We start from the raw sequence: 57,671 nt of genomic DNA, 5'->3' as shown, positions 1-57,671 counted from the left end.
CAATCTTTTACAAAAACGAATAAATCATATAATATTTTTTAAATATTCTGCAAATAAAAGATTTATTTTTAGTATAATCGGATAAATAAGAGAAAAGCATTGGACTAAAAGTAAAAAATATTTCATCAAGTATTTTACATAATGACAAACGATTTACACCAAAAAAAGCTGAGGTTGACTCAAAAGAATTTATCAATCACTTTTAAGTCAGCCACAGCTTCATTTTTAATAGATGTCTATTGATATTGAGGTAATTCTTCCATTATGTCTCCTTCACGATCAATCAATATCCATTTACATTTATGTGTAACCGCATAATTATAAATATCAAAAAATTCTACAGGGATCGAATGAGTCACTTTAATTTCTTCAGTGAAAACTCTTTCATTAACGGGTATAAACCATCCGTCTCCTACCTTTTCAAAAACACTTACATCCATCTTCCCTTCTGCGGAAAGCAAGGCTTGTTTTATTAACCAAGTTTCAGTTTCTTTCGTAATATGGGCTGTTGATAAAGATAATATGTTTTCAATCATGTTGAGTTCCTCCCTTTCTGTTTCTAATTCTAATCCATAGAACTACCAAAATATCGTAAAATACAAGATGTGATGACTTCTACAGATTAAATAGTTGCTTTTTCTATATACCCATAAAAAATTTCATTTAACAACTTGGATTTAATTACCACATTTAGCAAGAATATATGTATGGAAGTAAGTTAATTAAGTAGAAGATTCTAATAATCTATATACTTATGAATAAAGTGAATGGGCTATGTTTAATTCCGCTACTGGATGCTCGCTTTCCGCAGGGTGGGTGGTGAGCCTCCTCGGAACATAGTGCCTGTGGGATCTCACCTGTCCCGCTGCTCCCGCAGGAGTCTCGCACCTTACGCTTCATTCGACCTTTTTATGCTCATTTTATTCATCGTACTTAATAAAAAAAATATAAACTTTAAAAAACAGCCTATAAAAAAGAACTGCTTATAAGCCAATTTTAGTCGACTTATAAAACAGTTCCTTTTTTACTTTTAAGCTTTAGTACGTCTTCTATTAAACATAATCACAAATCCAATTAGGATTAACACTATACCTGCAACTATAGTACTTGTATTAGATGCTTCACCTGTTTTAGGTAATGATTTTCCCGATTCATGTTTCGAATCATTATCTCGGTCGATGGTTTGTTGATTTGAGTGATTGCCAGTTTGGCTTGAGCCATCTGTACCATTTGGCTTACCTGAGTTGTTCGGATCCGAGTCATTCGGATTGTTTGGATTGTTCGGGTCATTCGTTTTTACTTCATTTTCAAAAACAACTATAGTATGTTCACCTATTGCTTGGTTACTCTTAATTTCAAATTCTATTGGCTTACTGTTCAAGATATAACCAGTTGGTGCTTTTGTTTCAACAAATTGATACTTTCCAGGCTTCAGATTCTCAATGATTAGCTGACCACTTTCATCCGTTGTTAATCCTGCTAATTCTTGATTGGATTGATTTTTAACGATTTTTTTGTTTTCGTTTAAAAGGCTGAACTCAGCTCCTTTTAGTTTTACATTATGGTTACCAGCTTTTACTTTTGTCAATTGTACTGATCCTAAAATTAATTGGTTTTCAGCTTGTAACTCCACATAATCATGCTCTGTGTAGCTAGCCTTAATCTCAAATACCATTGGTGCGCTATCTAACTGATAACCAAATGGCGCTTTTGTCTCAACAAATTTATATTTACCCGGACTCAGGTCTTTTACAACCAATTCTCCGTTTTCATTTGTTGATAGATCTTTTAACTCTTTTCCTGCTTGATCTTTTACAATTTGATCATTTTCATTTAGTAACGAAAACTCTGCCCCTTTTAGTTTTAAAGAAAGATTACCTTTTTCAACTTTTACAAGCTTTACAGAGCCTGTTAATAGAATAGCCGGTGGTATCAAGGTGTTCTCTTTTGTTACTTCAACATGTTCTTCCGGTTCTTGATTTTTCTTAATCTCAAACGCTATTGGTTTACTATCTAATAGATAACCAGCTGGTGCTTTTGTTTCAACAAAATAATATTTACCTGGATTAAGGTCTTTAACGACTAATTCTCCATCTTTATCTGTTACTAAACCTATTAATTCCTTACCTGAAGAATCTTTAACAATTTTATTGTTTTCGTCTATTAATTTAAACTCTGCATCCTTTAATTTGATATCTTTATTTTCAGAACTCACTTTTGTTAATTTCACAGATCCAGGTATTAATTTGTTCGTAACCGTTAATTTCAACGGAACATCATTTATAATCTCGAATTTAATAGGTGTTGAGTCAAGAACATAATCTGCAGGAGCAGCTATTTCTACTAGATAATAAATACCTGCTGCTAAACCTGTAGATTTGAGCTTTCCATCTTGACCAGTAACTAATCCAGTTTTCACAGTATTACCATCTGCATCTTGAATATCAAATTTTGCACCAGGAAGCGGTGTTTGATCAAATAAATCTTTTTTCTCTAATTCAATCGAACCTACATAGATTTCATTTTTCGCAGTTAACTGCAAGATTTCTGTTTGTTCTTCACCGATTGTAAATGTAATTGGTGTTTTGTCCAGCTGATATCCCTTTGGTGCCTTTTGTTCTACTAACTGATATTTACCTGGCTTTAAATTACCTTTAGCTAGTTTTCCATCTGCTCCAGTAGTTAATACTTCATCACCTTTATAGCCGTCACCAGCATCATATTGAAGGGTGAAAGATGCACCTTCTAGCTTCTTATTATTATCTTTATCGTCTACTTTTGTTAGCTCGAAGCCTTGTCGTAGTTCTTTATTCTCTATAGTAAGAGTAGCAGTGTCTTTGCTAAATATTATTTCTTTACCTGACTTATAGTCTTGTGAAATTACATAGCCACTTGGTGCAAACACTTCTTTCAGCTTATAAGTCTTATATTTATAATCTTTAAATACAGCTTTCCCATTCTCATCTGTTGTTACTGTTTCAAGTAGCATAGTTCCTGATTTATCATACAATTCAAAAGTAGCACCAGCCAATGCCTTCTTATTATTATCTGCATCTACTTTTACAATCGTAAAATCACCTTTACCTGCAATACTTGCTCCGCCACCAGCTCCTTGAAAATCCGCTTGGAAGCTTTCATTATCACTTTTATCAATTACGCCGTCAAATTGTCCAGCGAAGCTAGCGTTGTTGCTTATCGTTTCATTATGATTAGCGTTAATGAACGATTTATATTGTAAGAAAAACGCAGAAGTCACTTCTTTTTTGAATGTTAAAGTAAATGTATTTTGTCCATTTACTGTCGCAAACTCAAGAATATAATCACTTGGATCTACTAAAGCCCCTTTTGTTAACGTACCATTTTCAGCTACAGTCGCTGCGTATAGTTCAAACGATTTATTAATTAAAATTTGATTAGCTGACAATGTATCAGTTAATTTTGCTCCAGCTTCAATGGTTGACTGACTACGATTTATATTTATTGTCCAAAGTGCTAGATCTGATTCAACCCCTGTGCCTTGCTTACCTTCTTTATTAATATACTCTCCACCATGCTTAGGATTAACAGTCGCTGATTGATCAAACAAATTCACTCCTTGATCTCCATCTTGCATCGTCGCATGATTTTTATACTCCGCTTTAACCGTTTGATTTTTAAGACTTGTTTTATACGTGATTCTATAAGCCTTATTAATTTTACCTAGTTTTAGTTCAAAGCCATCATTTTTCTCCGCATTTTGTAAAGGTTGAGTTAATGTATAATTTTCTTTTGAAACCAGATTTCCGACTTTTACACCGTCATTTGAGCCGGTAAGCTCTAATTCATAAACCTGTAAAGAATCTGGTACAAATGTTTGAATACCAGTATAGAAATCTCGGATAATCGCATTATTCACTTCATAAAGATTATAGTTCACATCAATTGTCCAAGTGATTTCTTTTGTTTGGGCATTATATTTACCCGTTTTGTTTCCATTATTTTTCGTATAATTATCTGGATCTAATGTAGCAGATTTAGATATAGATGTTTGCTTTATTCCATTTTCTGTCCAATTTAAAGTGGCATTATTTTTATAACCACCATTAGGAATTTTTTTAGTTGGATCAAATTCTGTTTTATACGTAAGAACATGACTTGATGTTAACGGCTTAAGAAAAGTAATTTTGAATCCTTCATTATACTCTGGATTTTCAACCAATTTGTAATCCTTACCTGCTTCTAATATAGTAGTTCCAGTTTGAATAACTAAGCTATTAGGATCTAACTTTAGATTTTTATCCTTATAACTATCTGTAATCACTACATCATTCATTTCTTTGTTGTCATCGTTTAGATTGATTTTCCATTCAATCGTTTTCTTTGCATAATCAACTTGTCCACGATTTTTCTTAAAGATAACCTGATTAATATCTCTTTTTGCCTCAGTTTTTGTACCATCATATATTTCAACATTGTTCTTAACTGTGTATTGATCTTCATGCACACGATTTATCGCTTTTGTTTGGTAGACGATTTTGTATGCTGAATTAATATCCTTATTAAAATTTAATACAAAACCATGGCTAGCATCTTTATCCACTGTATATTCTGATTGTGGAACCTCAGACCCTGTTACAGTCGTTCCATCATCATTAATTTTCACATTGTAAACAACCAATGAAGACGGTAAAAATTCTTGATGATTTTTATCGAAGTAATCTTTGATCCAGGCGTTATTCTTTTCAATGGATTGTTCATTATAATTGTATTGAATTTCCCATGTAATTGTTTGAGTCGATGAATTGTAGCCTGTGGAGCTTTTCGACAAGGGTTTACTGAAATTCACGTTCACACTTGTTGAATCATCCATTGTAATAGGCTTATCATTTTCTTTACCAGTTATCGTAGCTTTATTCGTATAAGTTTTAGTATAAGGCTCTACTATTATAGGCTTAACATTTGTTGTATATATTACACGGTATGCTTTATCGATATCTCCAAAAGCAATTTCAAAACCGTTTTCGTTAGTTAGGAGATTAGGTGTTACATTAACAGCATCTGTAGAAGGAACAACAGATCCGTCCAATTTAACCGTTAACTCATATACTTTGATAGAATCTTTTATAATTTGTAAATCTTCTGTTTTTATATCTTGGAAGTAATCCTTGAATGTTGCATCCTTAATGCTCTTTTCACCTTTGTTAAAATCAACGACCCATTCAATTTCATTTGGATTCATTTTCTTGTTTGCAGTACCTGTTTTCTTCATTTCATCGCCTTTGCCTTTGAAATGAACAGGAATAGTAGTAACAGAGCCCCCAAATGTAAAATCGATAGGCTGTTGTAAACCTCCAGAGAATTTACCTGAATCAAAGTCTCTCCAAATAGTGAAATATCCTTTTTCTAGACCTTGGCCACCATTAATTTTTTCGTTAAAGGTAAAAGTTACTTTACCCTCTGGAGTCACTTCATAGGTTCCGACTTCTCCACTCAAATCTCCATTTAGTTTACTAGTTAATTTAAACTTTTCTGGAAGATTAAAAGTAAAAGTATCACCTGCTTTATAACTATGACCAGATATCAACTCCCATGTAAAATCAATCTGAACTCTAGAACCTTGGTCCGGACGAATGGTCGTGATATTATTGCCATCCTTGTCCTTCATAACCACACTTGTAATTAAATTTTCTTTAATTTGTTCACTTGCCATTTTGACTACATTTTGTTTTTGGTCCTTTTCATCTGTTACTGACTTGCTCTCTGTAGCCACTTTTACATTCTTTTTATCTAATTCTAAAACTTTTGAGTCTGTGTTTGAAGGTTCTTTTTGATTCGTTTGATCTTCTACTTTTTCTTTATTAATATCTATAGATTCTTTATCATCTAAATTAGAATCTATTTGTTCATTAATGTCTTTTTCATCGGTTATATCAATTTGATCTATATTAGTTGGCTGCTCTTGTTGTACTTGATCATCTGTTAAACTAATTTGATCACCATCTTGGGCATATGATATTGGAGTCATTCCGAAAAAGCTTTGACTAATTAAAAAGAAAGCCATCACAACAATTGCGAATTTCTTTTTCATTTTGCCCCCCCCCCATTTCTCTCTTTTTTTAACCTTTATGCTTTAATCTAGCTTGAACAATTAACCGATCTGTTGGATTTACTGCTCCTATTGGCGTACAAGTTACTAGGGTTATAAAAGGTTCTTTTTGATCATTTAGCACTTCCACATCTGAACGATCTACAACAAATTTATCAACAATTAAAAATTGAAAAGTTCCTGATTTTGTTTTCACTTCAATCTCATCTTTAGGCTCTAGTTCGTCTAATCTATTAAATTGTTTTCCTCGTGTAGCCCCGCGATGCCCAGCTAAACCGACGTTATTTTTCCCAATTTCCTTATCCGATTGAATAATTCCAACTCCTTTACTTAAAGAAGACTTAGTTGCTCCTTCAAGGATAGGCATTTCCAAATCAATTTTAGGAATTCTAATAACACCTTTTATTCCTTCTAACTTTTCTTTTGGTACAGTACTAACTGATGTTTCATCTAAATCCGTCATTTCTCCAAGATTTTCAAAGGTTTCTACTAACTCTTTTTCCTTAGCATCTGATACTTGTTTTTCTAATTGAGGATAAAAGATTAGGAATAGTCCAGCAATAATAAACACGATACTCCATAAAAAACGCAATTTTTATCCCCTCCTATAAACCCTTTTCTCTAAAAATCACTTCCTTTAACCTCTTTTTCATCCATTCTTCCCCTTAATTTTTACCCTTGATATAAGAGCTGAAATCTCACAGCTTCTAATAACCAGAAATTACTATTCTTGTATTATTAGGATGATTCTACTGTTGTTTATAAAAATACAGATTATTAGACGGATAAAAACTAACATTTACACTACCCTTATATGTCTTAATAGGTAAAATTGTACAAGCATGATCTTCTTTTGACCTAAAAACAATATTTAATGGATAACCACAACTTTTCTCATTATGTCATAATCAATATGTTGATTCCAATATTTCACATCAATATTATTGTATGTAGAATTTTCTGAATTTAAAATGAGTAATTTGTCTTATTAGGTCTAAATTTAAGGGGCGTTTTCTATAAAAATTGTTGCATTTCATTGTGTTCGATGACTATAGCCAGTGATTAAAAAGGTCGGTTGATTGGAGCGTAAGGTGCGAGAATCCTATGGGAGCAGCGGGACAAGTGAGACCCCATAGGCACTTTGTGCCGAGGAGACTCACCGCCCGCCCCGTGGAAAGCGAGCATCTTGGAGCTGAATTCAACTATTTGCACACCTTGTTAATAGGTAACAAAGTGTGCGAAAACAGCCTATAAAAAAGAACTGTTCATAAGCCAATTTTAGACGACTTATAAAACAGTTCCTTTTTTACTTAGTAATATTCAAATACTTTCTTACAGTCATTAGATAATACAAAACATATAGAATAGAGAATCCGCCAACAGAAATTAGACTCACATAGCTTCCTTCTAAATTTAATAAATCTGTAATGGCACAGCCTGCAACGAAGCTATGAAGTACACCGACGATAATAGGCAGCATAAAGAAAATCGCTACTTGTTTATAAACAGTCTTTTTAATAAAAGCTTCTTCTGTTCCTATTTTTCTTAAAACATCAAATTTTTCTTTATCTTTCATTGCATCTGCTATGCATTTGAAATACATGATGCTACCAATGGATAATAAGAAAACGAGGGCCACAAATACTCCTAAAAAATACACTGTATTAATAAAATCATATTCACGCTTGTCAAACATATCAGCACTAAACATATTCACGTTCGAATGTTTTTTTACATACGTGGATATTTCTTTCGTTTTATCAAAATCTTCTAGTGTAATTCCTTTATACTTCATCATTGTTTTTTTACTTAACGCTTTTTGAATCGCTTCAAAATCTTTATCGTTTACAACAATAAGCGTTTCTTGCGTTAACTGACCTAATAAAGGTGCTGAAAAGTCATCAGTAATCTGTAAAGTTGTTCCTCCAATTTTCAAATCCTCTTTTACTGAATATCCTCCTACTAAATTTCCTGGATAAATTACCATTGCTTTACCTTCAGTAGGCTTATTCTTTAGTATACGGTCCTTAAATTTAATATCTTTATGGCTAATCATTTTCTCAATTTCAGTATATTTCACAAAGGAGGCCTCGTTAATATAGGCATGTAATTTTACTTCGTATGGAATTAAATGAGCTTCCACTTTATAATCTATCTTTTGTCCACTCGCTTGAATAGCCTTTTGAATTATTTCGTCATCGCTGTCGTTCTCACTAATATATGAAACACTATATGGAACTTGATCCGAATAAGCATTTGTAAATAGCTCTCTCATTGAGGTGGATACAATGATACTTGTTAAGCAGCATGTAATGAGAACTGCTACGGCCCCTAATGTTTTATTATTGTCTCTTACTCTGAAAACAATATTATTGTATGTGACAATATTACTGTTTTTATAAAGGAACTTTTTATTTTTTACTTTTCTAGATAAGTAAAATGAGAAAAATCCTTTAAATAATAATCCGGTTCCTATAATAATCAACGTGACCGTTGCAAAAATGGCAATCATAAAATCTATATGAAATTCTTTATACTTTAGAATGAGAACATAAGAGAAAAGTATAATAATTAAGCCGCTTAAGCCAGCTATTGTTTTATTCTTCGTAAGATCTACTTGGTAGCTTTTCGTTGCATTTAATAATTTCGTAATATCAGTTCGTACTAAGCTAATGTACTCTTTTATCGACACAATCAAAAGTATAACACTAAAAACAACGGCTGTAATAACCATGCTTGGCACATTAATTTCAAATTTCATGACTTTATCAATATGCGCAAGCTTTACAAGAGCCATCAAAAATAGCTTATTAATGACAATGCCTCCAAGAATCCCACCAATTAAAGCAATTAAACCTACTAATAATCCCTCAAACGCAAATAATGCAGCAATCTTGCTATTTTCGATCCCCATAAACGTATAAATACCGAATTCTTTTTTCCGCTGTTCGACAAAAAATTTACTAGAATAGGAAATAAAGAATATAAAAAATAGCGTTAATACGTAAATGCACAAATAGGCTATCGTACTGATCATTTGAACAGTAGATATACTGCGAAATTGTTCACTAAAACACAGGGTTATGAAATTATAAAAAACAATAATGGAAAAAACCATTGAAAAAATATACATACCATAGTTTTTCAAGTTTTGTTTCACATTCATGAGGGACAGTTTAAGATAGCTCATTTACTTCACCTCCCATGGATGTTAAAAAATCCATGATCTTTGTGAAAAATTCTTTACGATTGTTTCCACTATCAATTCGTGCGTGAAGCTTGCCATCTTTCATAAATACAACTTTTTTGGAATAGCTTGCACTAAACGCATCATGTGTAACCATTATAACGGTAACGCCAAATTGCTCATTCATATCTTTTAAACAATTTAACAATTCCGATGATGATTTCGAATCAAGTGCGCCAGTCGGCTCATCTGCAAAAATAATTTTGGGTGATGTAATCAATGCTCTTGCTGCTGCCACTCTTTGCTTTTGTCCACCTGATAATTCATACGGATATTTCTTCAAATGTGCATCAATTCCAAAAAATTCCGCTAATCTCTTCACTTCAGTTTCAATTCGTTTGGATGTTGCTTTTGATACGACTAATGGTAAAGCAATATTATCTTCTACACTCATACTATCTAACAGATTATAATCTTGAAAAATAAAACCGATGTTATCTCTTCTAAACTTCGAAAGCTCTTTATTTTTCAATGAATGAATATTATTCCCATCGTACAATACAGTTCCACTTGTAGGACGATCAACAGTTGATAATATATTCAATAGCGTCGTTTTCCCAGCACCAGAAGGGCCCATAATAGAGATAAATTCCCCTACTTCAACTTCAAAATTAATTTGATCTAATATTGTAAAAGTGTTTCGATGAGTTTTATATTCCTTATTTACGTTCTCAACTCGTAACATCTTAATCCCTCCAAATATGTTTTCTATACTTACATTGTAGAATCGTATGGATGCTCGTTCTATCGACTTCACTTACAATTTGAAGGGCGTATATTACATTTATGTCACATTGAAGTAATCTGAAAGCTTATAAAATGTAAGAATGACATCAGTTCCGTTATTTCTCTCCGATACAATCGTAATGTCATGGCTTAATTTATTCATAATTTTCTTTGATATATAAAGCCCCATTCCAGTTGATTTCGTCCTATTTCGTCCATTTTCACCTGTAAAGCCTTTCTCAAATACCCGATCTATTTCACTGGCACTAATGCCAATTCCACTATCTTTTATATGTAATTGGATAGCCTTTTCGTTTTCTTCTATATAAATAGTGATTTCTTTATTTCCAGCTATATATTTACAACAATTATGAATAATTTGTTCGATAATATGCTTGATCCACTTTTTATCACTAAGCACTGTATAATCCAAATGATTCATTTCCACATTAATTTGATTATAAATAAACAAATATTTATTTTTCCGAATGACTTCCTTCACAATTTTTCCTAAATTTATTTCTTCTATTAAGAAATCTGAACTATAATTACCTGCACGAGAAATGTATAGAGCCTGCTCAACTAATGCTGTAATACGATCTAGCTCAACCTTAATATCCCTCGATATTGTCATGTCATCATCTATTTCATCGACACGTTGAGAAATTATTTCTAAGACTGCTATTGGAATCTTCACCTGATGAATCCAATGTGTCATGTAATCATTGATTTCTCTTAGCTCATTTCGCAAACTCTCTATTTCTTCTGTACTTTCTTGTTGTTTTTTTTCTATTACCTCATCCAAAGTTCCTCTTGAAGCTTCTTCTTTACTCATTCTTGAATCAATATGTTGAAGCATTTCCGTTCTTTCCTTTATATATGTACGATAGTCTACCAACCAAATAAACAAAACCCCGACAAGCAAAGCCACTACATTTATATACAGAAGACTATTGATGGCTGATTTTAATGCAACATCTAACAGAATATTGACGTTGAAAAGAATCATAATCACTACGAGGAGGAGAATCATGAATTTACGATTTTTCAAATATTCCCAAATTATCATCTTATCATATATCCTTGCGATTTTTTGGTTATAATCCAATCTATTATGCCTATTTGCTCCAATTTCCTTCTTAGCCGATTCATATTGACAGTTAATGTATTTTCACTAATAAATTCATCTGTATCCCATAATTCTTCTATTATCTTTTCCCTCTTTACAATAGTTCCTTGTTTCTTCAATAAAATATGTAAAATCTTAAATTCGTTCTTCGTTAATTCTAATTGTTCTTGTTTATAATAGAGCTTTCCTTCAGCTATATGTAATGTAACATTACCACATCGAATCACATCATGAGGCAACTCAGGATTATATGAATAAGTCCTTCTTAAAATCGCTTGAACTTTTGCTACTAATACTTGGGGAGAAAAAGGTTTTGTTAAATAATCATCCCCTCCAACGTTCACGGACATAATAATATCCATATCACTATCTCTTGAAGAAATAAAAAGAATAGGAATCTTTAAAAACTTGCGTATTTCCTGACACCAATAAAATCCATCATAGGAAGGTAAATTAACATCCATCAGAACTAACTTTGGATTAGCTTCTATTATTTCTTGTGTAATATGTTCAAAATTCTTCACTTCTGCAACTTGATATCCCCATTTCATTAATGTGTTAGAGATTTCTCTACTTAATGCTTGATCATCCTCAACAATGAATACATCCAAAATGCTCACTTCCAACTCTTTTATAATTTATATGTACTTTTGCCCTAATTGTACCTTATCTAAAAAGACATCTCTATACTCAGAAAATCGCCTACTAATCTTACCCAACGAGAACAAAAGTAAACGTCCTGCTAGTCAGGAACATCGGCTAAAATCGCTACACCGTTTTGACCTACATCCTATAAACAAGCCAACTAGAAGCTTACTCTTCGCCCTTCTGGCGGATTGACTTCCGACCTCGAGAGCTGGAAACTTGAGCTAGAGTTCAACACTTTTGATAACAACCAATCCACAAGCAAAAATTTTATCATTTCCTATACAAAAAAAAGGATAAGTAAACGAATCTCGTTCACTTATCCTCGACTGGTATATGACTTTTATTTTCCGTCTCGATCATCTTTAGAAGGGCCATAAATTCCTGGTACTCGAACACCAGCTTGGTGCATCAGTACAGTCATTTGTCCACGGTGATGAATTTGATGACTTACTATCATTGATAAAGTAGCACCATTTACATTCTCATTTCCAAAAATCATGCTAGATGCAACAATATCTTCATCTTTCCATTGCTTTTGAATAGCCTCAGCCAAACCTTTACTTACTTTTTGATAGTTTGAAACAATTTCTTTTGCTGAAGACGGAACAGGTGCATTTGGTTCAGGGCATTCAAACTCCAAACCGGTTTGTTTAGCAATCACACCTACTACCGTTACAAGATGCCAAGCAATTTTTCCTAAGCTCCAGTATCCAGGTGCAATCTCTTGTTTTAAAGAATCATCTGTTAGTTGATTCATAGTCTTTTCTGTTAAGCCAGCTTCAATGGTCCATGTTTTTATAAATTGATCTACAGTTTGGTACATATTTTTCCCTCCTCGTATTTTCACCCCTATTATGTCACATTTATTCCCAAAATTCTCACAATGTGCTTTCAAACGTTTATTCAATAAATGATACAAACTTTTTCATCATCAAATTGCACTTCCCAATAGAATGTAAAGAAATTCCAATAATGTTATAGTAAAATAAAATTACATATTTTTACATTTATTCCAAGGAGTGTTTTGATGATATCTTTTCCAAAGCCTGATGTAGAGCAGTTTCTACAAACTTTTTCCATTGAGAGATTTGCAATAAGCCCTGATGAAACGCAACTTGTTTTTAGTACGAATTTAAATGGGAAGTTTAACTTATGGGGAATGGATTTACCCAATCACTTTCCTTACCCGCTAACATTTATAAATCAAAGCTGTCAGAGCCTAGTATATGATAAACAAGGCAGATTCATATTTGCAGGATTTGATCATGACGGTGATGAAAATACTCAACTCTACTGTATACCATTACATGGAGGTGCTATGACACCGCTTGTAAATATTGAAAATACACAACAATTTATACCTATCCCTTCTGCCGATGGTAAACGTCTTTATTACACTTCATCAAAAGAAAATCCAATACATTTAGATGCTTATTGCTTACATTTAGAAAGTGGAAATGAAGAAAAGATTATTGAGGGCAAGGATTCAGCAACTTTCTTAATAGATATTAGTCCTGACAACTCTACCTATCTTTACTATAAGCACTTTTCAAATACACATATGCTACTTTATGCAACAGATGGTGAAGATTCCATTCAACTAACTCCGTCAACTGACCATCAGTATACTTGTCATGCTGGCATCTTCACGTCTAATTCAATGATTTATTTTATCACAAATTATCAATCTGATTTTTCATATTTAGCTTCATTTAACTTAACTACTAAATCATTTAAAAAAGTTAAACAAATAGAAAATGAGAATTTCAGTAGCATGAAATATGATAGAATGAATCAATTATTATATCTCTCAGGTGAAAAAGGTGTAGAAGATTATTTGTATGTTTACGATTTACAAAATCAAATATTGAAATCATTATCTCTACCTTGTCAAATCATTGATCAGTTCGAATTGAGCGAATCTGGTAGGTTGTATTTATTAGGCAGGAGTGCGACATATCCTCAAAACATTTACTATCGTTATGAAAACAAATGGATTTCATTAACTCAAAACAAAGTTCCTGGTATTTCTTCAGACGAATTAGTTGAGCCAGATGTAATTACTTACCGTTCTTTTGATGGATTAGAAATTGAAGCACTTTTCTATAAAGCCAAACCTGAAAATCATAATGGGGAATTGATTTTATGTCCACATGGTGGACCGCAGTATGCTGAGCGAAAAATTTACGACTCTTATTTTCAACTATTATTGAATCAAGGTTATAGTATATTTGCACCAAACTTTCGTGGATCTACTGGATATGGTTTAACATTTACCAAAATGGTAGAGGGAGATTGGGGAAATGGTCCACGACTTGATTTAATCGCTGGGTTAGATTGGTTAATCGATAACGGTTATACGTCAAAAGGTAACAGCATATTAATGGGAGGAAGCTACGGTGGTTATATGGCTCTTCTTTTACATGGGCGTCATGCCGATTATTTCAAAGCAGTCATCGATATTTGTGGACCATCTAATTTATTTTCCTTTATTGATACGGTTCCAGAGTTTTGGAAGCCCGTAATGGATCAATGGGTCGGTCATCCTGAACGAGATAAAAAAAAGCTAATTGAATTTTCACCAATTACATACATAGACTACATGACAAAACCAATGCTTGTTATTCAAGGAGCTAATGATCCTCGTGTTATTAAAGAAGAATCTGATCAAATTGTGCAGGCATTAAAGAACAAAGATAGAATCATAGAATATATGGTGTTGGAGGACGAAGGACATGGCTTTGCTAAAAAAGAAAACCAAATAGCCGTTTACAAAAAATTCAATCTTTTTTAGAGCAATATATTACTCCAAAAATAAAATCATAATAGTCTAACATTGAAATGGGTGTATCTGAAAAGAAATTTATTATTACTTTTCAGATACACCCCTAAGCTTTATGTCTCTCCGTTTTGAATGAATGTTACGCGTTACGCTCTTGTGCATCACTTTATTTTACTCCTTACCCTGAGATAAGTAAGAATCTGCAAATCTCATAAAACACAAAAGGTTTTCATCACATTTCTTTTTGGACATTCTCGTTTTCCTTTCATTTTTAAGGGTATTCAATAAAATAGCACAAAAATGAGAGGTGAGCTTTTATGGAAAGTGTGGATTTATATAATCAAAAGAGTAAAAGTGTCTCCATATCCATAACCGCAACAGTAAAAAATCATAAATTAGAAATCTCTGGACAAGACTTAGGGTCTCTAGTGGAAGAAGTATAGGGAGACTACGAGCATGAATATTTTTATTCTTTATCAGAAGAAGATACCCAAAAACTACATTCTTTATTAAAAAGTACCTTTAATTCAAATAAAGAATTACTTCCTCTTGTTCAAGAAACATTCAAGGGGCCAGAATGTGAAGCTAAATTCAGAGATTTTTGTAACGAGCATGATATTCATTACAGCTTCTTTTCTTGCTGATAGATTGTATAAGTTTTTCGGAGGAAATCATGATTTTTAGAGTTCTATTCTACGTTACTGAGCGAATTATCGTTTTTCTGAGCTCACAGCCAAATTCTACTCTTAACTTATATTTTTTAGTAAAAAAAGGGACCAATATCTGCATATAACAGTACACTGATCCCTTTTTTATACTTTATTTGATTAATGAAGAATTAGGAACAAAACCAATAACACCTGATTGAGATTTCACTAAAGACCAGCTACCTACTTTGTAGCCAATCTGAACTTTCTCATTTTTTGTAAGTGTACCTAATTGTGTATATGCGTTTGATGGTCCTTTTCTAATAGAAAGGGTATTTGTATTTACTGACATTTCTTCATTAAAAGTAATGGATGGCTTAACACGTAGAGTGTAATCAATACCTCTTGCCAGAAACACTGCAAAATCTGCACGAATAATACTTAAATTTGCACCGAAAGTTCCATCACCCATACCTTGAGCTATTCCTCTAGAAATTAAAGCTTCTGCTGCACCAGCAGTTGTATTTCCGTAATTATATTCAAATGCTCTACTAATCATTAGCGCCATTTCGCCACGTGTTACATTTGCATAAGGTTTAAATGATCCGTCTTTATAGCCTGATAATATTTTTAAATCTGCAGCAGATTGAATATAGCCAGAAGCAAACATACTAGTACTTACATCATTAAATGTAGATTCTCTCTGTGTACCATCTAAATTTAGTGCACGCCCAATCATAGCCGCCGCTTCACCACGAGTTACATTTAAATTAGGATTAAAGTTTCCATATTTATCGCCACTCGTAATATTTCCTTGTGCTAAATACGTAATTTCCTTAAATGCTCTATGTGTAGAAGGGATATCTTTGAAAATAGCGTTTTCTCCAGGATCAGTATCTCCTCCAGGAGTCTCCTCTACTTCGCCAATCTTAGCAATTGCAGCTCCTTGACTCTCCACACCTGTTGCAGATACAGCTTTTACACCATATGTGTAAGTTTTATTCTTATCTGCTGTTTGATCTACAAATTCTGTAGTCCCTTTTGAATGATAAATAACATCAATAATATTTTTTGGATCTTGATAAGAACCTTCCTTACTTCCGTCAAAGCGATAAATAACATATTTTCTTGGTTGAGTACTATTTTGATCCGTAATGACTAACTTAATTCCCAATGTCTCGACATTTGCACGTACAGCAGTTGGTTTTTGTGAAACTGTGTTACCTTTCCATGGTGTAGCTGGTGTTAATGCTTTGTAGTTATACATTTGCTGTTTAACAATTGTCGCATAACCCAAAGCATTCTTCTGATAATCTTTTAAAGAAAAATGCATTTGCCCTTTAGCTACACCGTTTGCTCTGTTCGCTAGTATTTGATTTGGAAGCTCCATTTTATTATTCCATGCGCTATCTGAGTCGTTACCAACTTTATAATCGGCTACTCCAATATATAAATTCACTTGGTGAACTTTTGCATACGTTTCGACTTCTTTACTCCACCAATCTAATAATTTCGAATAATTGGCCACTGCTAAGCTTCTAGACCAATAAATTTGTGGGGTAATATAATCAATTGATCCATCTTTAATCCACTGTCTTGTGTCTGCATATAAATCATCGTAATTATTAACTCCAGCTTGTGTATCACTACCAGTCGGATCTAGAGATTTATTGCGCCACACACCAAATGGTGAAATACCAAATTGAACATGCGATTTGATTGATTTGATTTCTTCATAAATATTTTTCACTAATACATTTACATTATTACGGCGCCAATCATCAACTGTTTTAAAGGCGGCTCCATATTTTTTAAATGCCGCTTGATCTGAAAATTCTTGTCCAGGAATTTTATATGGGTAAAAATAATCATCCATATGAACACCATCAATATCGTAATTCTCTACTAACTCTCTCACTGTAGAGATTAAATAATTTTGGACTTCAGGCATCCCAGGATTCAAGAAATATTGGGAACCATATTTAACTACCCAGCTTGTATTCTTAATGGCAGCATTATCAGCTGACAGAGTTGATAATGATTGATTTTTCATTGTAACACGATAAGGGTTAATCCAAGCATGAAGCTCCATCCCTCTTTTATGTGCTTCATCAGTCATTATTTGTAATGGATCATAACCAGGATTTGTCCCTTGTTTCTTTCCTGTTATGTATGATGACCAAGGAGCTAGTTTAGAAGGATATAATGCATCATTCGTCGGTTTCACTTGAAAAATAACAGCATTAAAATTATCTGCTTTCAATTTATCCAAAGTTGACTTTACCCAAGTTGTATATTGAGATTGATTCATACCAGCCTTCATGTCAATATTCGTTACTGTAGCAATCCAAGCTGCACGCATCTCATTTTTGGGAAGTGAATTGCTCGCACCCTTTGCTTGAATAGGAATAAGAGTAACAAATAAAGCAAGTGTCAGTACTAAAGACATCATGCTCTTTAATATTTTTCTATTCTTCATATATAAAATCTCCCTTCCTAATAAAAATTTTGTCATATAATCTTAGACTTAAATATTTTAATATATTTCTCTATCAACATACAGCTACTATTATACTTAATATTTGGTATTATTGTATCTATTAGAAAAAAATTGATATTCTTTTTAATAAAATTACATAAATATTCGCAATTTTTTCTATATTACTAGGCTGTTTACACTAACTTTGCTTCCAATAACAAGATGATAAACCTACACTTAATTGCTTTATACACTGAACTTTTATAAAAATAATAATCTTTTTGAGAAATGTACTTTTAATTAGTTCGTGCACCTGTCTTGCTAGAATCAAATGATGAGAAATTTACTTTGATAATAAAGATTGATTCTTTTTTTGATCTCGTAAAAAAAGAGCCTAATTACTAGACTCTTTTTTATGTATTACAAATTATTTAACTACACTGTATAAATGATCTACAGAAAAGCCCTTTGCCTTATAATAATCTAAAATTCCTAGATAAATAGCATTAGCCGCTCTAGTACGATACGAATTGGAAGCTAGCTTTGCATTATCTGATTTATTATCGATAAAGCCCAGCTCAACAAGCACTGCAGGCATTGTATTCTCTCTAAGCACATGGAAATTACCATGCTTTTCTCCACGATCCTGCGTTTCCATAGCTACTACTAAGCGGTCTTGAATTTTAGTTGCTAATAGCTTACTATCACTTACATTTGGATTAGTAGCTTTTGAAGCTCCATAATAATATGTTTCAGAACCACTCGCACTGCCATTAAATGAGTTAGCATGGACACTAACAAATGTTGTCCCGTTCACTTTTTGCGCAAATGCAACACGCTCTGAAAGCTCTAAGAAAACATCTGTTTCCCTTGTTAACTTCACTGTAAATGGTGTTTGAGCAATTAGTTTTTTAACTCGTAAGCTTACATCCAACACAACATCTTTTTCTTTCAGACCAAAACCGATAGCCCCTGGATCTTGATTACCATGACCAGGATCGATCACAATAACTTCTGAAGATAATTCTCCATTATCAGATCCACCATCGCCACCTGAAGAAATAGTATTACTTAAGTATTTACTATTCACAAAACCAGTGAATTTATCAGATTTAATAAGTGTCCAATTCCCAACATTATAGCCAATTTGGACTATTTCGTCTTTATTCAAAGTGCCAATCGAAGGATAATAAGTCAGAGGACCCGTTCTAACATTCAATCCCTGAGTATTTACATACTTCTCACCCGAAAAAGTAATAGTAGGCTTTAAACGTAATTTATAATCGATGGATCTAGCTAAGAACACAGAGAAATCTGCTCGAATAATCTTCAAGCTTTCACCAAATGAACCATTGGATACTCCTTGTGCAATACCTCTTGACATTAAAGCTTTTGCAGCTCCTGATGTTGTATTACCAAAATCATAGCCAAATGCTCGACTTATCATGATCGCCATTTCACCGCGTGTAATATTCTCATAAGGCTTAAAAGTACCATTGCCATATCCTGAAATGATTTTTTTATTAACTGCGGACTGAATATAACCAGAAGCAAAGTTACTTGCTCCAACATCTTTAAAAGATGTTGAACGTTTTGTCCCATCCAAATTTAAAGCACGTCCAATAAATGCCGCCGCTTCAGCTCGAGTAACATTTTGATTTGGCAAAAATCTCCCATCTGTTCGTCCATTGACAATATTCCCTTGAGCTAAATACTCAATTTCTTTGTACGCACGATGCTTTTCATTAATGTCTTTAAAACGAGTCGCTGCTTCTGTTGATGTGTGACTAAATGCGAATAAAGCGGGTACTACTAGTAATACACATAGTAGTAATTTTGTAAATTTCATTCTACTAAAGTTTCCTCCTCTACCTAGATGTTTTCTAGTTGTAGGTTGACCTACCAAACATTAATATAACATTACTAAATTAGTATACGCTAGCGTTATTTAATACTAATTCATTTGAATTATATCAAAATAAAAGTTATTGAAGAGAGAAGAAATCTTAATATTACCAAATTGAAATATGACCGTAATAAAACAAAGAATCTACTACTATTCTAGTGATAGTCGTAGATTGGATTTGAACTATACCTATCACTTATTGAGCAGTTTCTTACTTAATTACTTAGCATAATGAATAGGAATATATTTTACTGTTCGGGACACATGTCTCATTTTAGATTGAATTTCGATTAAAAAATACTCATTTTCCTATTAATTAGCAGACACATGTCCTATATCTATATGTCCCTTATCTCTATACTATATGTATGAGCTCATGATTATCTAGTAATCACAAATAAAATTTGAAAGCGTTTACCAAAAATAAAAATCAACTAGAATAGGAGTATTACCAATGATTAAAAATCCACTTTTTGCTGTTATCGCAACCGTTCTATGTTTAATGGGAGGGCTAATTATGAAGGCCTCATATATAGAAATATTTGCTTCTATCGTGTGTGTTATAAATGTTTGGTTAATTGCTCGTGAAAAAGCAATCAACTTTTTATTTGGTGGTATCGCTGTTGTATGTTTCATGTATATATATTTCCTAAAGGGTTTATATGCGATGGTTGTCTTATCCATTGCTCAATTATTCTTTAATGTTACTGGCTGGTATTTCTGGGTTAAAAATAAAGGTGAAATTGAAGAAGTAGCTAATACGTCAAAATTAAGTGTAAAAGGAATGATCACATGGGCTGCTATTACTTTAGGTGCAGCTGCCGTTTGGTCTTATTTACAAATGACTTTAACTGATGCTGTTAGTCCATTTTTAGATGCATTAACTGCAGTAATTGGACTTGCTTATAGGACTTCTCTTTTTCCTATTCAAATTTAACTTATCCTGTAGTATGGTATTCTACTACACAACTTGACATATAACAGTATAGGTTTCCATAACTTTAGACTTGATTTTCACTAATATAGCGATTTTCTCCTGCGTCCCAACCCGCTAGAACAAGAAACAAAGTAAACAATAGCAGTATAAAAATAACCGATGTCCATGAATGCGTTACATCATGTAAAATTATAAAGAGGAAAGGCCCTAAACCTGCAATAAAATAACCAAAAAGAATTATCTTATAAGATACAAGTTATTGAACAAAACCCACAGCACAATAATTTTCAAAACACCCACTATATTAAAAACACCCACTATATTAATAGTTTCATATGCCTAATACATTTATCAAGGTATACCTGGGTTACAATTCTACCCTCGTACCAATATTCTCTTGAATAGCTTTACTATAAACAGCAGCAGCTACTGCCAGATCAAAGTAAGCTGTTCCAACAGATTTAAAAAAAGTTATTTCTTCCTCATTTTCTCTACCAGAAATTTTCTTGGTAGATAGCTCACTAATATCTCCGTGAACCTTAGTAAAATTCCATATTCCTACATTGGAAGGAATAATTAAATCACCAGCTTCTTCTTTTGTCCCTTCTATCGTATCGACCACAATTTTCGAACAACGTAATATTGTTTCCTCATCTACTTCCTGCATATCAGGCAAATATGATCCAACACCATTGATATGTGTTCCTTCTTGGAGTGCATAGCCTGCAAACACTGGTGTTTTGGAACGTGTGCTACAAATTACAATATCTGCGTTTGATACAGCATCATTTGCTCGTTCCATAATGTTAATCTCGCCCCGATAATTTGAATGATTTCGAGCCAACTTTTCTGCAAATTGAGATGCTTTTTGTTTTGTGCGATTGTAAAGATGAATAGTAGTAATATTACGTACTTCAAGGACAGCTTGTAACTGTTCTTCCGCCATTGCTCCACAACCAATAACAGCCACACTTGAAGCACTGTTTTTTGCTAAATAGCTCGTTGCTATTCCACTTATGGCTCCTGTCCGCAAGCGTGTTAAGTATGAAGCATTTAAGCATGCCAGATGTTCCCCAGTAGTTGTATCACTAAGCATGATTACTCCTTGTGTCGTCTTCATTCCTTTTGCAGGATTTTCAGGAAAAATAGTAACGACTTTTACAGCTGCTTTTCCAATCGCATTCATTGCACAAGGCATATATAGTGCAGATGCATTATACTTTGGAATATCGAGCACAGTTCTTTTTGGATTGATTATGTTTCCACTAACAGCGTCTTTCAAGGCATTTTCTAAATCTTTTATTGCATCCTTCATCGAATATATAGATTGAATCTGTTTCTCGGATAGAATTAGCATAAACTCCCTCTTTCTTTATAAAAAAATTTTTTATTGGTGGAATTCTCTTATCCCCAACTGATTGCTCCTACTACCATCTCTAGTTTCGAGCACCTAGCGCTTAAACCAATCATGTTTGTTAAAGCATCTTTCTTAATATTTTCACTACTTCTTACAAACTTTGAATTTGGTCATGAAGTTCGTTGTAGCGGGATAGAAGACTATTTTTTCAAAAGTTATCCATTTTCTATACTATTTTATTTCTACATCAATTCTCTTTCCCCCTTGAAATAAAATGATTTTTTCTTTTAAGAATACTCATATATACAAAAAAAGTAGTGAGTGATCCTCAACTACTTTTAATAAGTATTTTCTTTTAAAAAAGAAATAGTAACTGTCGTACCTATCCCAACTTCTGATGTAATCATCAATGAATGACCTAGTTTATCAGAAATATATTTCACCATATATAATCCAATTCCTGTAGAAGCATCATTCTTGCGCCCATTTTGTCCAGTAAAGAAAGGCTGAAAAACTCTATGGAGATCTTCTGACGGGATTCCGATTCCTTCATCTTGGATACTTAATTGAATTTCACTACTATTCTCTTTCACGAATATATGGATTGTTTTATTCTGATTGCTATGACTATATTTAATACTATTAGAAATAATTTGACTAAGTATGTATGAACACCATTTAAAATCTTATATACCTCGATTGAAGGATCAATATTTTCTTTAGGAAAAACACCTTTATATATGAAATCCTTCTTCAATGCATTAATTACATGAGACACCATTTTTTGCACGCTAACTCTTTCAGGTATATAGTCTCTCGAAAAATCATCCATTCTTAATATATTTAAACAATCTTCCAGGTTTTCTTTTAATTTATGATTTTCATCCATGATATCTTGAAGATACTCTGATTCATCGTTGCATTCTTTCTCTTTTCGAATAGCTAAATCAATAATACTAATTGACACCTTAATATTATGTATCCATTGTGAAAAAGACGATCGTTCTGAATAAGTAACCTTTAAATCATATAGCTGCTTTTGATAATCAGAGTGAATGGCATTAGTTGTTCCAAAAAAAGCTCCTCTTCTAAAGAAGTTTCATTAAAATCAACTTCAGGACAATATTTGGCATCTTATATTTTCGAAATAAGAGAATAAAGCTTTAATCCTGAAAAGATTAAATAGACGAGTAGAATCAGTACACTACTTGATAACGGGAAAAGGATATCAGGTAAACCAGTTATAAAATACACATATAGTATAAAGATGAGTGAATTAATGAGATATACGAACAAAAAGGCCTTTTTTAATTTAAAAAGATTAGATATTAGTTGAATTAAAGACATAGCCAACTCCTCTTTTTGTACTGATAACATTATCGACCCCTAGATCACTTAATTTCTTTTTTATTCTAGTAATATTAACAGTTAATGTATTATCGTCTACATATGTCTTTTCATCCCACAATTCTTCTAATAGTTGTTCTCTCGTAATAACGTTTCAAATATTTAGATGTTATATAAACAGTATAATTCTTCTCTCTTAACTGATATGATTTAGCCGGTATTTTGATTTTAAATCTTCCCCCTAAAGGACTCATAATATTTTAAGAATTATTTTTATTGCACAAAAACATTTTTCAAGCAGATTGATTGATTCCAAAGTTGTCCAGCAGTAAGCTTGTTACATTATCCCTACGAATCAGTAAAACTTAAAATACACATTTCAATCCTTTTACAATTTTCTTAATACCGTGTTTACGTAAGCTTCTAGATGAAAATCATAAAAAAGAACAGGGGGCCCGAATTCCTATTCAAAGGATTTCAATCAGCAATGAATATTATCAGAATTATTATTCAAATAGCCATTCTATATGTTTTTTTATTAATCGGAAATGTCGCACATACCTATTTGCATATTCCACTACCAGGAAGTATTATCGGTTTACTACTCTTATTTCTAGCATTATCACAAAAAATTTTCTCAGTGAAATGGATTGAACAAGGAGCTAGTTTTTTGCTGGCCTTTCTACCATTATTATTTGTTCCAACTTTAGTTGGAATTATTAAATATCCCGAACTTTTTTATGGAAAAGGCATATTGGTTCTATTAGTTGTCATCATTAGCACAGTAATGACCATAATTGCAGCCGGAAGAGCAAGTCAATTCATCGAGAGCAAAACCAAAGATCGAGAGGAAAAGAAGAAATGTCACAAGCACTCATCGCAATCTTTATAATTACGTTAACTGTTATTCTATATTTATTTATGAATAAGATTTATGTACGTTACTCTTCCCCATTTCTTTCGCCGATATTAACAACCGTTCTAATGATTATTGCATTACTTATTTGCTTTCACATACCTTATGACACATATTTAGTCGGCGGAAAATGGATAAATTATTTATTAGGACCAGCCGTAGTTTCACTTGCTTATCCGTTATATAATCAACGAAAAATATTAAAGAAACATTTGCTTCCTATTGTATCGGGTGTTACCTTTGGATTGTTCGTTGGCATGATTAGTGGATCATTATTAGCCTTTCTATTTGGAGTAAGCAAGGCAATGATTCTCTCTCTTTTACCAAAATCGATAACAACACCTGTAGCTATGGAGGTTTCTTCTGAATTAGGTGGCATTCCAGCCATTACCGTTGTATTAGTTGTTATAGCTGGTTTTGTCGGAACTGTGCTAGGGCCTATTTTTATCAAGTGGAGCCGAATTCATAGTGAGATGGGAAAAGGCATTGCTCTTGGAAGTGCTTCCCATGCACTTGGAACATCAAAAGCATCTGAATATGGAGAACTTAGCTTCTCAATGGGCTCTGTTTCAATGGCTTTAACTGCTATCTTAGGAGCAATCATAGGATCGATTATTCCTTTCTTTTTCTAAGATAGATATTTTACTATTGATTAAGAACATCATATAAAAAAGGTGCCAACTATTTTGTTTTGGCACCTTTTTACATATCTTAAATCTCTTTTGTTTGATACTTTGTTGCAATTAGTGATTATTAAAAAAATTAATCGATTATTAATGTATTACTTAGCTAACTGTCATGATCAATAACATAAATTGCATCTTTTGGAAGTGTGAGAATTTCGGAATACAGAATATCTAAAAAATCTATATTACTTTTTTCATGGTCTATTCGTTTGGTATTATCATATTCTCTTTTTGCTTGTTCCATAAACTTCTCTTGATCTTTTTTTGTTACAGAAGTGTAATTCTGCTTGTAAATGACATTACCTTTTACAATATACATTAGCTTATACCCTTTACAAATCTTCAATTTTAACAATAGATGTTTCATACTTAAATCTTTATAACGATTTATTCCGTTCTTAAAATACTCGATTGCTCGAATAATATCTCGATACTTTGCAGCAGATTCAAAATGAAAGCTTTCAGCTTCTTGTTTCATCTTCTTCTCTAATTGCAGAGAAAACTTATCCATTTTCCGTATATCTTTAAACATTTCACGAATAGCTTCACTATTTTCCTTGATTTGAATATCAGTCATCTGAATTGGTAAGACATGATATTCAAACTCATAACCCGATTTATTTTTAGTGATAGGATAAACATTTTTCAATTCAGCCAACATGTTTTCGACAACATGCTTGCTTCTAAAAGGTCCATAACAGTCCTTTCCTCTTTCATGTACAATTGAAATTGGAGAGGATATTTGCTCATCTCCTACATGTAAATATACATATCGACTGTCATTTTTCATTTGCACATTAAAGTATGGCTGTACGCGTTTAATCAGTTCACACTCCAATAGCATTGCTTCTAAATGAGTATCAGTCGTGACATATTCTATATCATAGATGAATGGAACCATTTTCTTTACCTTTTCCCATTTAGGTGATTTTACAAAATAAGATTTTACTCTTTTTTTAAGACATTTACTTTTCCCTATATATATGATATTTCTTCTTGAATCAAGCATTTTATAAATCCCTGGTAAATCTGGAATATCATTTAATTTTGTTTTTACTAGCTCTCTTTGACTACTAATCAAAGCTGACCCCCACTATTCTTCATATACTTTAACCACATATCTTCCCTTCATACTATACAAGAAAAAATTGATTCTGACTCTATTTAAAAATAGTCCCACTCATTTCTAAAAAAGAAAGAGCTCAAACCTCTAACTATCAACAGGTTTAAATTTAAAATTTTTTTAATCTTCATTACATCTTTATAATATGTTTAATTAATTTGCTTTCTCTGACAAGGATTAAATTACCATTAACAAATTTATTACGTTTAGTAGCGTAATAATATGAGATATTGTAGTATTTATTTGTGATATTTTTCGCAAATTATATTTTTGGAGGTACATATGGAAAACACATGGAGAAATAACTCGATAATAGCGGGACTCTTCACAATTTTACGAGTTTGGCTTGGATACCAATGGCTTGTCTCAGGTTGGGGCAAGGTAACTGGCGGTGGATTTGATGCTTCTGGTTTTTTACAAGGAGCACTAGCTAAAGCTACAGGTGATCATCCTGCTGTTCAAGGGTGGTATGCATCATTTCTAGAATCATTCGCTATTCCTAACGTAGAAATTTTTAATGTATTAATTCCTTGGGGAGAGTTATTAGTAGGTATTGGATTAATTCTTGGAGCAGCAACTATTCCAGCACTTATAGCAGGAGCATTTATGAATCTTAATTTCTTATTAGCTGGAACAGTAAGCACAAACCCTATTCTCTATACAGCAGCAGTTATTTTATTATTCGGTGGTAGTGCATCTTATCTATTTGGATTAGACCGTTTCGCAGTTCCGTTTATTAAATTTCGTTTATTAAAAAAAGAAAAGAAAGTATTACTTTAAAAGAAGCACGTTTCTTTGTATTTGATTTTATTAGATTTAGCGAAATTTCTCCTAGAAAAAAATGCTTCTTCAAATAGATCAATACAAACAACAAATCCCAAAAGAAAAAGCTTGGTGTCCAATAAGAGATCCAAGCTTTTTTTCATTTTTAATTATCTATAGCATACCTACCATAGTAGTCTCATTAAGAAATATCAACTTGTCATTTAAAAAAATAAGTGCAAGCCAAACGGAATAAATATACTAGCAAGTATGCCTGTTAGAATCATAGTAACGGACCCGATCACCGCTTCATCACTACTATTCTTCAACAAGCGAGAAACACCTATAATGTGTGATGCACATCCCATAGCCACACCTCTCCCTACCCTACTCGTAATTCGAAAAACTTTCATCATTAACGGACCGATGATTGCACCGGTCATTCCTGCTATGACTACAAAAGCAGAAGTCATAGAAGGAATTCCTTTTAGCTGCTCTGATAAAGAAACAGCAATAGGCATAGTGACTAATTGTGGCAAAGTTGAAGTAATTATTTCCCTATCTAGCTTCAATACATATCCGATAGCTATATTAAAAACAAATAATATAGCAATTCCTGAAACAACTCCTAAAAATATCGGAAGAAAGATTTCTTTTAAAATATTTCTTTGTTTATAAAGAGGTATTGCTAACGAAACGATAGCTGCATCTAGAAAATATGAAAGCCACTTACCACCTTGGTTAAGATAATCCTCATGTGATAACCCGAAAATAATTAACAATAAAATAATCATAGCTGTAACTGTAACAATGGGTAAAGTAAGTGGTGACGAAAATCTATGATGAAGTTTAATTGCCACATAGTAGAGAATCATCGTTATCACGATCCATATCATTGTTCCGTCCCAATTCCTTTTTCTATTGTTTTTCTCCTATTGAATCTCCAAACATTATGACTTATAAAACCAGAGATTAGCAAAACAAAAGTTGTACTTACAACAACTACAAGTAATACTATACTTCCCTTTTGTAAAAAGAAAGAGCCATAATTCATTATGCCTGTTGTTGCTGGAATCATAAATATTGGAATGATAGCAACTAATTTTTCTGCACCTGTTTCAAACCATTTGACTGGCACAATGTTAAAAGCTAATAAAGTAAATAGAATAAGTAATGCTATTAAACTTCCTGGCAAAGGTATGTCGAACATTTTTTGAATCCAGCTACCCATCATACTGAAAGCTATTAATATCAATACTTGATATAAAATAGTGAACCATTTCATGTATCATTTCCCTCTCATTCTTTTTATTTTAATATTCTAATAATAATAACAAAATTATACATTTTATCCAGTTTTTATTTTAGAAGAATGCTACTTATTCATTCCCTTGGAATTTACACAAACATTTCATATATAAAGGAGGAATTTGTTTTATCAAAAGAAAAACGAGTCAAAAGTAAGCAACCATCACTTTTGACTCGCTCTTTCTACTGGATTATGTTAAAGACAACTGGTTCACTATGGATTCAATCCGTTCGCTTTCTACGGAAAAGAGACATACCTTCTCCCTTGTTCCTCTCTTTGATGGCTTGTATTACTTCCTTCTTCCCTTTTGTGACACTTAAGGAAAACTAAATGCTCCCCTTCTAGTAACTTATCAAGCATTTATATTTTCTATTATTACTCTTTGGCTTGCCCCTGTTCTCCTGCTTTTAAATCAAAATAGGCTTTAATGATTCCTTGACCAATATATTTATTGACTGGATCTTTGTCAGTTCCCATATCAGGCACTACAATCGCAAAAGCAATTTCAGGATTATCAAACGGAGCATAGCCAACTAATGTAAGATTGTAAGTTGGTTCACTCAAAAATGTCTTTCTTAATATTGGATCATAATAAAAAGATTGTGCAGTGCCTGTTTTACCTGCCAATTTATAATTTCGATAAGGTTCTTGATTAAAATAAGTATATGCTGTTCCACGTTGAACCTGATACACTCGTCGAAACCCTTCCTGAACATTAGATAATTCAGCTTTTGAATTATCTAATTGATTTAAGTACTCTGGATTAATTGTCTTAATAACATTTTCATTTTCCATTTCATTCGGGTTTGTTTCTCTAATTTCCTTTACTAGGTGGGGCTTAACACGATAGCCTCCATTTGCAATAGTAGATACATATTGTGCTAATTGCATTGGCGTATAAGTATCATATTGTCCGATAGCAAAATCCAGCAAAAGCCCAGGATTTTCAGCCGTTTGTTTAAAACCACTCGATTCATTTGGCAAGTCGATTCCAGTTCTTACCCCTAATCCAAACTGATTGAAATGAAATCTCATCTCTTCGAAAACTTTTGGATTATTAGGAAGTTTCATACCAGGAGAATACTCCCTACCTAGCATTCTAATCGCTACCTTAAACATATAAACGTTAGATGAACGTTGCAATGCAGAAATTTCATTTACTAATCCCATACTACTGACCGATTTTTTAACCCGTGCGCCTTTTAATTGAATTGGTCCATCAACTAAATAAGAGCCTGGTGAAATGGCACCCGTTTTATATCCAGTAAGAACAGTCGCACCTTTAACAGATGATCCCATTGCATAAGCTGAATTTATTGTACCCAGTGCATCATCTGTTACTTCATATTTTCCATTTTTTTCATTAATTCGCTTACCTGACATACTTAAAACTTCACCTGTAACAGGATTCATCATAACTACATAAGCTCGATCTAAATGTTTACCACCACTTCCAGATTTCGCCCGAATCAATTCATTAGTGAGAACTTCCTCTACTTTCTTTTGTAACCTAATGTCAGTTGAAAGGATTAAATCGTTTCCTTGCTTACCATCTTTCACTTTTTTTGAACCAATAATATCTCCATTATTATTCGTTACAATTTGATTCACTGCTTTTACACCTTGTAGAACATCTTCATACTGTAATTCAAGCTGACTTGTTCCAACTCGGTCGTTTAAGCTATACCCTCGCGCTTGATAGTAATCTAGCTTTTCTTTAGGTAAGCCTTTCTCAGCTGAAGAAACATTTCCTAAGACCGAACGAAATATATCACCGTATTGATATTTTCTATTCCAATCAATTACAATATCTACACCGGGCAGCTCATCAAGAGCTTCACTAACTCTAGCAATTTCTTTTTCGATTACATTGACATTTTTTATCGGCTGAGGAGTAAAAGCTCTTCCTCTTTTCATTTCTCGAAAAACAGCTAAAATCTTCAAGTCTTCATTAGAAAGTGTAGCTAGATCCTTAGATGTAATTCTTTCTAACTGCAAGTGGTACTGATCTACAGGCTTTAATTTTTCATCAGTTAATTCTTCCTGTGATAATTTAGCAACTGCTTTTTTGGGGTGAATGATCATCCAATAATCTTTCTTATCACGCTCTGTAATTCGACTAGTATCGACATCTATATATTGGATAAGTTTCTTAGCCGTTTTAAGCATAACTTCATTTTTTTCATGTTCCCCTTGAGTATAAACGATACTATTTACACCAACGTTATCTACGATAATATTATGATTACGATCTAAAATTCTTCCTCTAGGAACATTTTGCTTAATCGTATTCAAGTTCGTTCGATTTAATTCATCATTATACTTTTCACCTGAAACAATCTGTACAAAGCCTAATCTTATAATGAGACCTGCAAATAAAACAAAGACTACTAAAAATAATAGATTCAAACGATTCGTAGGAATGATTTTTTGCAATTTCTTCTTTTTAGACTTCAAACTTCTAATCTCCCTTCAGACTTTTCTTCTCTATAAAAGTACTTATAAAAACTAGACCTACTATACAAAAGAGTAAAACCATTAAAGGTTGAGGAAGAAGAATATATAGAAAGCTTACCCATATGAATACAATCCCGCTAATGATGCGAACATTCCTCAACATTTACATACTCTCTTATTTATTTTCATAAGAACCCCATTTCCTAGAATAAGAAAAGTAAGCCTTTACAGCTTTCTAGACAAATAATCTCGATTCCTGTCTTTTCTTAAAGTATGACTTATTCCATTTCTTTATTGTAAAAAACTCCATTCCATTTATTTTCCAAAGGCAAGTGTCAGCCAGTATCCCATATTAACGAAGTCTAAAATTAAAAATATTCAATCTAATAATTATATATTTGATTAATAACATCCTTTGTAATTCTATTGATTTTAATAGAGTTAATTGTTATATGGCATTTATTTATATTACCATATTTATCTTATTTGATGTCATGATTCAATAGTTACAGCAAGTTATAGGATTATTTACGCATATAGTTGATAAAGGCTCGGCTCACGGAAAATCAACGAGATTTTCTACATTCTGTAAAGTCAAAACCACCCGTGAGAACGGGTGGTTTGTTCTGCGGCTGAAAGCCTTTGTTACTGACCAAACCCTAAAGGGCTTTTGAATGGTTCGCCTTTTGTACTACTTTTACTGGCTTGACCTAAAAGGTCTTCCGCTCATTTTCTATTCTTTTTCTTTACCTCTTCACCAGTGAATGGATCAATATATTCCATCATACTTAGGTTCTGCGACTATATCTTCTTGTATTTGATTACGTATATAATTTTCTATTACCTTTTTATTTCTTCCAACTGTATCTACATAAAATCCTGTACACCAAAATTTTCGATTTCCATATTTATATTTCAGATTGGCATGACGATCAAATATCATCAAGCTACTTTTTCCTTTTAAATAACCTACAAATGCAGACACACTTAACTTAGGTGGAATGCTTACTAACAAATGCACGTGATCTTTACACGCTGTTGCTTCAATGATTTCTACACCTTTTCTTTCGCATAAAGTGCGTAGTATTTGCCCAATATCCTTCTTTATTCTCCCATAAATAACTTGCCTTCTATACTTTGGTGCAAAGACGATATGATACTTACAATTCCAAGTTGTGTGTGCTAAACTATTAGTGTCTTTTGACATAAAAAACTCCTCCGTATGCTTTTATTTTGGTTGGCGAACCAAAAATAGTTTAGCACCTCGGAAGAGTTTTTTTAATACCACGCTATAAGCTTTTTAGAACCCTAGGCATAGCCCAGGGTTTTCTTTTTCACAAAAAAACCAGAAACCTATATCTTTAGGTTTCTGGATTTAAGGCTTTAATAAGAACATCAGAAAAATATGTTGTTGTTTATATAAAATAGCACAATGAAAAACTGCCCTTTATCTAAGACTCTGCAATTATCCATCTGCAAGACAATATACAAATTACTGAACAAAATCAGCATTAGTAGTGAAATTTTCTGTTGGATCTAGTTTTAATATCCCTCGAATCTTTTGACTCAACTCTTTAAGACTTGTTTCATCTGCAACAAAGTATGAGGATCCATCTATTATTTGATCTTCCCCCTGTATTTCAGTAGATTGTATAGACAGATTTTCTGATTTTAAATATCGTTTTTGCAATGCATAGATTTGACTAGCAGTTAAATCTGTTTTTACATTTTTTCCAAGAATATCTGTAATTTTTCCTACTTTAAAAATGGTTCCAGCTGATATTAGTTGATCAACCGTAGCTTCTAAGAATTGTCTCTGTCTTTCATCTCTTGAATATGAAGCATCGACCGCTCTTTTTCTCATACGAACAAAGGCTAATGCTTCTTCACCTGATAAATGCTGTTCTCCTTGCTTAAATTCAATTTTTTCATTTGTATAAAAGTTCTTTTCCCAAAAATCTTTTTTCACATCAATTGTAACACCACCAAGTGCATCAACTATATCGCGAAAGCCATCAAAATTCACAGTAATATAATAATCTATTGGGATATCAAGAAGCTTCTCGACAGTCTCCATTTGAAGTTTAACTGCCCCGTATCCTGTAATAGAGCCATAACTATAAGCAGCATTTATTTTATGTATACCAGTATACTCTCCTGCATTCTCAATATGAACCCTTGTATCTCTTGGCACTGTAATCATATTAATTTCATTATTGTTAGGATCTAATGTTAAGATAATTTGTGTATCTGCTCGACCGTTTTTATTTTTGCTAGTGTACTCTTCTACTCCTAATAATAGTATAGAGATGGGGTCTTTCCCGAAGGTAAGAGCTTCTTCTCTAAGTTCTGATTTATCCCCTTTTCTTCCTATATCTGTTGTAGTATTATCCAGAGCTCCTTTCACCTTAATAAAAACATAAGCCCCGTAACAAGCTATAATTAAAACTACGATTAAAATACTGATCAATGTCCATTTTAATACACGTTTTTTGGATGTAACTTTCTTGGATTCATTTGTATTATTATTCACATTTGTTCTCACTTTCTAAATAATAAATTAAAGAATTTTTCATCTAAATCTATGATAAAAAGTTAAAAAGATTCGCAAAAATGAGTTTACTCATACCACCTCCTGCAAATCAAACTTTACCATATTTTTAATTGCTTAAATATTATATTTATATTACATTTGTCGTGTGTAAATGGGACTATTCGTTATAATGGTGAAGTTTTTCACTAACTTTATACTATATAATGGTTTGATTCATATATTTTTCAAAAAGAATGGTATTTAGATTGTTCATCATTTCGACCTTATTTGACAATAAAAAAGTGATACTACTTGAACAATAGTATCACCAATATATCAGATATAATATTCTACATTTTAATGAAAAATCCAACATATACTACATATAATATTGAAGTAAATTCGATTTATTTACTTTTCCACGTTCATTTCTAGGCAATGTATCCACAAAGACAATTTTTTAGGAGCTTTAAATGGTGCTAAATGGCGTTTACAGAACTGTGTTAACTCTTCAGAACCGAGGAGAGTTTCTTTATCCTTTAATTCTAAACATGCCAATATTTTTCTTCCTCAAATTTCATCGGGAACAGTATCTTTAAGTAAAATATATAGCCCTATAGTTTAAAACCATTGCTTCGCCACTAAAAAAAAATGCTAGATAAAAACGATGAAGTACTTATTCCGTGTTTCAATTTAGTAAATAACTTCATTGTTAGAAAAATAAAAATAAATACACTATTTAATGACCACTTAAATCTATTGAACTTATAGACTATAATTTTTATAGATATATAAACCACCATAGTGAATTATCAGAAAGGATAGATTAAGAGTTGAGTCAATCTCCAAAGCTTGAAGCTCAAATTACATTACAAAATGATTTTATAAATGAAAATCAAATGCAACACTTTTTTAATATATTATCAGCAAATGTTGAACGTTCTAGATCGCCTATAACAGTCTCCATGCTAAGCCTTTGCAACCAAACCGTTCTTCAAAAAGAGGACTATATTCAAATTGAAAATGCAATGGGGGCATTTTTGCAATCGGAAATTCGAAAATCAGATTTGATTTGCAAATTATCTAGACCATTAGAATGGTGCATCATTTTAACGTTAAGTGGAGAAAAAGAAGCTTATGCATTTATTAAGCGCTTATTATCTAACATCCAAAACAAAATGGAACCACTTTTCAATAAATATGACTTACAAATATTAACAACTATTAGTGAAATTAATAATTGTGATGCTTCCTTTGGCGAAGTAATTAATGTGAATAGACAATTATTAAAAAACGGTTTAAACAAATCCATTGTTTCCAGTTCTCAATTTAAAAAAAGAAAGATTGAACATATTAAAGTTAGTATTCTAGAGGATAATGAGATTTTTTCACAAGCGCTTTCTTCTACTCTTGAAAATCTTTCAATCAACCATTTTCAATTAGATATCCAAACGTTCCATGATGGCTATGAATTTTTACAATCTGATTGGTACTATACCAGCCATACCCATATTATTCTAGTAAATGATATTTTATCTCGTAAAAATGGTTTAGAGGTCGTCCACAGACTTCGAGAGCTTCCTAACAATAAAAAGTTTATCATTTTTATGATGACGAAACGCAAGTCTGAGCAAGAGATGATTAATGCTTACTCAAGTGGAGTAGACGAGTATTTGATTAAGCCACTTAATATCCGTTTATTTGAAGCTCTAATGAAAAGAGTGTTGGAAAGATTATGGTCATAATAGATATACCACTACATTTTTTATTAATCATTGTTATCGCTTTTGCTATTGTGCTATTCTGCTTATATTTGTACTTGGTTTACATACAGTTAAAGGAAACAAGAAAACAAAATAAAAAAACGAAGTATATTAAGAGAAAGCAACGGGATTGGCATGAATATTTGATTAATGACAACGATTTTTCAGTTACTTTAGTCCCCAAACAGGAATTTGAGATTCAGGGAGTAGAAGAGATATTTCTTGCTTACATACGTAATTTAACTGATGAAACGGTCCAGAAAAAAATAAAACGATTTTCAAATGAGTATTTAACGAAGCACTATGCAGAGTTACTTAAAAGTAAAAGTATAAGTGATCGGATACTCGCTTTGTATCGAATTGCTGATTTCCATATGGATTATTTAATAGAAGATTGTGAAAAACTTGAGGGTTATCGAATATCACAAGAAGAACGTTTTCAACTACTAAGAATTTATGCCCTTTTTAAACCTAAGACCTTTCTTAAAAAGTTAGTAGCAGAAGAAAATCTATCGGACTACGAATTTAAAAAATTATTACTAACTAATGATGATTGGTTTGTGCAAGAGCTTATCGAACATCTTCATAAACTAACTTTAGACCAACAATATTCACTAATTGATACAATTGGTTTAAAAAGAAATCTCGACTTTCTTCCTTTCTTAGAGAATTTATTAAACCACGAAGATGTAGAAATGAGAATCCGTTCGTTAAAAGCGATATATGAAATAGGGATAGTAAAAGATATTAACACTTATTTTTCTTTTGTAAATTCACCTCACTGGGAAGAAAGGTTAATGGTTGGTAAATTGTTCGAGTACATTCCATTATCTCGAACTCGCCCTTATCTGGAGCAGATGATCCAAGACCCCTCTTGGTGGGTACGATATCAAGCAGCTAATACAATTATGAATAGAAAGGGTGGTAAAGAAATACTACAAAACTTTATATCAACAGCTACTGACCGATACGCCGTTGATATAGCCAAAGAACTTTTAAACAGATAGAGGATGAAAACTGAAATGGATAACATATTCGAAACCATAATGCTAGTGTTAGGATGGATCATATTTTTCTACATGGCTTATGTTATTTTAACTTATAGTGTAATGCTAATTATTGCATTTACCCAACTACGAAAATTTCGAAAACTCGATATATCTGAACGAGATGATGAATACATTGATTCCATGTTTGCAAAACCCGTTTCTATTATTGTTCCTGCTTTCAATGAAGAAGCAGGAATTATCGATAGTCTCCATTCATTATTAAGCCTCCGATATCCACAAACGGAACTAATTGTTGTAAATGATGGCTCAACAGATACAACAAAGGAAAAAGTTATCAAGTATTTTAAAATGAGACCGATTTATAAAGCTGTAAGAGTACAGATAAAAACTGAACCCATTAAGCAAATCTTCCAATCAACTATTCATCCCCATCTATTTCTTATTGATAAAGAAAATGGAGGAAAAGCAGATGCGTTAAATGCAGGTATCAATCTATCTAAAAATCCTTATTTTTGTTCTATTGATGGAGATTCGATATTAGATGGGAATTCATTATTACGAGTAATGAGACCTATTATTATGTCTGATGGAGATGTAATCGCTGCTGGAGGGAATGTTCGAATTGCTAATGGACTTGATGTTCAATTAGGATCGATTTTTAGTAATGGCTTATCCAAAAACAGCCTTATTTTAATGCAAATTGTCGAGTATTTACGTGCCTTTTTAATGGGTCGTATTGCTTTAAGTAAATATAATTTAGTGTTAATCATTTCTGGAGCATTCAGTGTTTTTTCAAAAAAATACGTCATTGAAGTAGGCGGATATGCTAAAAATATGATTGGTGAAGACATGGAGCTTATTGTCCATTTACATCGTTATATAAAAGAAAAGAAATTAAAAAAAAGAATCGAATTTGTTGCAGATCCTATATGTTGGACTGAAACGCCCCATAGTTTATCAGACTTGAGAAAACAACGAAGAAGATGGCATCAAGGGCTAATAGAAAGCCTTTGGTTGCATAAAAAAATGACTCTCAATCCAAAGTATGGAACGATTGGTTTAATCTCCTTCCCTTATTTTTGGTTAGTAGAATGCTTAGGCCCATTAGCAGAATTAATCGGTTATATTTATATAATCATCGCCTTTTTTCTTGGTGATATATACTATGAATTTGCCTTTCTACTCATTTTGTTATTTATCATATATGGATCCATTTTCTCAATAGCTTCAATTCTATTAGAGGCATGGTCTTTGAGTGTTTATCCTAAAATAGCAGATTTGACGAAACTTCTTCTCATATCACTAACTGAAATTTTTTGGTATAAACCATTTACTCTCCTATTTAGATGTGAAGGTTTTATACGCTTTCTTCTTGGTAGGAAAGATTGGGGAAGCTTAAAACGAACAGGACTATCTAAGGAAGGAGCGTCTCAATGAAGAAAATCTATACGCTATGTTTAGTTTTGATTTCTATCTTAGTCATTCCATTTATTCTATGGCAAGTTCAAGAGGAGAAAAAATTGTCAATTGCCATCATTGATAAAACGGTAACAAATGAAAGCTTTCGGGAGCATTTAGGACTAACATGGCTATTAAAACATTTAAAATATACGAATAATGACGGAGTCCCATTTAATGCTAAAAATGATTATTTTGGCTTCGTACCAAATGAGAAATCAAAAAATTATAAAGTACGTGCTTTACCGACTAATTATGATAAATATGATGTGATGTACATAGCTGATACTTACGGTGTGTATTCAAAAGACATACCTAGGATAAGCCATAAGCAAAGAGAAGGCTCTCGTTCTGACAAAATATATGGTGGGTTAGAAATGGAAGAATGGGAAGCGATTGAAAGCCGTTTAAATCAAAATAAAAAAAGTTTACTCATTGCTGAATTCAATACATTTGCATCACCGACAAGTCAAGCTGTAAGGGAACGTGTAACACAATATTTAGGACTTGAATGGAGTGGCTGACTGGTAGATATTTTGAAGAATTAAATCCTGAAAAAAATGAAGAAATTCCACAATGGATCCTAGATAAATTCGGTGATAATTGGAACTATGATGGTGGAGGCTTTGTGTTAGTAAATGATTTCGACTATGAGGTAGTCGTTTTAGAGAATGAACCGCATATTCAAAAAAATGGAATCCGCCTTTCTTTTACGAAAGAAGGGAGAAAACAATTTACCCTTAGTGAAAGTCCCGATTATCAATACTGGTTTGATATCGTGACTCCAAAAGAAGGAACCGAGGTGCTTGCAAACTATCAATGGAATTTAACAGCTGAAGGGAAAAAACTGTTGAAACAACATCAAATCCCACTCCAATTTGCAGCCATTCTAAAAAATGAAAAGGCTCCTTCCACTAGTTATTATTTTGCTGGAGATTTTAATGACACTTCTGATGTACCTTTCTTTTACAAAATGAAAGGATTACAAAGCATTTATAAAATTGCTCATAGTTATTCAGAGCAAGCATTTTATTGGAAAACTTACGTTCCTATTATGGAATCTATATTGCAGGAATTCGAACAGACAGAAATGAAAAAAAGTGATGTATATTCTAAAGACCTTCAGCTTCCTGCCCGTATTAATGAAAATACATTTGAAGTGTTAAAGGATGGTAAATGGACGCCATTATCAGTGAAAGGTGTCAATTTAGGAATGGCTAAGCCCGGCTCATTTCCAGGAGAAGCAGCAATCACAGAAGTGGAATATTACCGTTGGTTTAAGCAGATTGGTAAAATGAATGCCAACACTATTCGCGTTTATACCCTTCATCCTCCTGGCTTTTATAATGCTTTGAAAAAGTATAATGACAGTCATGAAGAAAAAATATATGTACTGCATGGCGTGTGGATCAATGAAGAATTATTAGAAGAATCTTTAGATGCGTTTGACGAAGAAAACATGAAGGAATTCCAGAATGAGATGAAAATGATTTCTGATGTTATTCATGGAAATAAAATTGTGAAAGAAAAAGCTGGACATGCCTCAGGTGTGTACAAGTCAGATATATCCGAATATGTCATTGGATGGATATTAGGGATTGAATGGTATCCTTTCATGGTTGAAAATACAAATAAAATTCATAAAGATATTGGAGAGTATAAAGGAAACTTTTTTGAAACAAAAAATGCACAGCCATTTGAACACTGGCTTGCTATGCAAATGGACATTCTAGCACAATACGAAATGAAAACGTATCATTCTATCAGACCGATGAGCTTTACCAACTGGCCAACTACAGATATTTTAGAGCATCCATCAGATGCAACAGATGGTGAAGATATCGTTAGTGTTAATCCTAATGTTATTTATACGAAAAACGACATGGATTTAGCAGGTCAATTTGCATCGTATCATATTTATCCATATTATCCTGATTTCATGCACTACGATCAGAAGTATCAAAACTACGTCGATCATCGCGGAGAACATAATAGCTATGCGGGTTATTTAAATGCATTAAAAAGCGTCCATCGTCTCCCAATATTGGTTGCAGAATTTGGTATACCTAGCTCCCGTGGCCTAACTCATATAAATAAGTTTGGAAAGAACCAAGGTTTTATGACTGAACAAGAGCAAGGTGAGCTCATTAGTGAGCTATATGAAGACATTGTCGCTGAAAAAATGATGGGGGCTCTCATTTTCACATGGCAGGACGAATGGTTTAAACGTACTTGGAACACGATGGATTACGATAATCCTAATCGAAGACCATATTGGTCAAATGCGCAAACAAATGAGCAACAATTTGGTTTATTAAGCTTTGATCGTCTCAAAATTCAAGTTGATGGAGATGTTAGTGAATGGTCTATAGCGCCACTTTATGAAAAAAGTCAAGGAGATCTTAAACGTTTATACGTTGATCACGATGAAAGATATTTATATATCCGTATTGATTACGACTCGAATTCTAACGGCATTCCTAAACTATTATTAGATACAGTTCCAAATCAAGGAAATCACTTTATTTCTAATAATAAGAATATACGCTTCTCAAACGGGGTAGATTTTCTAATCGATTTAAACGAAAACAAATCACATATTTTAGTCGATTCATACTATGATATGTTCTTCTATCAATATAAGAAAAACGATGTTGCATCAGAAAATCTACCTATAAAAAATAGTGGAATATTCACATCCATACTTTATGCTTTAGATAAAGAATATTATAATCCTGAAGCAAACATCACATATGATTTTAAAACAACTGAAACTGGTAAGCTTAGACAAGGAAACGGTAATCCAAAATCTAAAGATTACGATTCATTAGCCGATTACTTTATTAATACAAATGATGGAATTATAGAAATACGGATTCCATGGTTATTAATTCAAGCAAAGGACCCAAGTCAAAAAGAATTTATTGGCGACCTTTACAAAAATGGGTTTGAAACTACAACCATCATCGATCAATTAAATATAGGTGTCTTATTTGAAAATGAAAATGGAATCATTAAAGACTCTTTCCCTGCAATAAATAACAACCAACTTTCAGCCATGAACGGTTACACTTGGAAAAAGTGGGACAAACCACTCTATCAAGAAAGGTTGAAACAATCTTATTATATTATTCAAAAGCTGTGGAATGAGAAGAAGTAAACAATTATACTTTCTTATACTACTTATATCTCAAGTATCATGAAAAACACTTTAACTCCAATTGAAACAGGCGTAGTAGAAGTTCATTTCTCTACGCCTGTTTTCTTTTCTTATCTGTCAAAAAAAAATGATACCTTCTTTTCACGATATCTAGATGAATATAGGTGCTTACTAAAACTGCTGAAAAGTAATTCTACTTCCTGATATTGTCCTTACATTACAAATCACTTTTTAATACTGATTAATTATAAGACTCCTCTCCTAAACTGTTATTATATGGATATAATATGTCTATAATGTGAAATCTCGCTATATAGTGAAAAAAAACACTTACATCATGATGATTTTTTTTGCTATAGTGAAACACAGACCCGTTGGTATCGTGGGGGTGTACTAACGAAATGGATACAAAATCGCTGATAATCGACATCGCGACAAGACTTTTCCAATAAAAAAAGAAATATGTGAAGGACAGTACGAAAAATAATATTTCGAAAGTTTACTTATCATTGTTTCTCCAATGGAAAAGCAGAAATAGCAAGAGCTTGCTTTTATTCTTAAAATCAAACGATTATAACGGATTTAATCAATTTTTGAAAAGTATCTGTCACCAGTAGTAGTAACAAAAGTCATAATTTGAAAGTAAATATCAATTAAGAAACGGAAGAATAGCTTAGATAATGAATGGGTATCTATCACAATTCATGATAGAATCGATGCGGAAATTCGCATCTGAAAATTCAGTGAATTAACCAGTGTAAACGATTAGCAGATGTTTATCACAAAAATTTGCGTTCTCTATATTTCATTAATAATGGCGGCTTCTATTGAAGGGAAAATGTTGCTTCACTTAAAACAAGCAACAGAACCCTTGAGAATGATCTTAAACGTATTACCACAATTATTGAAGGAGTTTTAACAAGTGAATAAAGAAATCAAAACAGGACCCATAATGGCTGCCCTACTGGTAGCCGGCTTTGTCGGGCTGTTTAGTGAAACAGCTTTAAATATAGCATTAGGAGAACTTAGCCACATTTTTAATGTGGATGCAACAACTATTCAGTGGCTAGCTACAGGCTACTTTTTAACACTAGGGATTTTAGTACCCGTAACAGGCATTTTAATGCAAAAGTTTACTACACGCCAAATGTTCATGGCGTCTTTATTTTTGTCCATTATCGGAACAGTGCTTGCTGCGTTAGCACCAGTGTTTAGCTTGTTATTAACAGCACGTGTCATTCAAGCAGCTGGACTAGCAATCGTTTTACCATTAACGCAAAATGTTATTTTCACCATTTTCCCACCAAAAAGACGTGGTACGGCAATGGGTGTAATGGGATTAGTTATTTTAGCAGGACCAGCGTTCGGACCTACATTAGCAGGAATGATTTTAGATACATTATCATGGCATTGGATTTTCTGGTTTACAATTCCATTCTTATTATTCTCTCTAATCTTTGGCTACATTTTCATTCCAAATGTTAATGAAGTTCGAAAAGTATCCATTGATATTCTATCAGTTGTGTTATCAACGATTGGTTTCGGTGGTGTTGTATATGGTGTAAGTGTTGGTGGAGATTTGGGTTGGACAAATACTACGGTTTTAGTAGCTATCATTGTTGGACTCATCGCCTTACTTATATTCGCAATCCGTCAAACCAAGATGGAACATCCAATGTTAAACTTAAAAGCATTCAAATACCCTATGTTCGTATTAGGACTTGTCATGAATATGATTACATTCTTGAATATGTTATCTATGCTTGTTGTATTACCAATGTACATGCAAATGGCTCTAACCATTTCAGCATTTGTAACAGGTTTAATCATGCTTCCAGGTAGTTTATTAAACTGTATTCTTGCTCCAACAATCGGGAGACTATTTGACAAATATGGCCCACGCGCTGTCATTACACCTGGAACGGTTCTCGTCGTGATTGGGTACGGATTATATGCCATGTACGGCACAGAAACAGCGTTATGGATAATGGCTGCCACACATATTATCATGATGCTAGGTATCGGCATGGTGCTTGCCTCAGTTCAAACAAATACATTAAATGCATTGCCAAGACAATATTATCCAGACGGGATTGCAATTACGCAAACCTCTCAGCAAGTATCTGGAGCTATAGGTATTGCTGTCATGGTTTCACTTTTCTCTGCCAAACAAACTAGTTACGTATCTAGTTTCGCAAATGATGTATCAGCTGCTGCTGCTACAGGTTCATCATATGTGTTTAAAATTAGCTTAGTATTAGCAATAATAAACATAGTGCTTTCATTGTTTATGAAAAAAACGCAGTAATAAGAAGCGCTAGCGCACATTCAGCTCCGTATTGACTGATCCCTTCGACTAAGATACAGTAATACTTTACTCAGATGAATCTGAACCTTAGTCGAACCAATAAATCTTTTAGGGATACTCGAATGTTCTCAAGCCCCATGTTCTAAAGGCGGGATAAAGGAATTCGAAATGCATAGAATGCCTTTCCATCGTCAACCAACATAAGACGAGCTAGATAAAAGATTGATTATTAACCTTCTGGATGGATTGGCTTATGATCTAGAGCCAATGGTTTTCTACACTGAACAACACAAAGAGTTGTTAAGCGATTCGATATTGACTAGAGAATCTCTATCTGAGAAAGAAAAGGAATTAAGGAAAACAAAAGAAACCATTATGAACAAACCTGCTCAAAATGGTTTCTTTATTTACCTTAAATCTATTCATATCTTAGATTACTATTCTATTTAAAATGCTGCTGTCCAGCCAGCATCAGCTGTAATAACTGTTCCATTTACAAAACTTGAATCATCAGAAGCCAAAAATAAGGCAACGGCTGCGATTTCTTCTGCCTTACCTGTTCGCGGCATTACAGCTTGTACTGCTTGGGTTCTACTTGCACCAAATTGATTAATATTTGTCATTGAAGCAGCGATATTTGTTTCAACACCACCAGGCGCAATTGCATTACAGCGTATACCTTTATTAGCATACATATAGCCAGTATTCTTTGTAAGACCAACAACTGCATGTTTGGATGCTCCATAAGCCGCTCCTGCATGAGCACCGTTTAATCCTCCTGTAGAAGCTGTATTCACGATAACACCTTTTCCTTTTTCTAAAAAGATTGGTATCGCTTTTCGCGTTGCTCTCATGACACCTTTTGTATTTATATCAAAAATCAAATCCCATTTTTCGTCTGTAATATCACCAACAGGCTCAAAGCCATCCATGATGCCTGCGTTATTCACTAAAATATCCAATGTTCCATACTCACTTACCGCTGTATCAATCATGTTTTCAACGTCTTCTAATTTTGCAACATTCACTCGTACTGCCTTAGCTTCTCCACCATCATTTTTGATACCTTCTACTACTTGTTCTGCCCCTTCTAAATTAAGATCAGCTACTATTACTTTTGCTCCTTCTTTTGCATATAATTCTGCAATAGCTTTTCCCATACCTGATGCTGCCCCTGTTACTACTGCAACTTTCCCATCCAATTTCATAGTCGTACTCCCCTTTGTTTGAATATTCATTTATCCATGTACGTAATACAAATCCCATTTGTATACTTCTAGTTTAATACTCTATAATTTATGTATCAATATACAGATTAATCGTAAAATGTTGATAAATAAGGATTTCTTCAAAATCTGTTCAACTAGAATACGATAATAAACATTTGAGTGAGGTTTTGTTTATGAAAAATAATAATCGAAAAGTTACTAAATCAAAAAAATCCTTAAAAGACGCATTGTTATCACTTATGAAGAAAAAAGATTTTAACAAAATTACAATAACAGATTTAATAAATCACGCTGATTTAAACCGTGGCACATTCTATAAACATTACCAAACGAAAGAAGAGCTTCTAAATGAAATTATTGATGAAGTGATAGAAGATTTGATTCATTCTTTTAGAGAACCCTATTTACATACTTCTAAATTTTTTATAAGAGAGCTTACAAGTTCGACGATTAAAATTTTCAAACATGTGGAAGCTTATTCTAATTTTTACACGACCATTATAAACTCCAATGCTTTACCTGGATTTCAAAATAAGATATGTGATGTATTAAAAGAAGTCGCACAACATGATTTAGAAATAGTAAATGATCAGAATAAGAATATTGATCCCGTTTTATTATCTAGCTATCATGCCTATGCCCTTTTTGGATTAATCGTCGAATGGGTAAAAATGGATTTCAAATATTCACCTAACTATATGGCAAAACAGTTAATTGAAATATTAAATTACGATTCCATTAAATCAAGCCGAAACATTATTAAATCGAATCTATAAAATAACTAATCCAGACCCTTAACTAAACCTTTTAAAAGAACAGAGGCTGTCTAAAAATGATGTTTTATCCTTAACTAGACGTCTCTACGTTTTAGATTATCTAATTTTACATATCTACTATTATGTATACGTAAGCAACAACATCTAAGCTTTTTTAAGACTGTCATAGAAACAGTCTTTTTATTTTGGCGGTTTTCACATACTTTGTCGCCTATGAACAAGTAATAATATAGACTGAGTTGAATTCTGCTCCAGCTGCTCGCTTTCCTCGAGGTAAACGCTAAGCCTCCTCTACTATAGTACTTGGAGGAACTCACCTATTCTGCTGCTCCCATAGGAGTTCCTCCCCTCACGCTCTAATCGACCTTTTTACACTCATTTTATTCACTGAACATATTTAAAAACAACAATCTATTAGAAAACAACCTTTTATATAAAACTTCAAATTAGGCTTCCATTTCATTTTTATGATATGATACGATATATATCGATTAATATTTATAGATATATCTTTAAAACAAAATCGTAATAGAAGGAGGAGCTAACATGAGATTAAATCGAAAGCATAACGGCTCTAAAGGAAGAAGAAAAGGGAAAATTCAAATCGCGATTCTCCATCTGCTTAACGAAGAGCAAATGCACGGTTATCAAATGATTAAAAAGCTCGAGGAAAAATCAGATGGATACTACGTGCCAAGTGCAGGAACTATTTATCCTGCTCTTCAAGAGCTACACGAAAAAGGTTTCGTAGATATACAAGAGAATAACGATAAAAAAGAATATCGTCTAAATCAACATGGCAAGCAATTTCTACTTGAGTGTGGAAAAGATGGAGAAGAATTTTGGAGTCATTGGAGAAATCGAATTATTTGGAAGCAAACAAAAGAATGTCAACAAATTCAAGAGCAATTATCTAGCTGGGAAAATGAAATGAGAATAGCTGAGAAATATGTAGCTTCTAATCTACAAGATGCACACGAATTAATGAATATACTTGCTGATGCCAAAGAAAAACTTGTACGTTGGAATAAACTACATGAGTAAACTATTTTTTGAGAATAACCAGGTGAATAATAATGCAAGCAGCTAAACATTTATTAAAATATTTAAAACCTTATACATATTTAGCAATCATAGGTCCTCTTTTAATGGTAGTTGAGGTCACAATGGATTTAATCCAACCTACCATCATGCAACATATCATTGATACGGGAATAGCTAATCAAAACCACACTTATGTCATTACAATGGGATTATTAATGATTTTAAGTGCTATTATTGGCTTGATTGGAGGAGTAGGCTGTTCGATTTATAGTTCGAGGGCAGCTGTTCATTTTGCATCCGACATAAGAAAGGATTTGTTCAATACCATAACTCATTTTTCAAGCCGTAATAAAGATACGTTCGGTACAGGTAAATTAATTACCATTATGACCAATGATGTTGAAACGTTACAAAGAGCATTAATGATGACTTTAAAAATATTTGTTCGAGGACCTCTCTTATTTATCGGAAGTGTTGTCATTGTCTTTCTTACAGCGAGACAATTGTTCCCTGTACTATTGGTTGTCGTTCCAATTTTAATGATTTGTATGTATTTCTTTACAAAAGTATCAGGAACTCTATTTCAAAAAGTACAAGAAGCAATTGATTCTGTAAATACGAAACTACAAGAAAATTTGGCAGGTATTCGTGTTATCAAAGCGTTTAATCGAAAAGATCATCATATTAAAGAATTTACTAATGTAAATAGTCATCTTACCCAGAAAAATATTCGTGGCGATCAAATGGTTGGGATTTTAATGCCTCTTACTATGTTTATCATAAACATGGGGATTGTCGCTGGCTTATGGATGGGAGTTATTAAAGTTAGTAATGATACGCTACAAGTAGGTGTTATTCTAGCCTTTATTAACTATTTAACAATCATTATGAATGGATTAATATCCAGTAGCAATGTGTTAGTTCAAATTGCGAGAGCTTTTCCATCAGCTAATCGTATTCAACAGGTTCTTCAAACAGAAACAGATATTCAAAATAATAAACATGCATATACACCTACCGTTATTAAAGGAAAGGTTAGTTTTAACAATGTAAGCTTCAGTTATAGTAAAAATGGAGAATATATATTAAAGAATATATCTTTTTGTGCACAACCTGGTGAAACAATTGGTGTAATCGGTACTACTGGAAGTGGTAAATCAACATTAGTGAAGCTCATACCCCGCTTGTTTGATTGTGATAAAGGTGATATTGAAATTGATGGAATTTCTATAAAGAACTATGATCTTCAAACTCTTCGAAATGCTATTGGTTTTACACCTCAAAAAGCTACATTATTTTCAGGTAGTATTGAAGAAAATGTAAAGTATGGTAGACAAGATGCGACTGACGAAGAAATGAATACAGCACTATCTTCTTCGTGCGCAAGTGAATTCGTTTCAGTATTTGAAGATGGATATCAACACGAGCTTTCACAAGGAGCAACGAACTTATCAGGTGGACAAAAACAAAGACTATCCATTGCAAGAGCGTTTATTAGAAGGCCTGCTATTTTAATATTGGATGATTCAACTTCTGCAGTTGATACGCTTTCTGAAAATACTATTCAAAAAGCGATTAGAGAGCAATATAAGGATTGTACAACTTTCGTTGTTGCTTCAAAAATCTCTTCTATTAAACATGCGAATCAAATATTAGTAATGGAGGATGGCGAGCTTGTAGGAAAAGGTACTCACCAACAATTACTAAAGGATAACAACATTTATCAAGAAATCTATTCTACTCAAGTTGGAAAGGAGCGACAACTGGATGAATCAACAAGTAAAATCTAACAGACCAACTCCAACTGGATTCGAACGTGGTCATCGTTTTCAAGGTCCTGTAGTAAAAGCTACAAATCAGAAAGCTACATTAATTCGAATATGGGAATATGTACGAAGACAGCGTAATGGTCTCATCATAGCAGTTGGTTTAGTCATTCTTTCCACACTTTTAACTCTTATAGGACCATTTTTAATTGGAATAATTATTGATGATTATATTATTCCAAAAGATATCGATGGCACATTCTATATGCTAGTATTGTTAGCATCTGTATATGTAGGAACATCCCTATTTTCATGGTTTCAAACGTATGTGATGATTCATGTTTCTTTAAAAACAATCCAAACGCTTCGTTTAGATTTGTTTAAAAAGCTACAAACATTATCTCTTCGTTTTTTTGATCAGCGTTCACAAGGTGATTTAATGAGCCGTGTAACAAATGATATAGACAACTTGAATATGGCTTTAAGTCAAAGCATTGTTCAAATTGTCTCTTCTATTCTGACTATTATTGGCGTAACAATTGCTATGTTTGCATTAAATTGGATGCTAGCGATTGTGACACTTATCATCATTCCGTTGATTGTATGGACTACAAAACAAATAATTAAACGGAGTAGCGTGAACTATTCTGAAAGGCAAAAAAATCTCGGTCAATTAAATGGCTTTATTGAAGAATCTATTGCAGGTTCAGAAGTTATCACTTTATTTGGTAAGGAACAAGCAACTACCATGCACTTTAATACTTTGAATGAGAGATTAAGAACTTCCGCTCTAAAAGCAGAAGTTACATCAGGATTTCTTGGCCCACTAAATAACTTCATGAACAATCTAGGGTTGGGTCTTGTAATCGGAACAGGTGCCATTATGGCAGTAGGCGGTCATGTGAGTGTAGGTATAATTGCTGCATTCGTAACATATACTCGACAATTTTTCCGCCCCATCAATCAAATGTCTAATTTATTGAATACCTTCCAATCGGCTATAGCTGGAGCAGAGCGTGTTTTTGAAATAATGGATGAACAACCAGAATCTATCGATTGTAAAAAAGGAATAGAAAAAGAACATATCATTGGTGATGTGGAGTTTGAAAATGTCTATTTTTCATATAAAAAAAATACAGCTATCTTAAAGAACATTTCGTTTACAGCAAAGGCTGGACAAACGATTGCATTAGTTGGCCCAACAGGTTCAGGTAAGACAACCATCATCAATTTATTAACACGCTTTTACGATGTGGATTCAGGAAAAATTTCCCTTGACGGTGTAAATATACAAGATTTTCAGTTGAATACTATAAGAGAAAAGGTAGGGGTAGTTTTACAAGATACGTATTTATTTTCGGGAAGCATAATGGAAAATATTCGTTACGGTCGTTTAGATGCTAGCGATAAAGAAGTTATAGAAGCTGCGAAGATTGCCCATGCCCATTCTTTTATAAAATATTTACCAAACCAATACGATACTTTAATCCTGTCTGGAGGAACGAATTTAAGCCAAGGACAACGACAACTTATAGCAATTGCAAGAGCAATTCTTGAAGATGCCGATCTTCTTATTTTAGATGAAGCTACTTCAAATGTTGATACTCGAACAGAAGTCCAAATTCAAAAAGGATTGCATAATTTAATGCAAGGACGAACAAGTTTTGTCATTGCCCATCGTCTAAAAACGATTGAAAACGCAGATAACATTCTTGTTATAAAGGATGGAGAGATAATCGAGCAAGGTTCTCACCACACTCTAATCGACCAGAAAGGGTTTTATTATCAGTTATATAATAAATTAGATGTAAATAGTTTTGAGGGAGCTATCTAAAAAGTGAGTAACCCTCACTTTTTAGATATTTCTACAAATTTCATTGCTCAATTTCACCATGCTTATCGGGTAAATACTAATTAACAATTGGAATTTGCTCGTTATTTTTCCAATCCATAATAAATCCTTTTTGCACTGGATTTAGGTTCTTAGGCAAATTATTCTTTTTGAAGAATCGATGTTCCCGATTATGTGAATCTTTTATTTTTACCTTACCAGTATACTCTGTAGCATAAAATATGACTTGAAGATTAAAGCCCTTCTTTCCATTTTTGTAAGTAACAAAGCATTCTCTACCGGAATGGATACCGAATAACTGCATGTTTTCAACAGTTAAAGCTGTCTCTTCAAGTACACCTCTAACAGCTGTCTCTTGATATTTTTCTCCTAATATCATCGTTCCACCAGGAATATGCCAATTCGTTTCTCCTGCTTTTCGTTGCAGCAAAATTTTATCTTCTTTTTCTATGATAATTCCACAATGAATTGTTAATAATACATTGTTATCTATTTGATCTTTCAGTAATTGAATATTGTCAGACACAATCGGACTCTCCTTCTATGCATTGTTAGGATTTATTATACTATATGGAAGAGTATTTTCTTGTGGATATATAGAAGATTATCTAAACTTTGAATGAATAAAAATACAAATCTTCTATATAAAATAAAAATATCCTTTATATTGTATTGTGTCACTACAATATAGAGGATATGATTATTGAAAGAGAAACGCATTATTTAGCTTTCTCATTCTTATATTTTTTTCTTTACAAGGCTACTTTTGCTTCTAACAAATATTGGTTAACACTAGCCGCTACTCCACGACCTTCTTTGATTGCCCATACAACTAAGCTTTGCCCGCGACGTGCATCTCCTGCTGCAAAAACCCCAGGTACATTAGTTTCAAAGTTTTTAATCGTAGTAGAAATACGATTATTCTCTACCTCTACTCCAAAACGCTCTGGTAGTGTCTTTTCAATACCCTCAAAGCCGATTGCTACAAATACATACTGAGCTGGCCATACACGTTCAGTTCCAGGTAATTCATTAAAATAGTAATTTCCATCCTCCCCAAGTACTTTCTCCATTTGGATTGTATGGAGTTCCATTACATGTCCGTTTTCATCTTTACTGATTTTTTTCGTCTGAATACAATATTCTCGAGGATCGTATCCCTTTGCATCATTCACTTCAGCGTATGAGTAGTCTAGCGTATAAACATTCGGATCTTTCGGCCATTGATTTTCTTCCGTACGGTTATTTGGTAATTCAGGATGCTTACCAAATTGATAAACTGATTTGCAATTCTGGCGAATAGCAGTAGCCACACAGTCTGCCCCTGTATCACCTCCACCAATTACGATGACATCTTTGCCTTCCACATTTAGTGCTCTTTTATCTTCAAATTTAGAATCTAGAAGACTCTTTGTTACATCCTTTAAATAATCCATAGCTAAATGAACGCCTTTAGCATCAGAACCTTCCATATTAAGTAGACGCTGCTTCGGAGCACCAATACATAGTATTACCGCGTCATACAGTGAGTGTAATGATTCAGTTGAGACATCCACCCCTACATCTACTCCACATCTGAAATCAATACCCTCATCTATCAATAGGTTTACACGACGCTCTATTACTTCTTTTTCAAGCTTCATATTCGGAATGCCATACATAAGTAAGCCTCCAGGACGATCAGCACGTTCATAAACCGTGACTTTATGTCCCAACTGATTTAATTGATCAGCCGCCGCCAAGCCTGCTGGACCCGAACCGATAATAGCTACCGTTTTCCCCGTACGATATCGTGGAATCCTTGGTACAACCCAACCGTTTTCAAAGCCTTTGTCGATAATAGTCCGTTCGATTGATTTGATAGCAACAGCAGGATCTGTTATAGCTAACGTACAAGAACCTTCACAAGGAGCAGGACAAACTCGACCTGTAAACTCAGGAAAATTATTGGTCATATGCAGTCGATCTAGCGCCTCCTTCCATTGTCCTTTATATACTAAATCATTCCACTCAGGAATCACATTATTGATTGGACAACCCGCCGCTCTTCCTTGGATTTCAACACCCATATGGCAGAAAGGGGTCCCACAGCTCATGCAGCGAGCCCCTTGTATTTGCAATTGTTCATCAGACAGCCTAGAGGCGTACTCTTTCCAGCTGGAGATTCGCTCTAGCGTTGGCTGCTCTTTTACCTTTTCACGTTTATATTCCATAAATCCAGTAGGTTTCCCCATCTAGAATCCCTCCTCTATTTTATGATGTTGCAACTTTCTTACTAGCAGTTGTTTCCACGAATGCTTTCATTTCTGCGTTTTCATCCTTTAAGCCTTGTAACTTATGAAAATGAATTTTATCAACCATTTTTTTATAATCACTTGGTACAACCCTTACAAATCTCGAAACCATTTGCTCCCAATTTTCTAAAACTTCACGTGCTTGAGAACTATTGGTTTGTTCATAATGCTGCATAATTAAATGACGAACAACATTACGTTCTTCTTTGTCTTCTAACTTAGCAAATTCAATCATTTCCATATTACATTGCGCTTTAAATGCTGCTTTATTGGTTGGTAAGACATATGCAATCCCACCTGACATACCTGCACCGAAGTTTTGACCAACATCACCTAAAACAACAATCCGTCCTCCAGTCATATATTCACAACCATGATTTCCGATTCCTTCTACTACAATGTTAGCCCCTGAATTTCTAACAGCAAAGCGGTGTCCTGCACGTCCATTTATAAATGCATAGCCACTCGTTGCTCCATATAAACATACGTTACCAGCTATCACATTTTTCTCATACTCACCATTAATCGGTGACTTAGCAATAACTTTTCCTCCTGATAAACCTTTACCGAAATAATCATTTACATCACCTTCGACTAACATTGTCACACCACGTGGAATAAAGGCACCAAAACTTTGTCCTGCATGACCATAGAACTTTAGGTTAATCGTATTTTCTGGTAAACCTTTTTCACCATATTGGCGTGAAATTTCACTCCCAATAATCGTTCCCATAACACGATTTGTATTCTTAATAGGAAATTCTACGTTTACTTTCCGTTTCTCCACAATCGCATCTTCTAACATCGGTAATAAATGCAGCATATCAAAACTTTGCTCAATACCATGATCTTGCTCACGTTGTTTTGTACGATTCCCTTGAACTTGATAAAGAAGTGTTGATAAATCTAACTGACTCGCTTTCCAATGTTGCTTCGTCCTATCTGACACTTCTAATAAATCTGTTCGCCCTACCATTTCCTCTACCGTACGAAAACCAAGAAGTGACATGTATTCACGCATTTCACTGGCTACAAATCGCATATAATTGACAACATGATCCGCATTCCCCATAAACTTAGCTTGTAACTCTGGATTTTGAGTTGCAACCCCAACTGGACAAGTATCCATATGACAAGCACGCATCATGACACATCCTAAAACAATTAGTGGCGCTGTTGCAAAACCAAATTCCTCAGCACCTAACAGAGCTGCCATCACAACATCTTTACCTGTCATCAATTTACCATCTGTTTCTAAAATAACGCGATCACGAAGACCATTTAACATCAACGTTTGATGTGCTTCCGCTAGACCAAGCTCCCACGGAAGACCTGTATGTTTAATAGATGTCCTTGGTGAAGCACCTGTACCACCATCATATCCAGAAATGACAATTACATCAGCTGCACCTTTTGCGACACCTGCTGCAATTGTTCCTACTCCTGATTTGGATACTAGTTTGACTGAAATACGTGCACGTCGATTAGCATTCTTCAAATCATGAATTAATTCCGCCATGTCCTCAATGGAATAAATATCATGATGAGGCGGTGGAGAAATTAATCCAACACCTGGAGTTGAACCACGAACTTCTGCAATCCAAGGATACACCTTGTTCCCTGGCAATTGTCCCCCTTCACCTGGTTTTGCACCTTGAGCCATTTTAATCTGTAGCTCATCTGCATTTACCAAGTAGTGCGATTTAACACCGAAACGACCAGAAGCAATCTGTTTGATAGCACTTCGACGATTATCTCCATTTTCATCTAATACATAACGTGCTGGGTCTTCTCCACCTTCTCCACAATTCGAGCGAGCGCCTAGACGGTTCATAGCGATAGCCAATGTTTCATGCGCTTGTTTAGAAAGGGAACCATATGACATTGCACCTGATTTAAAGCGTCTAATGATTGATTCTACGGATTCCACTTCTTCTAATGGAATTTTTCGATCCGCTTTTTTAAAGTCGAATAAGTTACGTAAAAATCCAATACGCTCTTCATTAGCCATTTCTGCATATTTTCTGTATAACTCGTAATCATTCTTTCGAGTTGCCCACTGCAACGTGTGAATCGTTTTTGGATTGAAGGCATGATGTTCACCATTTGAACGCCATTGAAAGTCGGAGCCCGAATCAAGTTCAGCTAACATACATTTCATAGCAGATTCATGACGTCTTTTCGCTTCTTCACCGATTGTTTCAAGATCTATACCATCGATTTGAGTAGTAGTACCTGTAAAGTGCTCTTCAATCACTTCTTTACCAATTCCCACTGCTTCAAAAACTTGAGCACCTCTATATGATTGAACCGTAGAAATCCCCATTTTCGACATAACTTTAACAACACCATCAGATACTCCCTTACGGAACTTCTTCATCGCTATTGGATAATCTACCTTCAAGTTGTCTTTTTCGATAGCTTCTTGAATAGTTGCATATACCAAATATGGATTTATGGCATCTACACCAAAACTAATAAGTGCAGCAAAATGATGAACTTCACGTGCTTCTGCACTATTAACTATAATACTTACCTTCGTACGCAAGCCCTCTCGTACTAAATATTGATGTAAGCTACTTGCCGCAAGAAGAATAGGTATAGTTGGAACACTAGCATCTTTAACTTGATCACATAGCATGATTAAACTTTTTCCTTCTTCAATCGCTTGAACAGCTTGTTGTCGAATTCGAACTAATTCAACATCTAAAGTATCCTTGAATTCAAGTGAAATAATGGTAGATTGGAAGTCGTGTTCTTGACATTCCAACAATTGGCTATACTCACTATTTGTCAATATAGGGGTATCTAAAAAGATACGGCGAGCATTTCCTGCATTGGGATGAAGAAGATTTCCTTCCTTACCTAATAACGTCATTGTAGACGTCACTACATGTTCACGAATCGCATCAATTGGTGGATTCGTTACTTGTGCGAATAACTGCTTGAAATAATTAAATAATGATTGTGGGCGATCAGATAGCACAGCTAGCGGAGTATCATTTCCCATTGAACTTAAAGGATCTTTTCCTTCATTCGCTAACGGAACAATATATTTCTGAACATCCTCGAATGTATATCCATACATTTTTTGACGAAGAGTCAAATCATTAAGATTAAGCGCCTCTTCTTTTTCGACTTCTAATCGTACCATTTGCTCATCGATCCAATGCTGATAAGGTTCTTTTGCTACCATTTCGGCTTTCAATTCCTCATCTGAAATCATCTTACCCTTCTCTAAATCGATTAATAGCATACTACCAGGGCTTAAATAATCCTTAAGTACAACTTCCTCATCTGGCACGTCAATAACACCTGTTTCAGAAAAAAAGATAACATGGTCGTCTTTTGTTACATATAGGCGACCAGGGCGTAAACCGTTTCGATCTAATATAGAACCAATTTGCTTACCGTCTGTAAAGCAAATTGCCGTTGGACCATCCCATGGCTCCATTAAACTTGCATGATATTGATAGAACGCCTTACGGTCTTTATCAATATGAGGATTCTCTGTCCACGGCTCAGGAATAAGCATCATGGCCGCATGGGCAGGAGTACGTCCTGCTAACACAAAAAATTCAAAAGCATTGTCAAGCATTGAAGAATCTGAACCTGTTGTATCTATAATAGACAGAATTTTCTGTAAATCTTCCCCGAACGCTTCCGATACAAACTGTTGCTCACGAGCACGCATCCAGTTAATATTTCCTCTTAATGTATTAATCTCTCCGTTATGAATGATATAACGATTTGGATGAGCACGTTTCCATGATGGAAAAGTATTCGTAGAATAACGAGAATGTACAAGCGAAAATGCCGATACAAAGCTATCATCTTGAAGATCACAATAGAAAGTACTCACTTCTTCTGGTGCTAATAAACCTTTAAATACCATAGTTTGACTTGAAAAGCTTGGACAATAGAATTCATATCCTTGCTTGTTTGCCCAATGTTCTACTTGCTTTCGAATCACATATAATTTTCGTTCAAATGCCATTGAATCTCCTGTGTGATTTCTAATAAATACCTGACGTACAACTGGTGCCGAAGACTTAGAAATGTCACTAAGACCTTCTTTATTAGTGGGAACCCATCGCCAGCCAATGAGTGCCTGACCTTCCATTTCAATTAATTCATTGATTTTTGCTTCAATGGCCATACGTTCTTCTTCACAATCTGTAAAGAACAATTGACCTACTCCATAATCGCCCTTTTTCGGTAAAGCCAACTCTTTACATTTTGATTTAAAAAATGCATCTGGGATTTGTACCATGATACCCGCACCATCGCCTGTTTTCCCATCTGCTCCACGTCCAGCACGATGTTCCAAGCGACATAACATTTCTAGTCCATTTTTAACAATATCATGTGATGGTCGTCCTTTAAAATTGACATACATACCAATCCCGCATGCATCTTTTTCAAATTCAGGTGAATAAAGACCCTGTTCTTTTGGATATTGATGAAAATTCATATACATTCCCTCCAGTTCTAACAATTGCGTATTTACATTTTAAAGTTGTCGCAATATTATTAACAATATATAGTTTGGATAGAATTAATCTATTTTTGAGATGAATGAGGTGAAAATGTTGGAATTACGACAATTACAGTACTTTGTAGAAGTAGCAGAACGAGAGCATATTTCTAAAGCAGCTGAACATCTTCATGTGGCTCAGTCTGCCATTAGTAGACAAATAGCCAACCTTGAAACTGAATTAGGAACGCCTCTTTTTGAACGGATTGGTCGTAACGTAAAACTTACACCAGTCGGTAAAATATTTCTAGAACATAGCATTATCGCACTAAAAGCGATTGACTTTGCAACTAAGCAGGTTGAAGAATATCTAAATCCTGGAAAAGGAATCATTAAAATCGGTTTCCCAACAAGTCTAGCCAGTAACGTATTACCAACTGTCATCTCTGCCTTCAAAAAGCAATACCCGGAAATTTCTTTTCATCTACGACAAGGTTCATACAAATTTCTAATCGACTCCGTAAAAAATCGAGAATTAAATCTAGCCTTTCTTGGACCTCTCCCACCAAAGGATGAGTCCATTAATCCGAACGTTCTTTTCAGCGAAAATATACATGCTCTATTACCCGCTAACCACCCATTTGCAAATAGAACTGAGCTTCATCTTACTGATTTTCGTAATGAAAACTTTGTACTTTTTCCAGAAGGCTATATTCTTCATAAAGTAGCGGTTGACGCCTGTAAATCCGCTGGTTTTATACCAAATATTACTTCAGAAGGTGAAGATATGGATGCACTAAAAGGTTTAGTAGCAGCAGGTATTGGTGTAACATTTCTTCCAGAAAGTTCACTATATGATTCAATACCGCGCTTCACTGTAAAAAAACCGATTACACAGCCTGTCATCTCAAGAACTGTTGGCATAATTACACCCACAAACAGAGAACTTGCACCATCTGAACAAGTCTTTTTGGATTTTGTTACGAAGTTTTTTTCTCATTTGTCCAAATTTAAATAAAAAACAATAGTAAATTCACCCACAAATGGAAAAGGTACCCAGAAAGACAGTCAATACTGCCTTTCTGAGTACCTCTTTTATGATCTATATTAAGGTTAATCTATTAATGTACTTGATAATTGAGCTTATGCCATATACGGTGTTGAACAGTACCAAGTTCAAATTCTTTAAGCTGATATGGTAACATATAATATTGCTGTTTCTTAAGAAATTTCAGAAAATGAGCACATTCTTCCTTACTGTATTCTGCTAATACTTTATCCAATGCTTCCTCATTTTGAATGGTCAACATTCCCAATATCCCCTTTTCATGTATTTATATTTGGTGCTACTTTGAGTATATTACTCATTCACAAAAAGTTCAAAGAAAACGCTTACAAATTTCATATATAAAAAATATCGAAGTACACATCTACTAGAAATAAAAAAGACTCCCTTTC

General features: G+C 33.6%; 41 protein-coding genes and 2 pseudogenes. 17 read left to right on the top strand and 26 right to left on the bottom strand.

What is annotated here, in order from left to right:
* Nucleotides 1-236: 236 nt before the first annotated feature.
* From BN349_RS02305 to BN349_RS02270, 8 genes are all read right to left on the bottom strand, one after another.
* Nucleotides 237-536 (bottom strand): DUF5983 family protein, encoded by a 300-nt coding sequence (locus BN349_RS02305; RefSeq protein WP_019240655.1) that lies wholly within the window; start codon nt 534-536, stop codon nt 237-239.
* A gap of 494 nt (nt 537-1,030) precedes the next feature.
* The gene (locus BN349_RS23105) at nt 1,031-6,067 is read right to left on the bottom strand and encodes a SpaA isopeptide-forming pilin-related protein (RefSeq protein ID WP_019240654.1); all 5,037 of its coding nucleotides are present in this window, start codon (nt 6,065-6,067) and stop codon (nt 1,031-1,033) included.
* Nucleotides 6,068-6,095: 28 nt separating this feature from the next.
* Entirely contained in the window at nt 6,096-6,677 is a 582-nt protein-coding gene (locus BN349_RS02295; RefSeq protein ID WP_019240653.1) for a class D sortase, read from the bottom strand.
* Nucleotides 6,678-7,391: 714 nt separating this feature from the next.
* Nucleotides 7,392-9,275 carry an FtsX-like permease family protein gene (locus BN349_RS02290; RefSeq protein WP_019240652.1) on the bottom strand — a complete coding sequence of 628 codons (1,884 nt, stop codon included), beginning with the start codon at nt 9,273-9,275 and terminating at the stop codon, nt 7,392-7,394.
* Nucleotides 9,262-10,017 carry an ABC transporter ATP-binding protein gene (locus tag BN349_RS02285; RefSeq protein ID WP_019240651.1) on the bottom strand — a complete coding sequence of 252 codons (756 nt, stop codon included), beginning with the start codon at nt 10,015-10,017 and terminating at the stop codon, nt 9,262-9,264. Before BN349_RS02285 ends, BN349_RS02290 begins: the two co-directional genes overlap by 14 nt.
* Before the next feature lie 99 nt (nt 10,018-10,116).
* Nucleotides 10,117-11,127, bottom strand: coding sequence for a sensor histidine kinase (locus tag BN349_RS02280; protein WP_019240650.1), 1,011 nt, complete (start codon nt 11,125-11,127; stop codon nt 10,117-10,119).
* Nucleotides 11,124-11,807, bottom strand: a complete 684-nt coding sequence (locus tag BN349_RS02275; protein ID WP_232423502.1) for a response regulator transcription factor — start codon at nt 11,805-11,807, stop codon at nt 11,124-11,126. Before BN349_RS02275 ends, BN349_RS02280 begins: the two co-directional genes overlap by 4 nt.
* Nucleotides 11,808-12,175: 368 nt before the next feature.
* Nucleotides 12,176-12,658: a DinB family protein gene (locus tag BN349_RS02270; protein WP_019240648.1), complete on the bottom strand. Its 483-nt coding sequence runs from the start codon at nt 12,656-12,658 to the stop codon at nt 12,176-12,178.
* A gap of 204 nt (nt 12,659-12,862) precedes the next feature.
* Here BN349_RS02270 and BN349_RS02265 point away from each other — a divergent pair, with 204 nt between their 5' ends.
* Both BN349_RS02265 and BN349_RS26545 read left to right on the top strand, forming a co-directional pair.
* Nucleotides 12,863-14,629: a S9 family peptidase gene (locus BN349_RS02265; RefSeq protein WP_019240647.1), complete on the top strand. Its 1,767-nt coding sequence runs from the start codon at nt 12,863-12,865 to the stop codon at nt 14,627-14,629.
* A gap of 305 nt (nt 14,630-14,934) precedes the next feature.
* Nucleotides 14,935-15,060, top strand: a complete 126-nt coding sequence (locus BN349_RS26545) for a hypothetical protein (protein ID WP_019240646.1) — start codon at nt 14,935-14,937, stop codon at nt 15,058-15,060.
* Between the two features lie 376 nt (nt 15,061-15,436).
* Here the strand turns inward: BN349_RS26545 and BN349_RS23100 are convergent, their stop codons facing one another.
* Nucleotides 15,437-17,743 carry a family 10 glycosylhydrolase gene (locus BN349_RS23100; protein WP_019240644.1) on the bottom strand — a complete coding sequence of 769 codons (2,307 nt, stop codon included), beginning with the start codon at nt 17,741-17,743 and terminating at the stop codon, nt 15,437-15,439.
* Nucleotides 17,744-18,170: 427 nt separating this feature from the next.
* Nucleotides 18,171-19,592 carry an N-acetylmuramoyl-L-alanine amidase gene (locus BN349_RS02245; protein ID WP_019240643.1) on the bottom strand — a complete coding sequence of 474 codons (1,422 nt, stop codon included), beginning with the start codon at nt 19,590-19,592 and terminating at the stop codon, nt 18,171-18,173.
* A 511-nt stretch (nt 19,593-20,103) separates the two neighbouring features.
* Between BN349_RS02245 and pnuC the strand changes: the two genes are divergently transcribed.
* The gene (pnuC, locus tag BN349_RS23095) at nt 20,104-20,586 is read left to right on the top strand and encodes a nicotinamide riboside transporter PnuC (protein WP_019240642.1); all 483 of its coding nucleotides are present in this window, start codon (nt 20,104-20,106) and stop codon (nt 20,584-20,586) included.
* A gap of 367 nt (nt 20,587-20,953) precedes the next feature.
* On the opposite strand, the gene BN349_RS02235 is transcribed toward pnuC, so the two are convergent.
* The 4 genes and pseudogenes from BN349_RS02235 to BN349_RS25190 all read right to left on the bottom strand — a co-directional run.
* Entirely contained in the window at nt 20,954-21,943 is a 990-nt protein-coding gene (locus tag BN349_RS02235) for an ornithine cyclodeaminase family protein (RefSeq protein ID WP_019240641.1), read from the bottom strand.
* A 338-nt stretch (nt 21,944-22,281) separates the two neighbouring features.
* Nucleotides 22,282-22,581, bottom strand: coding sequence for an ATP-binding protein (locus BN349_RS24685; RefSeq protein ID WP_232423503.1), 300 nt, complete (start codon nt 22,579-22,581; stop codon nt 22,282-22,284).
* Nucleotides 22,533-22,910, bottom strand: coding sequence for a hypothetical protein (locus BN349_RS24680; protein ID WP_026089127.1), 378 nt, complete (start codon nt 22,908-22,910; stop codon nt 22,533-22,535). The genes BN349_RS24685 and BN349_RS24680 overlap by 49 nt, the downstream gene beginning before the upstream one ends.
* Nucleotides 22,911-23,264: 354 nt before the next feature.
* Nucleotides 23,265-23,438 (bottom strand): annotated as a pseudogene (locus tag BN349_RS25190) (winged helix-turn-helix domain-containing protein); the annotation flags it as partial.
* Between the two features lie 339 nt (nt 23,439-23,777).
* On the opposite strand from BN349_RS25190, the gene BN349_RS02215 reads away from it, so the two are divergent.
* Nucleotides 23,778-24,182 carry a CidA/LrgA family holin-like protein gene (locus BN349_RS02215; RefSeq protein ID WP_019240639.1) on the top strand — a complete coding sequence of 135 codons (405 nt, stop codon included), beginning with the start codon at nt 23,778-23,780 and terminating at the stop codon, nt 24,180-24,182.
* Nucleotides 24,152-24,838, top strand: coding sequence for an LrgB family protein (locus BN349_RS02210; RefSeq protein WP_019240638.1), 687 nt, complete (start codon nt 24,152-24,154; stop codon nt 24,836-24,838). The genes BN349_RS02215 and BN349_RS02210 overlap by 31 nt, the downstream gene beginning before the upstream one ends.
* A 157-nt stretch (nt 24,839-24,995) precedes the next feature.
* Here BN349_RS02210 and BN349_RS02205 read toward each other — a convergent pair whose 3' ends face one another.
* Nucleotides 24,996-25,973 carry a GIY-YIG nuclease family protein gene (locus BN349_RS02205; protein WP_019240637.1) on the bottom strand — a complete coding sequence of 326 codons (978 nt, stop codon included), beginning with the start codon at nt 25,971-25,973 and terminating at the stop codon, nt 24,996-24,998.
* A 324-nt stretch (nt 25,974-26,297) separates the two neighbouring features.
* Between BN349_RS02205 and BN349_RS02200 the strand changes: the two genes are divergently transcribed.
* Nucleotides 26,298-26,795, top strand: a complete 498-nt coding sequence (locus BN349_RS02200) for a DoxX family membrane protein (RefSeq protein WP_019240636.1) — start codon at nt 26,298-26,300, stop codon at nt 26,793-26,795.
* A gap of 206 nt (nt 26,796-27,001) precedes the next feature.
* Here BN349_RS02200 and BN349_RS02195 read toward each other — a convergent pair whose 3' ends face one another.
* The 6 genes and pseudogenes from BN349_RS02195 to BN349_RS25710 form a co-directional block, all read right to left on the bottom strand.
* A complete protein-coding gene (locus BN349_RS02195) occupies nt 27,002-27,673 on the bottom strand; it encodes an LrgB family protein (RefSeq protein WP_019240635.1) in 672 nt (223 codons plus the stop codon).
* On the bottom strand, nt 27,670-28,062 hold the full coding sequence (locus BN349_RS02190; protein ID WP_019240634.1) for a CidA/LrgA family holin-like protein: 393 nt from the start codon (nt 28,060-28,062) through the stop codon (nt 27,670-27,672). The genes BN349_RS02195 and BN349_RS02190 overlap by 4 nt, the downstream gene beginning before the upstream one ends.
* A 399-nt stretch (nt 28,063-28,461) precedes the next feature.
* On the bottom strand, nt 28,462-30,543 hold the full coding sequence (locus tag BN349_RS23085; RefSeq protein WP_019240633.1) for a peptidoglycan D,D-transpeptidase FtsI family protein: 2,082 nt from the start codon (nt 30,541-30,543) through the stop codon (nt 28,462-28,464).
* Nucleotides 30,544-31,269: 726 nt separating this feature from the next.
* Nucleotides 31,270-31,750 (bottom strand): annotated as a pseudogene (tnpA, locus tag BN349_RS23080) (IS200/IS605 family transposase).
* A 285-nt stretch (nt 31,751-32,035) separates the two neighbouring features.
* Nucleotides 32,036-33,076, bottom strand: a complete 1,041-nt coding sequence (locus tag BN349_RS02170; protein ID WP_019240631.1) for an LCP family protein — start codon at nt 33,074-33,076, stop codon at nt 32,036-32,038.
* Between the two features lie 411 nt (nt 33,077-33,487).
* Complete coding sequence (locus tag BN349_RS25710) at nt 33,488-33,634, bottom strand: hypothetical protein (RefSeq protein ID WP_019240630.1); 147 nt, start codon at nt 33,632-33,634, stop codon at nt 33,488-33,490.
* Nucleotides 33,635-33,909: 275 nt separating this feature from the next.
* Here BN349_RS25710 and BN349_RS02160 point away from each other — a divergent pair, with 275 nt between their 5' ends.
* The 6 genes from BN349_RS02160 to BN349_RS02140 all read left to right on the top strand — a co-directional run bounded on the left by BN349_RS02160 (nt 33,910) and on the right by BN349_RS02140 (nt 42,775).
* Entirely contained in the window at nt 33,910-34,821 is a 912-nt protein-coding gene (locus tag BN349_RS02160) for a response regulator (RefSeq protein WP_019240629.1), read from the top strand.
* Nucleotides 34,812-35,846, top strand: coding sequence for a HEAT repeat domain-containing protein (locus tag BN349_RS02155; protein ID WP_019240628.1), 1,035 nt, complete (start codon nt 34,812-34,814; stop codon nt 35,844-35,846). The genes BN349_RS02160 and BN349_RS02155 overlap by 10 nt, the downstream gene beginning before the upstream one ends.
* 15 nt (nt 35,847-35,861) lie before the next feature.
* Nucleotides 35,862-37,286, top strand: a complete 1,425-nt coding sequence (locus tag BN349_RS02150; protein WP_019240627.1) for a glycosyltransferase family 2 protein — start codon at nt 35,862-35,864, stop codon at nt 37,284-37,286.
* On the top strand, nt 37,283-37,831 hold the full coding sequence (locus BN349_RS26215) for a hypothetical protein (RefSeq protein WP_232423501.1): 549 nt from the start codon (nt 37,283-37,285) through the stop codon (nt 37,829-37,831). Before BN349_RS02150 ends, BN349_RS26215 begins: the two co-directional genes overlap by 4 nt.
* Nucleotides 37,819-40,467 (top strand): hypothetical protein, encoded by a 2,649-nt coding sequence (locus BN349_RS23075; RefSeq protein ID WP_232423500.1) that lies wholly within the window; start codon nt 37,819-37,821, stop codon nt 40,465-40,467. The genes BN349_RS26215 and BN349_RS23075 overlap by 13 nt, the downstream gene beginning before the upstream one ends.
* 922 nt (nt 40,468-41,389) lie before the next feature.
* Complete coding sequence (locus BN349_RS02140; protein ID WP_019240626.1) at nt 41,390-42,775, top strand: DHA2 family efflux MFS transporter permease subunit; 1,386 nt, start codon at nt 41,390-41,392, stop codon at nt 42,773-42,775.
* A 446-nt stretch (nt 42,776-43,221) separates the two neighbouring features.
* On the opposite strand, the gene BN349_RS02130 is transcribed toward BN349_RS02140, so the two are convergent.
* Complete coding sequence (locus BN349_RS02130) at nt 43,222-43,983, bottom strand: SDR family oxidoreductase (RefSeq protein WP_019240624.1); 762 nt, start codon at nt 43,981-43,983, stop codon at nt 43,222-43,224.
* A gap of 194 nt (nt 43,984-44,177) precedes the next feature.
* Here BN349_RS02130 and BN349_RS02125 point away from each other — a divergent pair, with 194 nt between their 5' ends.
* From BN349_RS02125 to BN349_RS02110, 4 genes are all read left to right on the top strand, one after another.
* Complete coding sequence (locus BN349_RS02125) at nt 44,178-44,780, top strand: TetR/AcrR family transcriptional regulator (RefSeq protein ID WP_019240623.1); 603 nt, start codon at nt 44,178-44,180, stop codon at nt 44,778-44,780.
* A gap of 546 nt (nt 44,781-45,326) precedes the next feature.
* Entirely contained in the window at nt 45,327-45,824 is a 498-nt protein-coding gene (locus BN349_RS24675; protein ID WP_019240622.1) for a PadR family transcriptional regulator, read from the top strand.
* Nucleotides 45,825-45,856: 32 nt separating this feature from the next.
* Nucleotides 45,857-47,614: an ABC transporter ATP-binding protein gene (locus BN349_RS02115; protein ID WP_019240621.1), complete on the top strand. Its 1,758-nt coding sequence runs from the start codon at nt 45,857-45,859 to the stop codon at nt 47,612-47,614.
* Nucleotides 47,592-49,424 (top strand): ABC transporter ATP-binding protein, encoded by a 1,833-nt coding sequence (locus BN349_RS02110; protein ID WP_019240620.1) that lies wholly within the window; start codon nt 47,592-47,594, stop codon nt 49,422-49,424. The genes BN349_RS02115 and BN349_RS02110 overlap by 23 nt, the downstream gene beginning before the upstream one ends.
* Nucleotides 49,425-49,500: 76 nt before the next feature.
* Here BN349_RS02110 and BN349_RS02105 read toward each other — a convergent pair whose 3' ends face one another.
* The 3 genes from BN349_RS02105 to gltB form a co-directional block, all read right to left on the bottom strand.
* Nucleotides 49,501-49,968 carry an NUDIX domain-containing protein gene (locus BN349_RS02105; RefSeq protein WP_019240619.1) on the bottom strand — a complete coding sequence of 156 codons (468 nt, stop codon included), beginning with the start codon at nt 49,966-49,968 and terminating at the stop codon, nt 49,501-49,503.
* Nucleotides 49,969-50,194: 226 nt separating this feature from the next.
* Nucleotides 50,195-51,676 carry a glutamate synthase subunit beta gene (locus tag BN349_RS02100; RefSeq protein ID WP_019240618.1) on the bottom strand — a complete coding sequence of 494 codons (1,482 nt, stop codon included), beginning with the start codon at nt 51,674-51,676 and terminating at the stop codon, nt 50,195-50,197.
* A 19-nt stretch (nt 51,677-51,695) separates the two neighbouring features.
* On the bottom strand, nt 51,696-56,210 hold the full coding sequence (gene gltB / locus BN349_RS02095) for a glutamate synthase large subunit (protein ID WP_019240617.1): 4,515 nt from the start codon (nt 56,208-56,210) through the stop codon (nt 51,696-51,698).
* A 118-nt stretch (nt 56,211-56,328) separates the two neighbouring features.
* On the opposite strand from gltB, the gene BN349_RS02090 reads away from it, so the two are divergent.
* Nucleotides 56,329-57,231, top strand: a complete 903-nt coding sequence (locus BN349_RS02090) for a LysR family transcriptional regulator (RefSeq protein WP_026089123.1) — start codon at nt 56,329-56,331, stop codon at nt 57,229-57,231.
* A 103-nt stretch (nt 57,232-57,334) separates the two neighbouring features.
* On the opposite strand, the gene BN349_RS02085 is transcribed toward BN349_RS02090, so the two are convergent.
* Nucleotides 57,335-57,523, bottom strand: coding sequence for a hypothetical protein (locus BN349_RS02085; RefSeq protein ID WP_019240615.1), 189 nt, complete (start codon nt 57,521-57,523; stop codon nt 57,335-57,337).
* Nucleotides 57,524-57,671: the final 148 nt, after the last annotated feature.

It is taken from the genome of Bacillus sp. AP8 (assembly GCF_000321185.1).
In the GTDB taxonomy this organism is placed as follows: Bacteria; Bacillota; Bacilli; order Bacillales; family DSM-1321; genus Bacillus_AD; species Bacillus_AD massilioanorexius.
Note: the sequence above shows the minus strand (reverse complement) of the source record. Positions and strands in the feature narration are given on the sequence as shown.

Coding starts and splice junctions, on each gene's coding strand:
- BN349_RS02305 (WP_019240655.1), bottom strand. CDS start 536: ATGATTGAAAACATATTATCTTTATCAACAGCCCATATTACGAAAGAA.
- BN349_RS23105 (WP_019240654.1), bottom strand. CDS start 6,067: ATGAAAAAGAAATTCGCAATTGTTGTGATGGCTTTCTTTTTAATTAGT.
- BN349_RS02290 (WP_019240652.1), bottom strand. CDS start 9,275: ATGAGCTATCTTAAACTGTCCCTCATGAATGTGAAACAAAACTTGAAA.
- BN349_RS02285 (WP_019240651.1), bottom strand. CDS start 10,017: ATGTTACGAGTTGAGAACGTAAATAAGGAATATAAAACTCATCGAAAC.
- BN349_RS02280 (WP_019240650.1), bottom strand. CDS start 11,127: ATGATAATTTGGGAATATTTGAAAAATCGTAAATTCATGATTCTCCTC.
- BN349_RS02270 (WP_019240648.1), bottom strand. CDS start 12,658: ATGTACCAAACTGTAGATCAATTTATAAAAACATGGACCATTGAAGCT.
- BN349_RS02265 (WP_019240647.1), top strand. CDS start 12,863: ATGATATCTTTTCCAAAGCCTGATGTAGAGCAGTTTCTACAAACTTTT.
- BN349_RS26545 (WP_019240646.1), top strand. CDS start 14,935: ATGGAAAGTGTGGATTTATATAATCAAAAGAGTAAAAGTGTCTCCATA.
- BN349_RS23100 (WP_019240644.1), bottom strand. CDS start 17,743: ATGAAGAATAGAAAAATATTAAAGAGCATGATGTCTTTAGTACTGACA.
- BN349_RS02245 (WP_019240643.1), bottom strand. CDS start 19,592: ATGAAATTTACAAAATTACTACTATGTGTATTACTAGTAGTACCCGCT.
- pnuC (WP_019240642.1), top strand. CDS start 20,104: ATGATTAAAAATCCACTTTTTGCTGTTATCGCAACCGTTCTATGTTTA.
- BN349_RS02235 (WP_019240641.1), bottom strand. CDS start 21,943: ATGCTAATTCTATCCGAGAAACAGATTCAATCTATATATTCGATGAAG.
- BN349_RS02215 (WP_019240639.1), top strand. CDS start 23,778: ATGAATATTATCAGAATTATTATTCAAATAGCCATTCTATATGTTTTT.
- BN349_RS02210 (WP_019240638.1), top strand. CDS start 24,152: ATGTCACAAGCACTCATCGCAATCTTTATAATTACGTTAACTGTTATT.
- BN349_RS02200 (WP_019240636.1), top strand. CDS start 26,298: ATGGAAAACACATGGAGAAATAACTCGATAATAGCGGGACTCTTCACA.
- BN349_RS02195 (WP_019240635.1), bottom strand. CDS start 27,673: ATGATATGGATCGTGATAACGATGATTCTCTACTATGTGGCAATTAAA.
- BN349_RS02190 (WP_019240634.1), bottom strand. CDS start 28,062: ATGAAATGGTTCACTATTTTATATCAAGTATTGATATTAATAGCTTTC.
- BN349_RS02155 (WP_019240628.1), top strand. CDS start 34,812: ATGGTCATAATAGATATACCACTACATTTTTTATTAATCATTGTTATC.
- BN349_RS02150 (WP_019240627.1), top strand. CDS start 35,862: ATGGATAACATATTCGAAACCATAATGCTAGTGTTAGGATGGATCATA.
- BN349_RS26215 (WP_232423501.1), top strand. CDS start 37,283: ATGAAGAAAATCTATACGCTATGTTTAGTTTTGATTTCTATCTTAGTC.
- BN349_RS23075 (WP_232423500.1), top strand. CDS start 37,819: ATGGAGTGGCTGACTGGTAGATATTTTGAAGAATTAAATCCTGAAAAA.
- BN349_RS02130 (WP_019240624.1), bottom strand. CDS start 43,983: ATGAAATTGGATGGGAAAGTTGCAGTAGTAACAGGGGCAGCATCAGGT.
- BN349_RS02125 (WP_019240623.1), top strand. CDS start 44,178: ATGAAAAATAATAATCGAAAAGTTACTAAATCAAAAAAATCCTTAAAA.
- BN349_RS24675 (WP_019240622.1), top strand. CDS start 45,327: ATGAGATTAAATCGAAAGCATAACGGCTCTAAAGGAAGAAGAAAAGGG.
- BN349_RS02115 (WP_019240621.1), top strand. CDS start 45,857: ATGCAAGCAGCTAAACATTTATTAAAATATTTAAAACCTTATACATAT.
- BN349_RS02110 (WP_019240620.1), top strand. CDS start 47,592: ATGAATCAACAAGTAAAATCTAACAGACCAACTCCAACTGGATTCGAA.
- BN349_RS02100 (WP_019240618.1), bottom strand. CDS start 51,676: ATGGGGAAACCTACTGGATTTATGGAATATAAACGTGAAAAGGTAAAA.
- gltB (WP_019240617.1), bottom strand. CDS start 56,210: ATGAATTTTCATCAATATCCAAAAGAACAGGGTCTTTATTCACCTGAA.
- BN349_RS02085 (WP_019240615.1), bottom strand. CDS start 57,523: ATGTTGACCATTCAAAATGAGGAAGCATTGGATAAAGTATTAGCAGAA.